50 protein-coding genes and 1 riboswitch are annotated in these 57,671 nt (G+C 73.0%); of the genes, 37 read left to right on the top strand and 13 right to left on the bottom strand.

Translation table 11 applies throughout. The annotated features are described in order from the left end of the window. Positions 1-176: 176 nt before the first annotated feature. The 15 genes from ACZ58X_RS36900 to ACZ58X_RS36830 all read left to right on the top strand — a co-directional run bounded on the left by ACZ58X_RS36900 (position 177) and on the right by ACZ58X_RS36830 (position 17,849). Positions 177-932: a phosphocholine cytidylyltransferase family protein gene (locus ACZ58X_RS36900; RefSeq protein ID WP_470337941.1), complete on the top strand. Its 756-nt coding sequence runs from the start codon at positions 177-179 to the stop codon at positions 930-932. Continuing rightward, positions 920-1,981, top strand: a complete 1,062-nt coding sequence (locus ACZ58X_RS36895; protein WP_375885238.1) for an iron-containing alcohol dehydrogenase family protein — start codon at positions 920-922, stop codon at positions 1,979-1,981. The genes ACZ58X_RS36900 and ACZ58X_RS36895 overlap by 13 nt, the downstream gene beginning before the upstream one ends. Before the next feature lie 91 nt (positions 1,982-2,072). Further along, positions 2,073-2,810: a CDP-alcohol phosphatidyltransferase family protein gene (locus ACZ58X_RS36890; protein ID WP_470337949.1), complete on the top strand. Its 738-nt coding sequence runs from the start codon at positions 2,073-2,075 to the stop codon at positions 2,808-2,810. After that, complete coding sequence (locus ACZ58X_RS36885) at positions 2,807-3,709, top strand: glycosyltransferase family 2 protein (RefSeq protein ID WP_470337940.1); 903 nt, start codon at positions 2,807-2,809, stop codon at positions 3,707-3,709. Before ACZ58X_RS36890 ends, ACZ58X_RS36885 begins: the two co-directional genes overlap by 4 nt. 140 nt (positions 3,710-3,849) lie before the next feature. Next, positions 3,850-4,791: an ABC transporter permease gene (locus ACZ58X_RS36880; RefSeq protein WP_470337939.1), complete on the top strand. Its 942-nt coding sequence runs from the start codon at positions 3,850-3,852 to the stop codon at positions 4,789-4,791. After that, positions 4,784-5,593: an ABC transporter ATP-binding protein gene (locus ACZ58X_RS36875; RefSeq protein ID WP_470337938.1), complete on the top strand. Its 810-nt coding sequence runs from the start codon at positions 4,784-4,786 to the stop codon at positions 5,591-5,593. Before ACZ58X_RS36880 ends, ACZ58X_RS36875 begins: the two co-directional genes overlap by 8 nt. Before the next feature lie 292 nt (positions 5,594-5,885). After that, on the top strand, positions 5,886-6,833 hold the full coding sequence (gene hpnC, locus ACZ58X_RS36870) for a squalene synthase HpnC (protein WP_470337937.1): 948 nt from the start codon (positions 5,886-5,888) through the stop codon (positions 6,831-6,833). Positions 6,834-6,874: 41 nt separating this feature from the next. Next, complete coding sequence (hpnD, locus tag ACZ58X_RS36865; protein WP_360238874.1) at positions 6,875-7,732, top strand: presqualene diphosphate synthase HpnD; 858 nt, start codon at positions 6,875-6,877, stop codon at positions 7,730-7,732. A gap of 154 nt (positions 7,733-7,886) precedes the next feature. Continuing rightward, positions 7,887-9,329, top strand: a complete 1,443-nt coding sequence (gene hpnE / locus ACZ58X_RS36860; RefSeq protein WP_470337936.1) for a hydroxysqualene dehydroxylase HpnE — start codon at positions 7,887-7,889, stop codon at positions 9,327-9,329. A 197-nt stretch (positions 9,330-9,526) separates the two neighbouring features. Then, a complete protein-coding gene (locus ACZ58X_RS36855; RefSeq protein ID WP_470337935.1) occupies positions 9,527-10,615 on the top strand; it encodes a polyprenyl synthetase family protein in 1,089 nt (362 codons plus the stop codon). Between the two features lie 7 nt (positions 10,616-10,622). Further along, positions 10,623-12,704 carry a squalene--hopene cyclase gene (shc, locus tag ACZ58X_RS36850; protein ID WP_470337934.1) on the top strand — a complete coding sequence of 694 codons (2,082 nt, stop codon included), beginning with the start codon at positions 10,623-10,625 and terminating at the stop codon, positions 12,702-12,704. Further along, positions 12,701-13,381, top strand: a complete 681-nt coding sequence (locus ACZ58X_RS36845) for a 5'-methylthioadenosine/S-adenosylhomocysteine nucleosidase family protein (protein ID WP_470337933.1) — start codon at positions 12,701-12,703, stop codon at positions 13,379-13,381. The genes shc and ACZ58X_RS36845 overlap by 4 nt, the downstream gene beginning before the upstream one ends. A gap of 2 nt (positions 13,382-13,383) precedes the next feature. Next, positions 13,384-14,412, top strand: coding sequence for an adenosyl-hopene transferase HpnH (hpnH, locus tag ACZ58X_RS36840; RefSeq protein WP_470337932.1), 1,029 nt, complete (start codon positions 13,384-13,386; stop codon positions 14,410-14,412). 136 nt (positions 14,413-14,548) lie between these two features. Then, positions 14,549-16,459 (top strand): 1-deoxy-D-xylulose-5-phosphate synthase, encoded by a 1,911-nt coding sequence (dxs, locus tag ACZ58X_RS36835; RefSeq protein WP_470337931.1) that lies wholly within the window; start codon positions 14,549-14,551, stop codon positions 16,457-16,459. Next, a complete protein-coding gene (locus ACZ58X_RS36830) occupies positions 16,449-17,849 on the top strand; it encodes an aspartate aminotransferase family protein (RefSeq protein WP_470337930.1) in 1,401 nt (466 codons plus the stop codon). The genes dxs and ACZ58X_RS36830 overlap by 11 nt, the downstream gene beginning before the upstream one ends. Before the next feature lie 66 nt (positions 17,850-17,915). Here ACZ58X_RS36830 and ACZ58X_RS36825 read toward each other — a convergent pair whose 3' ends face one another. Next, the gene (locus tag ACZ58X_RS36825; RefSeq protein ID WP_470337929.1) at positions 17,916-18,188 is read right to left on the bottom strand and encodes a DUF6343 family protein; all 273 of its coding nucleotides are present in this window, start codon (positions 18,186-18,188) and stop codon (positions 17,916-17,918) included. A 77-nt stretch (positions 18,189-18,265) separates the two neighbouring features. Between ACZ58X_RS36825 and ACZ58X_RS36820 the strand changes: the two genes are divergently transcribed. Next, positions 18,266-18,484: an I78 family peptidase inhibitor gene (locus tag ACZ58X_RS36820; RefSeq protein ID WP_470337928.1), complete on the top strand. Its 219-nt coding sequence runs from the start codon at positions 18,266-18,268 to the stop codon at positions 18,482-18,484. A gap of 69 nt (positions 18,485-18,553) precedes the next feature. On the opposite strand, the gene ACZ58X_RS36815 is transcribed toward ACZ58X_RS36820, so the two are convergent. Both ACZ58X_RS36815 and fabG read right to left on the bottom strand, forming a co-directional pair. After that, a complete protein-coding gene (locus tag ACZ58X_RS36815) occupies positions 18,554-19,324 on the bottom strand; it encodes a phosphatase PAP2 family protein (protein WP_470337927.1) in 771 nt (256 codons plus the stop codon). 231 nt (positions 19,325-19,555) lie between these two features. Next, positions 19,556-20,323 carry a 3-oxoacyl-ACP reductase FabG gene (gene fabG, locus ACZ58X_RS36810; RefSeq protein WP_470337926.1) on the bottom strand — a complete coding sequence of 256 codons (768 nt, stop codon included), beginning with the start codon at positions 20,321-20,323 and terminating at the stop codon, positions 19,556-19,558. Positions 20,324-20,725: 402 nt separating this feature from the next. Between fabG and ACZ58X_RS36805 the strand changes: the two genes are divergently transcribed. Beyond that, the gene (locus tag ACZ58X_RS36805; protein WP_470337925.1) at positions 20,726-21,592 is read left to right on the top strand and encodes a MarR family winged helix-turn-helix transcriptional regulator; all 867 of its coding nucleotides are present in this window, start codon (positions 20,726-20,728) and stop codon (positions 21,590-21,592) included. A 220-nt stretch (positions 21,593-21,812) separates the two neighbouring features. On the opposite strand, the gene ACZ58X_RS36800 is transcribed toward ACZ58X_RS36805, so the two are convergent. Further along, positions 21,813-22,676: an aldo/keto reductase gene (locus tag ACZ58X_RS36800; RefSeq protein ID WP_470337924.1), complete on the bottom strand. Its 864-nt coding sequence runs from the start codon at positions 22,674-22,676 to the stop codon at positions 21,813-21,815. Between the two features lie 452 nt (positions 22,677-23,128). Here ACZ58X_RS36800 and ACZ58X_RS36795 point away from each other — a divergent pair, with 452 nt between their 5' ends. The 12 genes from ACZ58X_RS36795 to ACZ58X_RS36740 all read left to right on the top strand — a co-directional run bounded on the left by ACZ58X_RS36795 (position 23,129) and on the right by ACZ58X_RS36740 (position 35,251). After that, the gene (locus tag ACZ58X_RS36795; protein WP_470337923.1) at positions 23,129-24,889 is read left to right on the top strand and encodes an ABC transporter transmembrane domain-containing protein; all 1,761 of its coding nucleotides are present in this window, start codon (positions 23,129-23,131) and stop codon (positions 24,887-24,889) included. Positions 24,890-24,992: 103 nt separating this feature from the next. Beyond that, the gene (locus tag ACZ58X_RS36790) at positions 24,993-26,771 is read left to right on the top strand and encodes an ABC transporter ATP-binding protein (RefSeq protein ID WP_470337922.1); all 1,779 of its coding nucleotides are present in this window, start codon (positions 24,993-24,995) and stop codon (positions 26,769-26,771) included. A gap of 128 nt (positions 26,772-26,899) precedes the next feature. Next, positions 26,900-27,145: a LapA family protein gene (locus tag ACZ58X_RS36785; protein WP_375885285.1), complete on the top strand. Its 246-nt coding sequence runs from the start codon at positions 26,900-26,902 to the stop codon at positions 27,143-27,145. A gap of 47 nt (positions 27,146-27,192) precedes the next feature. Then, positions 27,193-27,921: an amino acid ABC transporter ATP-binding protein gene (locus ACZ58X_RS36780; RefSeq protein ID WP_470337948.1), complete on the top strand. Its 729-nt coding sequence runs from the start codon at positions 27,193-27,195 to the stop codon at positions 27,919-27,921. 10 nt (positions 27,922-27,931) lie between these two features. Beyond that, on the top strand, positions 27,932-28,855 hold the full coding sequence (locus ACZ58X_RS36775; RefSeq protein ID WP_470337921.1) for a glutamate ABC transporter substrate-binding protein: 924 nt from the start codon (positions 27,932-27,934) through the stop codon (positions 28,853-28,855). A 12-nt stretch (positions 28,856-28,867) separates the two neighbouring features. Next, complete coding sequence (locus ACZ58X_RS36770; protein WP_470337920.1) at positions 28,868-29,512, top strand: amino acid ABC transporter permease; 645 nt, start codon at positions 28,868-28,870, stop codon at positions 29,510-29,512. Then, entirely contained in the window at positions 29,509-30,375 is an 867-nt protein-coding gene (locus ACZ58X_RS36765; RefSeq protein ID WP_470337919.1) for an amino acid ABC transporter permease, read from the top strand. Before ACZ58X_RS36770 ends, ACZ58X_RS36765 begins: the two co-directional genes overlap by 4 nt. A 142-nt stretch (positions 30,376-30,517) precedes the next feature. Next, a complete protein-coding gene (locus ACZ58X_RS36760; RefSeq protein WP_360238866.1) occupies positions 30,518-31,423 on the top strand; it encodes a LysR family transcriptional regulator in 906 nt (301 codons plus the stop codon). Between the two features lie 112 nt (positions 31,424-31,535). Further along, a complete protein-coding gene (locus ACZ58X_RS36755; RefSeq protein ID WP_470337918.1) occupies positions 31,536-32,117 on the top strand; it encodes a cysteine dioxygenase family protein in 582 nt (193 codons plus the stop codon). A gap of 8 nt (positions 32,118-32,125) precedes the next feature. Continuing rightward, complete coding sequence (locus ACZ58X_RS36750; RefSeq protein WP_470337917.1) at positions 32,126-33,199, top strand: YeiH family protein; 1,074 nt, start codon at positions 32,126-32,128, stop codon at positions 33,197-33,199. A gap of 183 nt (positions 33,200-33,382) precedes the next feature. Then, on the top strand, positions 33,383-34,093 hold the full coding sequence (locus ACZ58X_RS36745) for a spermidine synthase family protein (RefSeq protein ID WP_470337916.1): 711 nt from the start codon (positions 33,383-33,385) through the stop codon (positions 34,091-34,093). 111 nt (positions 34,094-34,204) lie between these two features. After that, on the top strand, positions 34,205-35,251 hold the full coding sequence (locus tag ACZ58X_RS36740; protein ID WP_470337947.1) for a TetR/AcrR family transcriptional regulator C-terminal domain-containing protein: 1,047 nt from the start codon (positions 34,205-34,207) through the stop codon (positions 35,249-35,251). A 42-nt stretch (positions 35,252-35,293) separates the two neighbouring features. On the opposite strand, the gene ACZ58X_RS36735 is transcribed toward ACZ58X_RS36740, so the two are convergent. The 3 genes from ACZ58X_RS36735 to ACZ58X_RS36725 form a co-directional block, all read right to left on the bottom strand. Further along, positions 35,294-37,138: a hypothetical protein gene (locus ACZ58X_RS36735; RefSeq protein ID WP_470337915.1), complete on the bottom strand. Its 1,845-nt coding sequence runs from the start codon at positions 37,136-37,138 to the stop codon at positions 35,294-35,296. 139 nt (positions 37,139-37,277) lie between these two features. Beyond that, complete coding sequence (locus ACZ58X_RS36730) at positions 37,278-38,174, bottom strand: TetR/AcrR family transcriptional regulator (RefSeq protein ID WP_470337914.1); 897 nt, start codon at positions 38,172-38,174, stop codon at positions 37,278-37,280. Positions 38,175-38,226: 52 nt separating this feature from the next. Beyond that, positions 38,227-38,775 carry an NUDIX hydrolase gene (locus ACZ58X_RS36725; protein WP_470337913.1) on the bottom strand — a complete coding sequence of 183 codons (549 nt, stop codon included), beginning with the start codon at positions 38,773-38,775 and terminating at the stop codon, positions 38,227-38,229. A gap of 86 nt (positions 38,776-38,861) precedes the next feature. Here ACZ58X_RS36725 and ACZ58X_RS36720 point away from each other — a divergent pair, with 86 nt between their 5' ends. Then, a complete protein-coding gene (locus ACZ58X_RS36720) occupies positions 38,862-40,082 on the top strand; it encodes a serine hydrolase (RefSeq protein WP_470337912.1) in 1,221 nt (406 codons plus the stop codon). 16 nt (positions 40,083-40,098) lie between these two features. Here ACZ58X_RS36720 and ACZ58X_RS36715 read toward each other — a convergent pair whose 3' ends face one another. The 3 genes from ACZ58X_RS36715 to ACZ58X_RS36705 form a co-directional block, all read right to left on the bottom strand. Then, on the bottom strand, positions 40,099-40,422 hold the full coding sequence (locus tag ACZ58X_RS36715) for a nuclear transport factor 2-like protein (RefSeq protein ID WP_470337911.1): 324 nt from the start codon (positions 40,420-40,422) through the stop codon (positions 40,099-40,101). Positions 40,423-40,700: 278 nt separating this feature from the next. Next, entirely contained in the window at positions 40,701-42,224 is a 1,524-nt protein-coding gene (gene exaC, locus ACZ58X_RS36710; RefSeq protein WP_470337910.1) for an acetaldehyde dehydrogenase ExaC, read from the bottom strand. 317 nt (positions 42,225-42,541) lie between these two features. Next, a complete protein-coding gene (locus tag ACZ58X_RS36705; protein WP_470337909.1) occupies positions 42,542-43,489 on the bottom strand; it encodes a terpene synthase family protein in 948 nt (315 codons plus the stop codon). Positions 43,490-43,826: 337 nt separating this feature from the next. Here ACZ58X_RS36705 and ACZ58X_RS36700 point away from each other — a divergent pair, with 337 nt between their 5' ends. Beyond that, entirely contained in the window at positions 43,827-46,826 is a 3,000-nt protein-coding gene (locus ACZ58X_RS36700) for an ATP-binding protein (protein WP_470337908.1), read from the top strand. A gap of 183 nt (positions 46,827-47,009) precedes the next feature. Further along, positions 47,010-48,086 carry an aldose epimerase family protein gene (locus ACZ58X_RS36695; RefSeq protein WP_470337907.1) on the top strand — a complete coding sequence of 359 codons (1,077 nt, stop codon included), beginning with the start codon at positions 47,010-47,012 and terminating at the stop codon, positions 48,084-48,086. Here ACZ58X_RS36695 and ACZ58X_RS36690 read toward each other — a convergent pair. Next, the gene (locus ACZ58X_RS36690; protein ID WP_470337906.1) at positions 48,083-48,622 is read right to left on the bottom strand and encodes a GNAT family N-acetyltransferase; all 540 of its coding nucleotides are present in this window, start codon (positions 48,620-48,622) and stop codon (positions 48,083-48,085) included. The two genes, ACZ58X_RS36695 and ACZ58X_RS36690, sit on opposite strands and share 4 nt — an antisense overlap. Before the next feature lie 309 nt (positions 48,623-48,931). Between ACZ58X_RS36690 and ACZ58X_RS36685 the strand changes: the two genes are divergently transcribed. From ACZ58X_RS36685 to ACZ58X_RS36665, 5 genes are all read left to right on the top strand, one after another. Beyond that, positions 48,932-50,212, top strand: coding sequence for an extracellular solute-binding protein (locus ACZ58X_RS36685; protein ID WP_470337905.1), 1,281 nt, complete (start codon positions 48,932-48,934; stop codon positions 50,210-50,212). 110 nt (positions 50,213-50,322) lie between these two features. Further along, complete coding sequence (locus ACZ58X_RS36680; protein ID WP_470337904.1) at positions 50,323-51,324, top strand: carbohydrate ABC transporter permease; 1,002 nt, start codon at positions 50,323-50,325, stop codon at positions 51,322-51,324. A gap of 54 nt (positions 51,325-51,378) precedes the next feature. Further along, on the top strand, positions 51,379-52,284 hold the full coding sequence (locus tag ACZ58X_RS36675; protein ID WP_470337903.1) for a sugar ABC transporter permease: 906 nt from the start codon (positions 51,379-51,381) through the stop codon (positions 52,282-52,284). A gap of 55 nt (positions 52,285-52,339) precedes the next feature. Further along, on the top strand, positions 52,340-54,055 hold the full coding sequence (locus ACZ58X_RS36670) for a glycoside hydrolase family 13 protein (RefSeq protein WP_470337902.1): 1,716 nt from the start codon (positions 52,340-52,342) through the stop codon (positions 54,053-54,055). A 25-nt stretch (positions 54,056-54,080) separates the two neighbouring features. Further along, the gene (locus ACZ58X_RS36665) at positions 54,081-55,100 is read left to right on the top strand and encodes a LacI family DNA-binding transcriptional regulator (RefSeq protein ID WP_470337901.1); all 1,020 of its coding nucleotides are present in this window, start codon (positions 54,081-54,083) and stop codon (positions 55,098-55,100) included. 178 nt (positions 55,101-55,278) lie between these two features. Here ACZ58X_RS36665 and ACZ58X_RS36660 read toward each other — a convergent pair whose 3' ends face one another. Further along, positions 55,279-55,479, bottom strand: coding sequence for a hypothetical protein (locus ACZ58X_RS36660; protein ID WP_470337900.1), 201 nt, complete (start codon positions 55,477-55,479; stop codon positions 55,279-55,281). Between the two features lie 150 nt (positions 55,480-55,629). Then, positions 55,630-56,922: a transglycosylase family protein gene (locus ACZ58X_RS36655; RefSeq protein ID WP_470337899.1), complete on the bottom strand. Its 1,293-nt coding sequence runs from the start codon at positions 56,920-56,922 to the stop codon at positions 55,630-55,632. Between the two features lie 7 nt (positions 56,923-56,929). Continuing rightward, positions 56,930-57,092: riboswitch (cyclic di-AMP (ydaO/yuaA leader) on the bottom strand. Between the last annotated feature and the right edge of the window lie 579 nt (positions 57,093-57,671).

Here is a 57,671-nt window from a genome sequence, read left to right as displayed (position 1 = left end):
GGCGCGTCGCCCGGGTCGCCTACCATCGCTTACGACACGCTGCCCGGATCTGTGCCGGTCCGGCGCGCCGCCGCCGGGCCCGGCCGTACGCCGGCCCGACCGGCAACAGCGCCGCCGGGCCCGTCGGCACATCCCCGCGCGGACCGCACGACGCACCACGGATCAGGAGACCCCGCATGATCGGCCTCGTTCTGGCAGCCGGCGCCGGCCGCCGGCTGCGCCCGTACACCGACACCCTGCCCAAGGCGCTGGTGCCGGTCGACGGGGAGCGGACCGTCCTGGACCTCACCCTGGGCAACTTCGCCGAGGTCGGACTGCGCGAGGCGGCGATCGTCGTCGGCTACCGCAAGGAGGCGGTGTACGACCGCAAGGACGCCCTGGAGAGCAAGTACGGGGTGAAGCTCCACCTGGTCGAGAACGACAAGGCCGAGGAGTGGAACAACGCCTACTCGCTCTGGTGCGCCCGCGAGCTGTTCGCCGAGGGCCTGCTGCTGGCCAACGGCGACACCGTCCACCCGGCCTCCGTCCAGCGCACCATGCTGGAGGGCAACCAGCGCCTCGTCGAGGACGGCCGGGCCCCCGGCATCCTGCTCGCCCTCGACACGGTGAAGAAGCTCGCCGACGAGGAGATGAAGGTCGTCGTCGACCCGGCCGCCGGCATGCGCCGCATCACCAAGCTGATGGACCCGACCGAGGCGACCGGCGAGTACATCGGCGTCACGGTGATCAACCCGGCCGCGGCCGCGGACCTGACCGACGCGCTGCGCGCCACCTACGAGCGCGACCCGCAGCTGTACTACGAGGACGGCTACCAGGAGATGGTCGACCGGGGCCTGCGGATCGACGTGCAGCCGATCGGCGAGGTGTCCTGGGTCGAGGTCGACAACCACGACGACCTGGCGAAGGCCCGGGAGATCGCGTGCCAGTACTGACCCGACTGGTCCCGTCGCCGCTGTTCGCGGAGATCCGCCCGGGCGCGCTGGACGCGCTCGGCGGCATCCTCGCGGACCAGAGGCTGTCGGCCTCGGGCCGGATCGCGGTGGCGATCAGCAACGGCTCCGGCGCCGCGATGCGCGCGCGCCTGGAGCCGGCCCTGCCCGGCGCCGACTGGTACAACGTGGACGACGGCAGCCTCGACAGCGCGGTGCGCTTCGCCGAGGAGATGCGCGGCAAGCACTACGACGCGGTCGTCGGCCTCGGCGGCGGCAAGATCATCGACGCCGCCAAGTACGCCGCCGCCCGGGTCGGCCTGCCGGTGGTCGCGGTGGCCACCAACCTCGCGCACGACGGCATCTGCTCCCCGGTCTCCACCCTCGACAACGACGCCGGCCGGGGCTCCTACGGGGTGCCCGGCCCGATCGGCATCATCGTCGACCTGGACGTGATCCGGCAGGCCCCGCAGCGCTTCGTGGCGGCCGGCATCGGGGACGTCGTCTCCAACATCTCGGCCTGCGCGGACTGGGAGTTGTCGCACACCGTCACCGGCGAGCCGGTGGACGGACTGGCCGTCGCGATGGCCCGCTCGGCGGGCGAGAACCTGCTGCGGCATCCAGGAAACATTCAGGACCAGGACCTCCTGACGGCCCTCGCGGAAGCCCTGGTACTGTCCGGCATCGCGATGAACATCGCGGGCAGCACCCGACCGTCGTCGGGCGCCTGCCACGAGATCTCGCATGCCCTGGACGTGCTGTACCCCAAGCGTTCCGCCCAGCACGGCGAACAGGTCGGCCTCGGTGCGGCGTTCGCCAGCTTCCTGCGGGGCGAGCGCGAGCTGACCGGTCTGATCGTGGAGCGCCTGGCGAGCCACGGGCTGCCGGTGACCGCAGCTCAGATGGGTTTCACCGAAGCGGAGTTCACCGAGGCGGTGCACTACGCTCCGAACACCCGCCCGGGCCGCTACACCATCCTGGAACACCTCGACCTCTCCCCTTCCGCAATCAGGGACGCGTACGCCGACTATGTCCAAGCCGTCAACAGCTGACCCCTCCACCGCGGGCGCCGAGCGGCCCCCGGTGGACCTGACCCGCCGACCCTCGATCGAGGAGCTGCGGGCGGTGATCCACCCGGAGGGCATGCTCCAGCGCCGCAGCGCCGAGCACTGGGCCGGGCGCCTCTACATGCGGAAGATCTCCTTGCGGATCACCCGCGTGCTGTCCACCATGACGGCGATCACGCCCAACGGCCTGACCTACCTGATGATGTTCACCGGCATCCTGGCCGGTGCCGCCCTGATCGTGCCGGGCATCACCGGCGCCGTCCTGGGCGCGCTGCTGATCCAGGTCTACCTGCTGCTGGACTGCGTGGACGGCGAGGTGGCCCGCTGGCGCCGGCAGACCTCGGTCACCGGCGTCTACCTGGACCGGGTCGGGCACTACATGTCCGAGGCGGCCCTGCTGACCGGCCTGGGCCTGCGCGCCACCGACCTGCTGCACCGCGAGGGCGGCGGCTCGCACTGGGAGTGGGCGTTCCTGGGCACGCTGGCCGCGCTCGGCGCGATCCTGATCAAGTCCGAGACGGACCTGGTGGACGTGGCCCGGGCCCGCAGCGGCCTGACGGCAGTCGAGGACAGCGCCTCGGTGCCGCGGTCCGCCTCGGTGGCCAAGGCCCGCCGGGCCGCCTCGCTGCTCAAGTTCCACCGCCTGGTCGGCGCGGTCGAGGCCTCGCTGTTCATCCTGGCGGCCGGGATCGCCGACGCGGTGCACGGCGGACTGTTCTTCACCCGGATCGCGGTCGTGGTGCTGGCGGCGATCGCCATGCTGCAGACCGTGCTGCACCTGCTGAGCATCGTCCTTTCGAGCAGGCTCCGATGACCACTTCCACCACCACCGCGGAGAGCTTCCGCCTCGGCGTCGTGATCATCACCATGGGCAACCGGCCCGCCGAGCTCAACGCCCTGATCGAGTCCGTCCGCGCCCAGGAGGGCCCGGAGGTCGAGTTCGCCGTGGTCGGCCAGGGCGCGAAGCTGCCCCCGCTGCCGGCCGGCGTGCGCAGCGTCGAGCTGCCGGAGAACCTGGGCATCCCGGGCGGCCGCAACGTCGGCATCGAGCTGTTCGGGCCGGACGGCCGGGAGGTGGACGCCGTCCTCTTCCTGGACGACGACGGCCTGCTGCCGCGCACCGACTCCGCCCGCCTGCTGCGCGAGGCCTTCACCGCCGACCCGGAGCTGGGCATCGTGTCCTTCCGGATCGAGGACCCGGACACCGGCGTCACCCAGCGCCGGCACGTCCCCCGGCTGCGCGCCAGCGACCCGATGCGCTCCTCCCGGGTGACCACCTTCCTGGGCGGCGCGAGCGCCGTGCGCTGCAAGGTGTTCGAGCAGGCCGGGCAGCTGCCGGCCGAGTTCTTCTACGCCCACGAGGAGACCGACCTCGCGTGGCGCGCCCTGGACGCCGGCTGGGCCATCGACTACCGGGCGGACGTGGTGCTGCACCACCCCGCCACCTCGCCGGCCCGGCACGCCGCCTACTTCCACAACGTGGCCCGTAACAGGGTCTGGCTCGCGAGGCGGAACCTTCCGGCCCCGTTGGTGCCTCTCTATCTGGGAACCTGGTTTCTGCTGACCCTGGCCCGACGTCCCTCCGCGGAGGGTTTGAAGGCCTGGCTGAGCGGATTCCGGGCGGGTTTCCGCGAACCCTGCGGTGCGCGGAAGCCCATGCGATGGCGTACCGTCTGGCGACTGACCAGGATGGGACGTCCTCCGATCATCTGATTGGATCAGACGATCGATCGCCGTGGCCGGTGACCACACACCGGCCGGAACCCCCCCGTGATCCCAGGATCCCCATCGGCGCAAGGCCGGCGGACCCCCGCCGACCGGCCGCCCCGACCGATCCCGCGCGAAGGACGAATGTGTCGACAGTGAGTGAACCCGTCAGCCTCTCAGCCCCGAGGGGGGCGGATGCGGGCCTGACCCCCAAGCAGCTTGCGGACAAGTACGGCCTGTCGGTGAGCGGTGCCCGCCCCGGTCTGTTCGCGTACACCAAGCAGCTCTGGAACCGGCGCCACTTCATCTGGGCCTTCGCCACCGCCCGCCTGGTGGCCCAGTACACCGACGCCAAGCTGGGCCAGCTGTGGCAGGTCGTCACCCCGCTGCTCAACTGCGGGGTGTTCTACCTGGTCTTCGGCGTGATCCTGGCGAGCAAGCAGGGCTTCCCCGGGCACACCTACATCGCCTGGCTGTGCATCGGCGTCTTCGTCTTCCAGTTCACCCAGAACGCGGTGCAGTCCGGCACCCGGGCGATCTCCGACAACCTCGGCCTGATCCGCGCGCTGCACTTCCCGCGCGCCAGCCTGCCGATCGCCTTCACCGTGATCCAGCTCCAGCAGCTGCTGATCTCGATGGTGGTGCTGGTCGTCACCGTGCTGGCCGGCGGCATCAAGCCGGGCAAGACCTGGCTGCTGGTCATCCCGGCCCTGCTGCTGCAGACGCTGTTCAACACCGGCATCTCGCTGATCTTCGCCCGGATCGGGTCCAAGACCAGTGACATCTCCCAGCTGATCCCGTTCGTGATGCGGGCCTGGATGTTCCTGTCCGGCGTGATGTTCAGCATCCAGGACAAGATCCAGACCTGGCCGCACTACATTCAGACGATCATGGCCGTCAACCCGGCCTCCGTCTACATGGACCTGCTGCGCCACGCATTCGCGCCGATCATCTACAACAAGCACCAGGCCGTCCACCAGACCCTTCCGCCGCACCAGTGGACCTACGGCATCGCCTGGGCGGTCGGCATGTTCGTCATCGGATACGTCTTCTTCTGGAAGGCCGAGGAGGAGTACGGCCGTGGCTGACACCGACCTGAGCAAGCGCGATGCCGTCCCGGCCACGAGCGTGGCCCGCGAGCCCACCGTCGTCGTCGACGACGTCCACATCGTCTACCGGGTGCACGGCGCCGGTTCCGGCAAGGGCAGTGCCACCTCGGCGATGAGCCGCATCCTCAGCCGCAAGCGCGGTTCCGGCGTGCGCGAGGTGCACGCGGTCAAGGGCATCAGCTTCACCGCGTACAAGGGCGAGGCGGTCGGTCTGATCGGCTCCAACGGCTCCGGCAAGTCGACCATGCTGGCCGCCATCGCGGGCCTGCTGCCGACCGAGAAGGGCGGCATCTACACCAACGGCCAGCCCTCGCTGCTGGGCGTCAACGCGGCCCTGATGAACGAGCTCACCGGTGAGCGCAACGTCATCCTGGGCTGCCTGGCGATGGGCATGAGCCCGGCCCAGGTGAAGGCGCGCTACCAGGAGATCGTCGACTTCTCCGGGATCAACGACAAGGGGGACTTCATCTCCCTGCCGATGCGCACCTACTCCTCCGGCATGGGCGCCCGGCTGCGCTTCTCCATCGCCGCCGCCAAGACCCACGACGTGCTGCTGATCGACGAGGCCCTGGCCACCGGCGACCAGGCCTTCCAGCAGCGCAGCAAGAAGCGGATCGAGGAGCTGCGCGGCTCCGCCGGTACCGTCTTCCTGGTCAGCCACGACAACAACTCGATCCGCGAGGTCTGCGAGCGGACCATCTGGATCGAGGCCGGCGAGCTGATCATGGACGGCCCGACCGAGGAGGTCGTCGGCCGTTACGAGCGCGGCGAGCGCCCGTAGCGCCGCAGCGCCCCGGCACTCGAGGGCCGGCCCCGGAACGCTCCGGGGCCGGCCCTTCGGCGTGCTCCGCTACCCCGGGTGGCCCGCCGCCGCGGGGGTGAGCGCCACCGTGCGCCGGGCGGGGCGCTCTTCTCGGGCGCGGCGCGTGGTGTCAGGCTGGGGGCGCGGGGGCGGTGTGCCGTACGTGACGCCCGCGCTCGGACGCGTGTCCGAGTCGGACCGGTGGTACCGAGCGGTGTAGAACGGGGGAGTGACTGCAGTGTCGGCTTCGGCCCAGCCCAGAGATACGCCGGTGAACCCTTCCGCGGGACAGACCCTGGAGAAGGCGGGTGCGGAGAACTTCCCGGTCGCCCCCTTCTTCCTGCCCGCGGCCTGGCGCGACGACCTGATGGCGGTCTACGGCTTCGCCCGGCTGGTCGACGACGCCGGCGACGGCGACCTGGCCGATCCGGCCGCCACCGCGGCCCTGCTCGGGATCGCGCAGCGGCCCCCCGCCACTCCTTCGGCCCAGTCCGGCCCGCCGAGCCCGGCGGAGGTCTCCTTCCGGCTCGCCCTGCTCGACGGACTGGAGCGCGACCTCGACCGGGTGTTCGAGACCGCGCTGCGCGCCGCGGGCGCCGAGGCGCCCCGGCACCCGCTGCTGGGCGCCCTCGTCCCGCTGGTCGACCGGCACGGCCTGACGCCCGAGCCGTTCCGCCGTCTGATCGAGGCCAACCGGGTGGACCAGACCACCACCCGCTACGCCGGCTACGACGACCTGGTCGGCTACTGCACGCTCTCCGCCGACCCGGTCGGCCGCCTGGTGCTGTCCATCGCCGGCGTCTCCACCCCCGAGCGGATCGCCCTCTCGGACGCCATCTGCACCGCCCTCCAACTGGTCGAACACCTCCAGGACGTGGCCGAGGACCTCTCCCGCGGCCGGATCTACCTCCCCGCCGAGGACCTGGAACGCTTCGGCGTCACCGAGGAGGAGCTCGCCGAGCCCACCGCGACCGGTGCGGTCCGGGAGCTGATCGCGTTCGAGGCCGAACGGGCCCGCACCCTGCTCGACCGCGGCGCACCATTGGTAGGTACGGTTCGGGGGAGGCTTCGACTGCTCCTGGCGGGATTCACCGCAGGCGGCTACGCGGCCCTGGCGGCCGTCGAGGACGCCGGGTACGACGTGCTCGCCCGGCAGGCGAAGCCGGACAAGCGCCGCCTCGCAGCGAAGGCGGCGGCCATCTTCGCGAAGGGAAGGTGAACGCCCGAGTGGCGGCATCACCACTGGCGTCGGCCCCGGTCATGGCGGCGTACCGGTACTGCGAGGCAGTCACCGGACTGCAGGCACGCAACTTCAGCTACGGCATCCGCCTGCTGCCCGAGCCCAAGCGACTGGCCATGTCGGCCCTGTACGCGCTGGCCCGCCGGGTGGACGACATCGGCGACGGCGACCTCCCGGCCGACCGCAAGGCCGAGGCCCTGGTGCGCACCCGGGAGCTGGTGGACGAGGTCCGCTCCGGGGCGGTCGCCGAGGACGACACCGACCCGATCAAGGTCGCCCTGGCCGACGCGGCCCGGCGCTTCCCGATCCCGCTCGGCGGCTTCGACGAGCTGATCGACGGCGTGGAGATGGACCTCAAGGGCGCCGAGTACCAGACCTACGAGGAGCTCAAGGTCTACTGCCGCTGCGTGGCCGGCGCCATCGGCCGGCTCTCGCTGGGCGTCTACGGCTGCGAGGACCCGGAGCGCGGGGCGCAGTACGCGGACACCCTGGGCCTGGCCCTGCAGCTCACCAACATCCTGCGCGACCTGCGCGAGGACGCCCTGACCGGCCGCACCTACCTGCCCACCGAGGACCTGGTCCGGTTCGGCTGCGAGCAGGGCTTCGCGCTGCCCAGGCCGCCGGTCGGCGCCGACTTCACCGGGCTGGTGGCCTTCGAGGCCGCCCGTGCCCAGGCCGCCTTCGAGGAGGGCCTGCGGCTGCTGCCGCTGCTCGACCGCCGCAGCCGCGCCTGCACCGCCGCGATGGCCGGGATCTACCACCGGCTGCTCGGCCGGATCGCCGCCGATCCGGAGTCGGTGCTGCGCGGCCGGGTGTCGCTTCCGGGCTGGGAGAAGGCGTACGTGGCGCTTTCCGGGCTCGCCGGGGGGCGTTCTTGATTCTCGCCACGGTTCTGTCACGCTGTGTCAGCGGGGAATCACATCAGGGCGGCGCCGTGTTGACCACGGTGCCGTCCACGACGGTGCCGGCCGCGAGCGCGCCGGCGACAGCGACCGTCGCCGGGCGGTCCGGCGACTGCGAGGGGGAGGGCCGATGACCGGGCGAGCCGATGCCGCGCGCCCGGCCGCCGTCGTGGTCGGCGGCGGCCTGGCCGGGATCACCGCCGCCCTGCGGCTGGCCGAGGCCGGCCACCGGGTCACCCTCGCCGAGGGGCGCCCCCGGCTCGGCGGCCTGGCCTTCTCCTTCCAGCGCGGCGACCTGACCGTCGACAACGGCCAGCACGTCTTCCTGCGCTGCTGCACCGCCTACCGCGGGCTGCTGGAGCGCCTGGGCGCCACCCGGATGACCCACCTCCAGGACCGGCTGGACGTCCCGGTGCTCTCCGTCACTGGCCCCGCCGGGGCCCCGGCGCGCACCCTCGGCCGACTGCGGCGGGCCGGCCTGCCCGTCCCGCTGCACCTGGCCGGCAGCCTCGCCCGCTACCCGCACCTGTCCCCGGCCGACCGCGCCCGGGTGGTCCGCGGCGCGCTCGCCCTCAAGGGCCTGGACCTCGCCGACCCGGCGCTGGACGGGCTCTCCTTCGGCGCGTGGCTGCGCCGCAACGGGCAGAACGCCGCCACCACGGCCGCGCTCTGGGACCTGGTCGGCGTCGCCACCCTGAACGCCCGGGCCGACCAGGTGTCCCTGGCGCTCGCCGCGATGGTCTTCAAGACCGGGCTGCTCTCCGACCCGGGGGCCTCCGACATCGGCATCGCTGCCGTCCCGCTCGGCGTGATCCACCACGACCGGGCGCTCGCCGAGCTGGAACGCGCCGGCGTGCGGGTGCTGCTGCGCGCCCGGGTCGCGGAGCTCAAGCCGGCCGCGCCCCAGCACGCCGTCCGGCTGGAGGGCGGCCGACCAGGGGACGGCGAGTTGCTCACCGCCGACACCGTGGTGCTGGCCGGCGCCCAGGACACCGCGGCCGCCCTGCTGCCGCCGGGCGCCGTCCCCCACCGGTTGGAGGACCTCGGCACCACGCCGATCCTCAACGTGCACGTGGTCTACGACCGCAAGGTGCTGCGCCGGCCGTTCTTCGCCGCGCTCGGCAGCCCGGTCCAGTGGGTCTTCGACCGCACCACCCACTCCGGGCTGGCCGGTACCCCGATCGGCCGTGCCCACCCCGGCGCCCAGTACCTGGCGCTGTCCCAGTCGGCCGTCCAGGACGAGATCGACCTGCCGGTCGCCGACCTGCGCGACCGCTACCTGCCCGAGCTGGCCCGGCTGCTGCCCGCCGCCGCCGGCGCCGAGGTGCTGGACTTCTTCGTCACCCGGGAGCGCACCGCGACCTTCGACGGGGCGCCCGGCAGCGCCGCGCTGCGGCCCGGGGCCACGACCGGCGTTCCCGGCCTGCTGCTGGCCGGTGCGTGGACCGCCACCGGGTGGCCCGCGACCATGGAGGGCGCGGTGCGCAGCGGCCACGCCGCCGCCGACGCGGCGCTCGCCGCGGCCGGTGCCAGGGTCCCGGTGGAGCGGGGCGACGGGCGGTGGCCCAGGTGACGGCGGGGCCCGCCGCCGGAGAGCCCGCCAGAGCCGACGGGCGTACCGTCGGCCCCATCGGCCGTACCGACACCGATCGCCTCGGCACCACCCGCTTCGACACCAGCCGCCTCGGCACCACCCGCTTCGACACCAGCCGCACCGACAGTACCCGGCCGCCCCGTGCGGTCCGGCACCACGAGGGAGAGGGAACGCACGTGGAGTCACGCACCGGCATCGCCGTCGGAGGCACGGCGCACGCCGAACCGGTCTCGGTGCCGGAGCTGCTGGCCCGCAGCCGGACGCTCTGCGCCCCGCCGCTACGGGCCACCGTCGCCCGTCTGGCCGCACCGATGGACACCGTCGCGGCCTACCACTTCGGCTGGATCGACCGGGACGGCACCCCGGTGGAGGGCGACGGCGGCAAGGCCGTGCGCCCCGCGCTGGCCCTGCTGTCGGCCCGGGCGGCCGGTGCGGCGCCCGAGGTCGGGGTGCCCGGCGGGGTGGCCGTTGAACTGGTGCACAACTTCTCCCTGCTCCATGATGATCTGATGGACGGTGACGAGACCCGACGGCACCGGGCCACCGCCTGGACGGTCTTCGGCCCGGCCCAGGCGATCCTGGTCGGCGACGCCCTGGCGACGCTCGGCACGGAGGTGCTGCTCGACGCCGGGGTGACCGGCGGCGCGAGCCCCGCCGACGCCGCGCGCGCCGTCCGGCTGCTCACCACCGCGACCCGCAGACTGATCGACGGCCAGGCCATGGACGTCGCCTTCGAACAGCGCGACAGCGTCACCGTCGCCGAGTGCATGGAGATGGAGGGCGGCAAGACGGCGGCCCTGCTGGCCGCCGCCTCGGCGATCGGCGCCGTCCTGGCCGGGGCCGATGACAAGGTCTCCGACGCCCTCCAGCGCTACGGCCACCACCTGGGCCTGGCCTTCCAGGCGGTGGACGACCTGCTCGGCATCTGGGGCGCGACCGAGGTCACCGGCAAGCCGCACTGGGGCGACCTGCGCCAGCGCAAGAAGTCCCTGCCGGTCGCCGCCGCGCTCGCCGAGGGCGGCGCCGCCTCGCGCCGGCTGGCCGAGCAGCTCGCGGACCCGAAGGGCCGGGGCGAGGAGGGCGAGCCCGAGCTCGCCGCCCGGGCCGCGCTGATCGAGCAGGCCGGCGGCCGGGCCTGGACCCAGGAGGAGGCCCGCCGCCAGCACACGACTGCCCTCGCCGCCCTGGACGAGGTGCCCATGTCCGACGAGGTGCGCGAGCACTTCGTCGCACTCGCCGAATTCGTGGTGGTACGAGAGAGGTGACGTTACGTTGACAGCAACCGCGGACGGCCGGCTCGACCCTGAGTACGATTCCGAGCCGGTCGCGGTGGGCGACCGCCCCCCGACCCTGCTGGGTGCGGGGCGGTGGCAGCCCGAGGACACCGACCGGCCCCGGCCGGCCGGTGAGGCGGACCAGCAGCCCGGCGACGCGCGCGAGGCCCTCGCGCGCGCCACCACCCACCTGCTCTCGCTGCAGTCCTCCGAGGGCTGGTGGAAGGGCGACCTGGAGACCAACGTCACCATGGACGCCGAGGACTTACTGCTCCGCCAGTTCCTGGGCATCAGGACGGAGGAGCAGACCCGGGCCACCGCCGAGTGGATCCGCTCCCAGCAGCGGGAGGACGGCACCTGGGCCACCTTCCACGGCGGACCGCCCGAACTCTCCACCACCGTCGAGGCCTACGTCGCGCTCAAGCTCGCCGGCGACGACCCGGACGCCCCGCACATGCTGGCCGCGGCGCGTTACGTCCGCTCCGCCGGGGGCATCGCGGCCGCCCGGGTGTTCACCCGGATCTGGCTCGCGCTCTTCGGCTGGTGGCCCTGGGACCGGCTGCCCGAGATGCCTCCCGAGATCATCTTCCTGCCCAAGTGGCTGCCGCTGAACATCTACGCCTTCGGCTGCTGGGCCCGGCAGACCATCGTCCCGCTGACCGTGGTCTCCTCGCACCGCCCGGTCCGTCCGGCCCCCTTCGCGATCACCGAGCTGCACACCGACCCGGACCACCCGTACCCCGACCGGTCGCTCGCCCCCGCCACCAGCTGGGACGGCCTGTTCGAGCGCCTCGACAAGCTGCTGCACGCCTACCACCGCCGGGCCTTCCGGCCGCTGCGCCGGCTCGCCGTCGCCCAGGCCTGCCGCTGGATCGTCGAACGGCAGGAGGCCGACGGCTGCTGGGGCGGCATCCAGCCGCCCGCCGTCTACTCGCTGATCGCCCTGCACCTGGAGGGCTACGAGCTGGAGCACCCGGTGATGAAGGCCGGGCTCTCCTCCTTCGACCGCTTCACCGTGCACACCGAGGACGGCATGCGCTGGATGGAGGCCTGCCAGTCCCCGGTCTGGGACACCTGCCTGGCCACCATCGCGCTGGTCGACGCCGGGGTCCCGGCCGACCACCCGGCACTGGTCTCCGCCGTCGACTGGATGCTCGGCGAGGAGATCCGCAAGCGCGGCGACTGGTCCGTCCAGCGGCCCGCCCTGCCGGCCGGCGGCTGGGCCTTCGAGTTCGAGAACGACACCTACCCCGACATCGACGACACCGCCGAGGTGGTGCTGGCGCTGCGCCGGGTCGCCCACCCGGACCAGGCCAAGGTCGACGCGGCGGTGGACCGGGGCGTGCTGTGGAACCTCGGCATGCAGTCCAAGAACGGCGCCTGGGGCGCCTTCGACGTCGACAACACCAGCCTGCTGCCGAACAAGCTGCCGTTCTGCGACTTCGGCGAGGTGGTCGACCCGCCGTCCGCGGACGTCACCGCCCACGTGGTGGAGATGCTCGCCGAGACCGGCCGGGCCCGGGACCCGCGCACCCGCCGCGGCATCGAGTGGCTGCTGCGCGACCAGGAGGCGGACGGCTCCTGGTTCGGCCGCTGGGGCACCAACTACATCTACGGCACCGGCTCGGTGCTGCCCGCCCTGGCGGCGGCCGGCGTCCCGGACGAGCACCCGGCGATCCGCCGGGCGGTGCGCTGGCTGGAGGACCGGCAGAACGCCGACGGCGGCTGGGGCGAGGACATGCGCTCCTACGACGACCCGGCGCGCTGGGCCGGGCGCGGCGACTCCACCGCCTCGCAGACCGCGTGGGCGCTGATGGCGCTGCTCGCGGCCGGCGAGGGTCCGGAGGGCCGGGCCAACCCGGCGGTGGAGCGTGGGGTCGAGTGGCTGGTGCGCACCCAGCTGCCCGAGGGCACCTGGGACGAGCCGCAGTTCACCGGCACTGGCTTCCCGTGGGACTTCTCCATCAACTACCACCTGTACCGGCTGGTCTTCCCGGTCACCGCGCTCGGCCGCTACCTCAACGGCAGCCCCGGGATGGTGCGGCCGGGCGGTCCGCCGTCGATCGGAGCGAACCGGTGACCACCGCCCCGCTGCTGGTGCTCTGCGCGCTGGGCCCCGAGGTGTGGGCCCTGCGCGGCGGCGACTGGCGCGGCTCGGCCGGCGGGCCCCCGGTGCTGGTGCGCACCGGGGTCGGTCGCCGGCGCGCCGGGACGGCCGTGCGGCGACTGCTCGGATCCGCCCCGGGCGGCTACGGCGCGGTCGTGGTGGCCGGCTTCGGCGCCGCGGTCGGGCCGGGCGTGGCGCCGGGCGAGGTGGTGGCCGCGGACGGTGTGCGCGACGCCGAGGGCCACCTCTACCCGGTCGACTCCGGGCCGGAGCTGGCCAGGGCGCTCAAGGAACAGGGCCTGGCCGCGCACACCGGGGTGCACCACACCGCCGACCACGTGGTGCGCGGCATCGAACGGCGCGCCCTGCACCTCCAGGGGGCGCTCGCCGTCGACATGGAGGCCGCCGCCGTGCTGGCCGCACTGCGGGAGGTGCGCCCGGCGCTGCCGGTGGCCGTGCTGCGGGTGGTGGTGGACACCCCCGAGCACGAGCTGCTGCGGCCGGGCACGCTCCCGGCCGGGGTGCGCGCCTGGCGGACCCTGCGGGCGACGGTACCCGCCCTGGTCGACTGGTACCGGCAGGAGCTCGACACCCGCTCCGCAGTCCTGAACCACCCCACATCCTCGACGCTCCCCCAGGAGGCGAGCTAGCCATGGCCATGCCGTTGCGCCAGACCGTGCGGGTCGGCACCTACCTGATGCAGCAGAAGCTGCTCAAGCGAAAGGACAAGTTCCCGCTGATCGTCGAGCTCGAACCGCTGTTCGCCTGCAACCTCGCCTGCGAGGGCTGCGGCAAGATCCAGCACCCGGCGGGCGTGCTCAAGCAGCGGATGCCGGTCGCCCAGGCGGTCGGCGCGGTCCTGGAGTCGGGTGCCCCGATGGTCTCGATCGCCGGCGGTGAGCCGCTGATGCACCCGCAGATCGACGAGATCGTCCGACAGCTGGTGGAGCGCCGCAAGTACGTCTTCCTCTGCACCAACGCGCTGCTGATGCGCAAGAAGATGGACAAGTTCAAGCCCTCGCCGTACTTCACCTTCGCCGTCCACATCGACGGCCTGCGCGAGCGGCACGACGAGTCGGTGGCGAAGGAGGGCACCTTCGACGAGGCGGTGGCGGCGATCAAGGAGGCCAAGCGGCGCGGCTTCCGGGTCACCACCAACAGCACCTTCTTCAACACCGACACCCCGCAGACCGTCATCGACGTCCTGGACTTCCTGAACGACGAGCTCAAGGTCGACGAGATGATGATCTCCCCGGCCTACGCCTACGAGAAGGCCCCCGACCAGGAGCACTTCCTCGGCGTCGAGCAGACCAGGGAGCTCTTCCGCAAAGCCTTCGCCGGCGGCAACCGCAAGCGGTGGCGCCTCAACCACAGCCCGCTCTTCCTGGACTTCCTGGAGGGCAAGGCCGACTTCGAGTGCACCCCCTGGGGCATCCCCAACTACTCGCTGTTCGGCTGGCAGCGGCCCTGCTACCTGATGGCCGACGGCTACGTGCCCACCTACCGCGAGCTGGTCGAGAAGACCGACTGGAGCAAGTACGGGCGCGGCAAGGACCCGCGCTGCGAGAACTGCATGGCCCACTGCGGCTACGAGCCGACCGCCGTCCTGGCCACCATGGGCTCGCTCCAGCAGTCGCTGCGCGCCATCACCGAGACCGTCAGCTCCAACCGGGGGCGCTGAACCCGGGCCGGGCCGCCCGGCACCGCAGCCGTCCGCGTCCTGAGCTCCCGTCCGGCCCGGGCCCTCGTGCCCGGGCCGGCCCCGCCCCCGCTGGGCGGAGGCACCACCGCACCGCTCCGAGTCGTGAGGTGTACCCATGTCACTGCTCTCCCGCGTCACCTCCCCGGCCGAGCTGCGCAAGCTCCCGGCCGCCGAACTGCCGCTGCTCGCCGACGAGATCCGCGACTTCCTGATCGACGCCGTCACCCGCACCGGCGGCCACCTCGGACCCAACCTCGGCGTGGTGGAGCTGACCATCGCGCTGCACCGGGTCTTCGACTCGCCGTACGACCGGATCGTCTTCGACACCGGCCACCAGAGCTACGTCCACAAGCTGCTCACCGGCCGGCAGGACTTCTCCAGGCTGCGGATGAAGGGCGGCCTGTCCGGCTACCCCTCCCGGACCGAGTCCGAGCACGACCTGGTGGAGAACTCGCACGCCTCCACCGCGCTCTCCTACGCCGACGGCCTCGCCAAGGCCGCCCAGCTGCTCGGCCAGCACGACCGGCACACCGTCGCGGTGATCGGCGACGGCGCGCTCACCGGCGGGCTCGCCTGGGAGGCGCTGAACAACATCGCCGAGGCCCGCGACCGGCCGCTGGTCATCGTCGTCAACGACAACGAGCGCTCCTACGCCAGGACCGTCGGCGGACTGGCCAACCACCTGGCCACCCTGCGCACCACCCAGGGCTACGAGCGGTTCCTCGCGCTCGGCAAGGAGGCCCTGCAGCGCACCCCGCTGGTCGGCCAGCCGATCTTCGACGCGCTGCACGGCGCCAAGAAGGGCTTCAAGGACGCCTTCGCCCCGCAGGGCATGTTCGAGGACCTCGGGCTCAAGTACCTCGGTCCCATCGACGGCCACGACCTGGGCGCGGTCGAGCAGGCGCTGCGGCAGGCCCGGAACTTCGGCGGCCCGGTGATCGTGCACTGCCTGACCGTCAAGGGGCGCGGCTACCGGCCCGCCGAACAGGACGAGGCGGACCGCTTCCACGCCGTCAACCCGATCGACCCGTACACCTGCCTGCCGATCTCGCCCAGCGCCGGGATCTCCTGGACCTCGGTGTTCGGCGAGGAACTGCTCGCGCTCGGCGCCGAGCGGCCCGACCTGGTGGCGATCACCGCGGCGATGCTCCAGCCGGTCGGGCTGGCGCCGTTCGCCAAGGCGTACCCGGACCGGACCTTCGACGTCGGGATCGCCGAGCAGCACGCCGTCACCAGCGCGGCGGGACTGGCCACCGGCGGGCTGCACCCGGTGGTGGCGGTCTACGCGACCTTCCTGAACCGGGCCTTCGACCAGGTCCTGATGGACGTCGCGCTGCACCGGCTGGGCGTCACCTTCGTCCTCGACCGCTCCGGGGTCACCGGTTCGGACGGCGCCTCGCACAACGGCATGTGGGACCTCTCGGTGCTCCAGGTCGTCCCCGGGCTGCGGCTGGCCGCGCCGCGCGACGCCGAGCAGTTGCGGGCCCAGCTGCGGGAGGCCGTCGAGGTCGAGGACGCGCCGACCGTGGTCCGCTTCCCCAAGGGCAACGTCGGGCCGGTCGTCGAGGCGGTCGAACGGATCGGCGGGACGGACGTGCTGCTGCGCACCGGACCGGCACCGGAGATCCTGCTGGTGGCCGTCGGCGTCACCGCCTCCGCCTGCCTGGACGCCGCCCGGCTGCTGCTCGCCGAGGGCTTCACCGCGACGGTGGTCGACCCGCGCTGGGTCAAGCCGGTCGACCCGGCCCTGGCCCGCCTCGCCGCCGCCCACCGGCTGGTGGTCACCGTCGAGGACGGCGGCCGCACCGGCGGTGTCGGCTCGGCCGTCGCCCAGGCGCTGCGCGACGCCGAGGTGGACGTCCCGGTGCGGGTGCTCGGCCTGCCGCAGGAGTTCCTCGGCCACGCCGCCCGCGGCGAGATCCTGGAGGAGACCGGCCTGACCGGCACCGGGGTCGCGGCCCAGACCGCCGTCTTCGCCAAGAACCTGCTACCGACCCGAGGAGCGAACCCGCGCCATGCCGGCTGACCCCGACCGCCCCGCCTTCGACCTCGCCGCCCTCCTCGCCGAACGCGGCAGCGAGCGTTACGAGTTGCACAGCCGCCACCTCAACCCGCAGTTGCCGCGGATGCTCCGCACGATCGGCTTCGACAAGTACTACGAGCGCGCGCAGGGCCAGTACTTCTACGACGCCGAGGGCAACGAGTACCTCGACATGCTGGCCGGCTTCGGCATCTTCGCGCTCGGTCGGCACCACCCGACGGTGCGCTCGGCGGTCCAGCAGGTGATGGACCTGGACCTGCCGGACCTGGTCCGCTTCGACTGCTCGCCGCTGCCCGGGCTGCTGGCCGAGCGGCTGCTCTCGTACGCGCCCGGACTGGACCGGGTGTTCTTCGGCAACAGCGGCACCGAGGCGGTGGAGACCGCGTTGAAGTTCGCTCGCTACGCCACCGGCCGCCGGCGCGTCCTCTACGCCGACCACGCCTTCCACGGGCTGACCACCGGCTCGCTGTCCGTCAACGGGGAGAGCGGCTTCCGCAAGGGCTTCGACCCGCTGCTGCCGGACACCGCCGTCCCGCTCGGCGACATCGGGGCCCTCGCCAAGGAGTTGAAGCGCGGGGACGTCGCGGCGCTGATCGTCGAGCCGATCCAGGGCAAGGGCGTGCAGACGCCGCCGCCGGGCTGGCTGCGGGCGGCCCAGGCGCTGCTGCACGAGCACAAGGCGCTGCTGATCTGCGACGAGGTGCAGACCGGGATCGGACGCACCGGTGAGTTCTTCGCCTACCAGCACGAGGAGGGCGTGCTGCCGGACCTGGTGTGCGCGGCCAAGGCGCTCTCCGGCGGGTACGTGCCGATCGGGGCCACGCTCGGCAAGAGCTGGATCTTCGAGAAGGTGTACTCCTCGATGGACCGGGTGCTGGTGCACTCGGCCAGCTTCGGGTCCAACGCCCAGGCGATGGCGGCCGGGCTGGCGACCCTGGAGGTGATGCGCGAGGAGAAGGTGGTGGAGAACGCCCGGCAGGTCGGCGACCGGTTCCGCGAGCGGCTGACGGCCCTGATCGACCGGTACGAGCTGCTCGCCGAGGTGCGCGGTCGCGGACTGATGATCGGCATCGAGTTCGGCCGGCCCAAGTCGTTGAAGCTGCGCACCGGTTGGACGGCCCTCCAGGCGGCGCGCAAGGGGCTGTTCGCGCAGATGGTGGTCGTCCCGCTGCTGCAGCGGCACCGGATCCTGACCCAGGTGTCCGGGGACCACCTGGAAGTGATCAAGCTGATCCCGCCGCTGATCATCACCGACCGGGACGTGGACCGGTTCGTCGACGCGTTCACAGAGATCATGGACGAGGCCCACCGGGGGAACGGCCTGATGTGGGACTTCGGCCGGACGCTGGTGAAGCAGGCGGTCGGCAACCGGTAGCGGAAGTCGGTGGCCCCGAGCGGGAAGTCGGCCCGGCCGGCTTCCCACTCCGTGGGAGACACCGCGTCACAGCTCGGTCCGGCGGCGCCGGACGACCACCACGAGATCGACGACGGCGAACAGGGTGAGCAGCCCGAGGGCGATCGCGAAGCCGGTCAGGGTGCCCCGGCTGGGGGCGCCGTCCACCGGGGAGGAGGCCGCCCAGAACGCGAAGCCGGCCGTCCCCAGGGCGAACAGCGGGGTGAAGGTCAGCGACAGCAGGTAGCGGAGCTTGAGGTCGCTGCGGGCGGTGGCCGGCTCGGTGCCGCTGCGCCACCGCCGCGGCGTGGTGGCACGCATGCGCGTTCACCTCCGGGCCGCGCTGGTGGGGGCTACGATTCCAGCCTACGTCCGAGGGGGAGAGCCGGGGAGGCGCTGTGACGGGTTCGGACACCGCGGGGGCGGGCACGACGGGGGAGGACGCCGAGGGCTACGCGGGGCTGCGGATCGAGCGGGCCCGGGAGCTGGCCCGGCGGCACGGCTGGGCCTCGGTCCGGGTACTGGAACCGGGGCAGCTGATGACCATGGAGTACCGGGAGGGGCGGCTGAACCTCGCGGTGCGGGACGGTGTGGTCGAGCGCAGCTGGGAGGGGTAGCGCCCGCTCGCGGAGCCGACGGGGACGGCGGGGAGGACGGGGCGGCGGGGGCGGCGGGCGGCGCGGGGCTCAGCGTGCGAACCGGCGGTGCAGCCGTTGTTCGGCGACCGCGAGCAGCGGCTCCAGCAGGGGCAGGGAGAGCAGCACCAGCAGCCCGGCGGCCCAGCCGGCCAGCACGTCGGAGACCCAGTGGGTGCCCAGGTAGACCGTGGTGAGGCCGATCGAGCAGGCGGTGGCGGCGGCGATCACCGCGCCGGTGCGCTGCCAGCGGACCGCGAGGTAGGCGAGCACGCCCCAGGTCACCACGGCGTTGGCGGTGTGGCCGGAGGGGAAGATGGTGCCGCCGGAGAACAGCTCGGGGGAGCCGACGTACTGGGCGTAGTGCGGGCCGAGCCGGCCGGTGATGATCTTGACGGCGCCGACCGTGATGTTGAGGAGCAGCAGGGCGACGCCCATCACCAGCAGCGGGCGCAGCCGTCCGAGGCGGTGGGCGCGCCAGAGGAGCCAGGCGAACGCGGCGACGGCGCTGGGTCCGCGCTGCCCGGCGATCACCCAGGTGTCGAGCAGCGGCTCCAGGCTGGGCCACCGCTCGTACGGGCGGAGCAGGCGGACCGACCAGTCGAGGTCGACCAGGTCGGTGTTGAGCAGGACGCCGGCCAGGACCAGCAGGTAGGCGGCCAGGGTGGCGGCGAACAGGGCGGCCCGGCGGCGGCTCATCGGCGGCCAGCCGGGCTCGCCGCGGTCGGGGCCGGGGCCGGGGCCGGGGAGCTCCCGGCGGTCGGCGGTGCGGCGATCCGGCCCCTGCCGCGGAATGCGAGCGGCCGTACTTCTGGATTGCACGGGGTGACCATACCCATCTGGGCGAGGCCATTCCGGAGGGAATTGTCATTTTCCCGGGAAATCGACAATTGGGTCTGCCCCGGGTGGCCCGGGGAGTGATTTCCAGTATTCCAGGATCGAATGCCCGTGTGGTCTTCGAATGATTCTGCAAAAGACCCGGTAAAGAAAACGGAGTGGGTGGCCGGTTCGACCGGCTTCCCACTCCGTGGTAACCCTGTGTAGGTTCAGTGCTCAGTCGAGGGGGCCGCCCGCGACGTAGATCACCTGGCCGGAGACGAACCCGGCGCCCTCGCCGGCGAGGAAGGAGATGGTGTTGGCGACGTCCTCGGGCTCACCGACGCGCTGGACCGGGATCTGGGAGGCCGCGGCCCGCTTGAAGTCCTCGAAGTCCATGCCGACCCGGGCGGCGGTGGCCGCCGTCATGTCCGTGGCGATGAAGCCGGGGGCCACCGCGTTGGCCGTGATGCCGAACTTGCCCAGCTCGATGGCCAAAGTCTTGGTGAAGCCCTGGAGGCCGGCCTTGGCGGTCGAGTAGTTGGCCTGGCCGCGGTTGCCCTGGGCGGAGGAGGAGGACAGGTTGACGATGCGGCCGAAGCCGGCGTCCACCATGTGCTTCTGCACCGCGCGGGTCATCAGGAAGGCGCCGCGGAGGTGGACGTTCATGACCGTGTCCCAGTCGGACTCGGACATCTTGAAGAGCAGGTTGTCGCGGAGCACCCCCGCGTTGTTGACCAGCACGACGGGGGCGCCGAGTTCGGCGGCCACGCGGTCGACGGCGGCCTGGACCTGCTCGGCGTCCGCGACGTCGGCGCCGACGGCCAGCGCGCGCCCGCCGGCGGCGGTGATCCGGTCGACGGTGTCCTTGCCGGCGGCCTCGTCCAGGTCCAGGACGGCCACCGCGTAGCCGTCGGCGGCCAGGCGGACGGCCGTGGCGGCGCCGAGGCCGCGGGCGGCGCCGGTGACGACCGCCACCCGGGTGGCGGTGCTCTGCTCGGTCATGCTCGCTCTCGTCTCTCTCGGGGTGCCTCCGGGGGAGTGGCCCCGGGGAGGGTGCCCATACCCTACCGGCGGGTAGGGGAGGCGGCCAGGGTGGAGAGGCGCAGATGACGGTCGGTAAGGACCGACCGGTCGGCTTTCTGCTGAGAACGGGTTACTGCAAGGGTGTGGCAGCGCGTAAATATGCCAATGTTGCCGAACCTGCGTCTACTATCCGCCCCTGCCTGCCAGCAAGGGCCTGCCGTTTGTATAGTGTCCGCCAGCAGCCACCGGCTGCACGGCTGGAGCGCCCTCCCTCATAGCTGGACGCCCACTCGCCGTTACTGCCCCACCCGGGTGTCCCACACACACCGGGTGTGACATCGGGACGGATACATGGTGCTGGGGGAGATCCCGACAACCCGCGTGTCCGCGCGACTGCAGCAGTCGCCCGGACACCTCATTCGCGTTGCACAGCAGGTTCACACCCGTCTGTGGTCCGAGCACGTCGGAGCCGATCTCACGGCTCCGCAGTTCGCGGTCCTGCTGGTGCTCGCCCTCGAACCGGGCGCGGACCAGCGAACCGTCGGCGAGCGAGCCTCGCTGGACAAGGCCACGATGGCGGAGATGGTCGCGCGGCTGGTCCGCCGCGGCCTCGTGCTGCGACGGCGCGACCCGGCCGACGGCCGGCGCAAACTGCTCGCCCTCTCGCAGAGCGGCGCCCAGGCGGTGCGCGAGGCCACCGGTGGTGTGGTCCGCGTCCAGCGGGTGCTGTTCGAGCCGCTCACGCCGGACGAGCAGGTCGAAATCGTCCGGGTGATGGCCAAGATAGCCAGGCTGGAACCCGCGGCCGTGGCCGTCTTCACCGACGCGCGGCCGATACTGGACGCCCAGCGGGCGATCGGCTACCTGATCAGGGTCGGCCAGCAGGTGCACACCAAGCTCTGGTCGGAGCACGTCGGCGCGGAGCTGACGGCCCCGCAGTACGCCGTGCTGGACGCGCTGGAGCTGGAACCGGGCGCGGACCAGCGCACGGTCGGCGAGCTGGCCTCGCTGGACAAGGCCACGATGGCCGAGATGGTCAGCCGGCTGGTGCGCCGCGGTCTGGTGCAGCGCCGGCGCGACCCCTCGGACGGGCGGCGCAACCTGCTCTCGCTGTCACCGGCGGGCCAGGACCTGCTGCACCGCTCGGCCGCCGGAGTGGCCGAAGTCCAGCGCTTGCTGCTCGCTCCGCTCGCGGAGGAGGAGCACGAGGTGGCGCTCGCGCTCATCGCCAAGGCGGGCAGGCTCTAGCCCAAGCTTTGGTAACAACAGCCAAAACGATTCACCAAGTCTCATGAGGCCCACGGCCGTCGGCAGCGACCGATGGTCGGGGTCGGTGAATCCGGGTACGCCGAAGTGCCGCTCGTCCCTGCCTGGAATGAGCGGTACTTCGATATGACCGACGGTCAGGATTTCTGTCGTCGTTGTCGGGGGCGCCGGGCCTGGTCGGCCGGCGCCCCCGCGGCGCCCGTCAGTTCCAGTCGAACCCCTGCGGGTCCGGGCCGATCCGCTTGCCGGTGGCCACGCCCGCGATCGCCGCGATGTCCTCGGCGTCCAGCGTGAAGCCGGCGACGTCCAGGTTCTCCCGGATGCGGGACGGGGTGACCGACTTCGGGATGGCGATCACGCCGCTCTGCAGGTGCCAGCGGAGCACCACCTGGGCGACCGTGCGGCCGTGCTTCTCGGCGATCTTCGCCAGCGCCGGCTCGGCCAGCAGCTCCCCGCCCTGGCCCAGCGGGCTCCACGCCTCGGTGGCGATGCCGTGCTCGGCGTGGAAGGCGCGCAGCTCCTCCTGCGGGAAGTACGGGTGCAGCTCGACCTGGTTCAGCACCGGGACGACCGAGGCCTCGTCCAGCAGGCGGGTCAGCTGCTCCTGGCCGAAGTTGGAGACGCCGATCGACTTGACCCGGCCGCCCTCCTTCAACTGCTCCAGGGCCTTCCAGACGTTCAGGAAGGTGCCGTGCATCGGGCGCGGCCAGTGGATCAGGTACAGGTCGAGGTAGTCGAGCCCGAGCTTGTCCAGCGAGGCGTCGAACTCGCGCAGCACCGCGTCGCGGCCCTGCTCGCCCGACCAGTCGCGGGTGCCCGAGTTCCACAGCTTGGTGGTGACGTAGAGGTCCTCGCGGGCCAGGCCGCCCGCCAGTGCCTCGGTGATGGCCGCGCCGGTGCCGGCCTCGTTCTCGTAGATCGCCGCCGTGTCGATCGAGCGGTAGCCCGCCGCGATCGCCTCGCGCACGGCGGGGGTGGCCTTGGCGTCCTCGACCTGCCACACGCCGAAGCCGAGCTGGGGGATCTGGGCGCCGTCGTTCAGGGTGACGCTGGGGATGTTGCTCACGGGAAGGGGTGCCTTCCTGGTTGTCCGTTGGTTCCAGAGGGGGCAACTGGTGCCCCGGCACGATTGTTCCCGCCGTTCGGGCGAATCTTTGGGGAAGCTTTACGACGGCGTGGCGCGCACCGGGGCGGTGCCACGGGGGTGCGCGCCGGGGCGTGCGGAGGGCGTGCGGCGAGGGCGGCGGAAAACCTGTTGCGTGGATCACAGTGGGCTTGGCAGGCTCGCTGACATGACCTCCTGAGATCCGGGTCCTTCGTACCCATGCGCTGCCCGTCCGGCCGACCGTCGCCGGACGCGTCGATGTCGCCGCGCCGCTGCGCCGCGCCTCCGGGTGTCCGTTCCCGTGCGACCGCGGGCCGCCCGTGCCTCCCGTACTCCCGCGCCCCACGCACGCCTTGCACACCTCGCACCATCCGCACCCCTCGCACCCCTCGCACCCCTCGCATCGGAGTGTCATGCCGCTCACCCCACTGCCGCTGGCCGACCCCGGCAGTCCCGACCTCTCCTCACCGCTGGCCTTCCTGCGCTGGCTGCAGCGCGCCCAGCGGCGCGGGCAGGTCCGCGCCACCTGCTGGGCGCTGATCGAGATGGGCGCCCAGGCCGCCCTGCCGGTGCCGCTCGGGCGCGGCGTCCAGGCCGCCGTCGACGGTGACGCCGGCGGAATCTGGCGGGCCGGCGCGCTGGCCCTGCTGCTGGCCGCCACCGCCTCGCTCGGCACCGTGCTGCTGCACCGGCAGGCGGTCTGGAACTGGATCCACGCCGCCTGTCACGTACGGCAGTTGGTGGCCGGGCAGGCCTCGCACCTGGGCGCCGGGCTGTCCCGGCGGATCGCCACCGGTGAGGTGGTCGCGGTCGGCAGCGGGGACGTCGAGCGGATCGGCTGGTACGTCGAACTGGTCGCCCGGGTCCGGGCCGCGGTGATCGTCTGGCTGGCCGTCAGCGCGGTGGTGCTGGTGGTCGAGCCGGTGCTCGGGATCGGGGTGCTGCTCGGTGTCCCGGTACTGGCCGCCTCGGTGTGGCCGTTGATCGGGCCGTTCGAGCGGCGCTACGCCAAGCAGCGCGAGCTCGGCGGCAAGGCGACCGAGCTGGCCGCCGACACGGTGGCCGGGCTGCGGGTGCTGCGCGGCATCGGCGGCGAGGACCTCTTCCTGGAGCGGTACCGGGAGGCCTCCCAGAAGGTCCGGGCGGCGGCCGTCCGCTCGGCCCGGCTGTGGTCGCTGATGCAGGCCCAACAGGTGCTGCTGCCGGGGCTGTTCGTGGTCGGGGTGACGTGGTACGGCGCCCGGCTGGCGGCCTCCGGCGAGCTCGGCGTGGGCACCCTGATCGCGGTGTACGGCGCGACCGCCTTCCTGGCCGCACCGCTGCGGATCCTGGGCGAGGCGGCGCACGCCTGGAGCGTCGCCCGGGTCTCCGCCGGGCGGGCCGTGCGGGTGCTCTCGCTCAGTCGGACCAGCGGCGAGGCCGACGGCGTGCTGACCCGGCCGGGCCGGTCCGACCTGCACGACCCGACCACCGGGCTGACCGTCCGGGCCGGCGAGCTGACCGCGGTGGTCTGCGGGGACCCGGACTTCGCCGGGGCGCTCGCCGAGCGGCTCGGCGGCCACGTCCCGCTCGCCGAGGGCGAGCAGGCCCTGCCCTCGGTGCGGCTCGGCGGCACCGAGCTGGACACCGTGCCGCTGGCCGAGGCCAGGGCGGCGGTGCTGGTCCACGACAAGGAGCCGGTGCTGCTCTCCGGCACGCTGGCCGAACTGCTGGACGTGCCGTCCTCCGGCCGGGTCCCGGCCGAGGAGGCGCTCGCCGCGGCCCGCTCCGAGGACGTGCTGGAGGCGCTGGTGGACGGCTCGCCCGACTGCGCGGGCGACCCGATGCGGGCCCGGATCACCGAACGCGGACGCTCGCTCTCCGGCGGGCAGCGCCAGCGGCTCGCCCTGGCCCGCGCGCTGCTGGCCGACCCGCCCGTCCTGGTGCTGGACGAGCCCACCAGCGCGGTGGACGCCCACACCGAGTCCCGGATCGCCGCCGGCCTGCGGGACACCCGGGCCGGGCGCACCACCGTGGTGTTCGCCACCAGCCCGCTGCTGCTCGACCGGGCCGACCGGGTGGTGCTGCTGCGGGAGGGGCGGGTGGTGGCGGCCGGGCGGCACCACGAGCTGATGCGCACCGAGCCGGCCTACCGGGCCGTGGTCACCCGGGACGAGGAGGCGGCGCCGGTATGAGCGGCACCGTGCCGAACAGTGCCCCGGGGAGCAGCGCCGCCGGGGGCGACCCCGGCGGGAGCGCCACCGTCAACCGTCCGGACCCGTACGTGAGGAGTACGTCATGAAGCCCCCCGTCCACCAGGAGCAGGGGCCGGCCACCACCCTGCCGGTCGGCTCCCCGGCCGCCGTGCGCGGCTACCTGGGGGTGCTGGCCCGGCGGCACCGGGGCGGGTTCGCCACGGTGGTGTCGCTGCACTCGGTGGCCACCCTGGCCGGGCTGGTCGGGCCCTGGGTGCTCGGCAGCCTGGTCGAGTCGCTGGCCACCGGCACCGCCGGGGCCACCATCGTGGTGGCGGTCGGCTGGTACCTGCTGGCGCTGGCCGTGCAGTCGGCGTTCACCGGCTGGTCGCGGCTGCGCGGGGCGGTGCTCGGCGAGCGGGTGCTGGCCGACCTGCGCGAGGACTTCCTGGTCCGCTCGGTCGCGCTGCCGACCGGCGTGCTGGAACGCGCCGGCACCGGGGATCTGGTCTCCCGCGGCACCACCGACATCGACCGGCTGGACAAGTCGGTGCGCGAGGCGGTGCCCGAACTCGCCGTCGCGGTGGTGTCCCTGCTGCTGGTGCTCGGCGCCCTGCTGGTCACCTCGCCGCTGCTCGCGCTGACCTCGCTGGTCGGCCTGCCGCTGCTGCTGGCCAGCTCCCGTTGGTACTTTCGGCGCGCCCCGCAGTCCTACCGCAACGAGGCGGCCGGGTACGCGGCGGTCAGCAACGTGCTGGCCGAGACGGTGGACGCCGGGCGGACGGTCGAGACGCTGCGCCTGGGCGAGCAGCGGGTCCGGCTGACGGACCGCAAGCTGCGTGAGTGGCTGGCCTGGGAGCGCTACACCCTGTGGCTGCGCTCGGTCTGGTTCCCGACCATCGACGCCGTCTACACCTCGGCGGTGCTGGCCACCCTGGTGGTCGGCGGGCTGTTCACCCTCCAGGGTTGGCTCACCGTCGGGCAGTTGACCACCGGCGTGCTGTACGCGCAGATGCTCACCGGCCCGGTCGACCTGATCCTGCGCTGGTACGACGAACTGCAGATCGGGCAGGCCTCGCTGGCCCGGCTGGTCGGCGTGCACGAGGTGCCGGAGCACGAGGGCGACGAGTCGGCCCGCCCGGACGGCCGCCGGGTCGAGGCCCGGGACGTCCGCTTCGGCTACCGCGAGGGCGCGGACGTGCTGCACGGGATCAGCCTGGACGTCGCCCCGGGTAGCCGGGTCGCGCTGGTCGGCCCGTCCGGGGCGGGCAAGTCCACCCTCGGGCGGCTGCTGGCCGGGATCTACGCGCCCGGCCGCGGCAGCGTCACCCTCGGCGGGGCGGCGCTGTCCCGGATGCCCGCGGAGCGGGTGCGGGCGGAGGTCGCCCTGGTCAACCAGGAGCACCACGTGTTCGTCGGCACCCTGCGGGACAACCTGCGGCTCGCCGCGCCCGAGGCGGACGACACCGAACTGCGGGCCGCGCTGGACGCGGTGGACGCCGGGGCCTGGGTGGACGCCCTCCCGGACGGACTGGACACCGAGGTCGGCTCCGGCGGTACCGCGCTGACCGCGCCCCAGGCACAGCAACTCGCCCTGGCCCGGCTGGTGCTGGCCGATCCGCACACCCTGGTCCTGGACGAGGCCACCTCGCTGCTGGACCCGCGGGCCGCCCGGCACCTGGAGCGGTCGCTGTCCCGGGTGCTGGAGGGCCGTACGGTCATCGCGATCGCCCACCGGCTGCACACCGCGCACGACGCGGACGTGATCGCGGTGGTCGAGGGCGGGCGGATCAGCGAGTACGGCAGCCACCCGGAGCTGGTCGCGGCCGGCGGCCCGTACGCGGCGCTCTGGCGCTCCTGGCGGGACGAGCGCCAGCGGTAGGTGCCGGGCGGGGGAGGGTAGCGCGGGTTCAAACCCGTACGGGGCCGGATTGCCCCGTGCGGGTTACTCCCTCGCCGGTAAGGGCGCGTAACCGGGCAAATCGTCGGCCCGGACAGCAGACTGCTCCGGTGACCAAGACTTCAGACGGCTCGTCCCGGCCTCAGCGCAGCGAGATCGGCGGGATCCCCACGCGGTACATCGGGATCGGCGTCATCGTGATCCTCGCGGTGTGGTTCCTGTTCGCCAACCTCGACAAGGTCAAGATCCAGTTCTGGGTGTTCACCGTGACCGCGCCGCTCTGGATCGCGCTACTGGCGACGCTGCTCGCCGGCGGGGTGCTGGGCTGGCTGTTGAAGGGACGGCGCGGCCGGTGAGCACCGCCCCCGAACCGGCCCCGTCCGGTTCCCCGGCCTTCGCCCCGCTGATCGAGCTGCGCGGGGTCAACAAGCACTTCGGCGAGCTGCACGTGCTGCAGGACATCGAGCTGACGGTCGGTCGCGGCGAGGTCGTCGTGGTGATCGGACCGTCCGGCTCCGGGAAGTCCACGCTCTGCCGGGCGATCAACCGGCTGGAGCCGATCGAGCGCGGCACCATCCTGATCGACGGGCAGCCCCTGCCCGAGGAGGGCAAGGGGCTGGCCCGGCTGCGCGCCGAGGTCGGCATGGTGTTCCAGTCCTTCAACCTGTTCGCCCACAAGACCGTGCTGCAGAACGTCTCGCTCGCCCAGATCAAGGTGCGCGGCCGGGCCAAGGCCGAAGCGGAGACCAAGTCCCGGGCGCTGCTGGAGCGGGTCGGCCTGGCGTCGCAGGCCGACAAGTACCCGGCCCAGCTCTCCGGCGGCCAGCAGCAGCGGGTGGCGATCGCCCGGGCGCTGGCGATGGACCCCAAGGCGCTGCTGTTCGACGAGCCGACCTCGGCCCTCGACCCCGAGATGATCAACGAGGTGCTGGACGTGATGCGCCAGCTCGCCAGCGAGGGCATGACGATGGTCGTGGTCACCCACGAGATGGGCTTCGCCCGGGCCTCGGCGAACCGGGTGGTGTTCATGGCGGACGGCCGGATCGTCGAGGACCGCGCCCCGGAGGCCTTCTTCAACGCCCCCGAGAGCGAGCGCGCCCGGGACTTCCTGTCCAAGATCCTTAAGCACTGAGGGCGGCGCCGTGAACCGAAGGACGACGCCCGCCGCGCGGGTGCGCGCACGCCTGACCGCCGCGGCCCTGCTGCTCGCCGTGCTGGCGACCGGCTGCGGCAAGGCCGGCACCCCGCCCCCCAAGGGCCCCCAGCCCAGCGCGCTGCCCAGCTACCAGGTGCAGGACGCCGCCTCGATCACCGGCTCGTCGACCCTGGACGCGGCCCGCGGCCGGGGCCACCTGGTGGTCGGCGCCAAGGAGGACCAGCCGTACCTGGGCCAGAAGAACCCGGCCACCGGCGTGTACTCCGGCTTCGACATCGAGATCGCCAAGATGGTCGGCGCCTCGCTCGGCTTCCCGCCGGAGCGGATCCAGTTCAAGACCATCGCCTCGGCCAACCGCGAGACCGCGCTGCAGAACGGCCAGGTGGACTACTACGTCGGCACGTACACCATCAACGACAACCGGAAGAAGCTGGTCGGCTTCGCCGGACCGTACTTCGTCGCGGGGCAGTCGCTGCTGGTGCGCAAGAACGACAGCAGCATCCACGGTCCGCAGGACCTGAACGGCAAGAAGGTCTGCTCGGCGGCCGGTTCGACGCCGTATCAGCGCATCCAGTCGCAGTACCCCAAGGCGCACCTGATCGGCTACGACACCTACTCGGCCTGCGTGGACAACCTGATCACCGGCCAGGTCGACGCCGTCACCACGGACAACGCGATCCTGCTGGGCTACGCGGCCAAGGTCCCGGACGAGCTCAAGGTGGTGGGCCCGCTGTTCTCCACCGAGCCGTACGGGATCGGCACGCCGAAGAACGACACCGTGCTGCGCGGGGCGCTGGACGACGCGCTGGCGCACCACGAGCAGAACGGCGACTGGAAGAAGGCCTTCGACGCGACCCTCGGCCTGTCCGGGGAACCCGCGCCCACCCCGCCGCCGATCGACCGGTACTGAGAGGGCCGCGCCGTGAAAACCCTGACCGACAACTGGTCGACCTACTGGGACGGCTTCCTCGGCACGCTCTCGCTGTTCGCGGTGAGTGCCGTGCTGTCGCTGCTGCTGGGCGTGCTGATCGCGGGCTTCCGGGTCTCGCCCGTCCGGCCGCTGCGGGTGTTCGGAACGGTGTGGGTGACGCTGCTGCGCAACACACCGCTGACCCTGCTGTTCTTCATCGTGGTGCTGGGCCTGCCCCGGTTCGACATCACGCTGCCCTTCTACACCTTCGCCGTGCTGGCGCTCGGCTGCTACACCTCGGCCTTCGTCTGCGAGGCGATGCGCTCGGGCATCAACACCGTGCCGTCCGGGCAGGGCGAGGCGGCCCGCAGCCTGGGGATGAGCTTCGGGCAGACGATGGGCCTGGTGGTGCTGCCGCAGGCGTACCGCTCGGTGGTGGCGCCGATCGGCAGCGTGATGATCGCGCTGGCGAAGAACACGGCGATCGCCGGTTCGTTCAGCGTCACCGAGCTGCTGGGCACCTACCGGACCATCAACGAGCTGGGCTACAGCATCGTGTGGACCTTCGTCTGGATCGCCGTCGGCTACCTGATCATCACCCTGGCCGTCAGTGCCGTCTTCAACCTGCTGGAACGACGAGTGGCGGTGTCCCGATGACCGTTGGATCCTCGGCGCTGTACGACATCCCCGGCCCGAAGGCGCTGGCCCGGCACCGGCTGTACGGCGGGATCGCGCTGCTGCTGATCGCGGCGCTGATCGGCTGGATCGTCTACATGCTGTTCCACACCCACCAGTTCACCTACGCCAAGTGGGAGCCCTTCGAGTACCGGGGCGTGCAGGACCTGCTGCTGCGCGGGCTGGGCAACACCCTCCAGGCCTTCGGTTGGACGGTGCTGTTCGCGCTGCCCTTCGGCGCGCTGTTCGCGGCCGGGCGGCTGTCCGACCACCGGGTGGTGCGCTGGTTCTCCACGCTGGTGGTGGAGTTCTTCCGGGCCATGCCGCTGCTGGTGATGATCTTCTTCGTGTTCGTCGCCCTCAAGGTGCAGCCGCTGTGGGCGCTGGTGGCCGGGCTGGTGCTCTACAACGGCTCGGTGCTGGCCGAGGTGTTCCGGGCCGGCGTGCTCGCGGTGCCCAAGGGGCAGCGGGAGGCGGCGTACGCGCTGGGCATGCGCAAGACCCAGGTGATGGCGTACGTGCTGGTGCCGCAGGCCAACCGGGCGATGCTGCCGGCCATCATCAGCCAGCTGGTGGTCGCGCTCAAGGACACCTCGCTCGGCTTCCTGATCACCTACGAGGAGTTCCTGCACGCGGGGAAGCTGATCGCCACCAACCTGGACTACGACCTGCCGTTCATCCCGGTGGTGATGGTGATCGCGCCGATCTACATCGGGATGTGTCTGCTGCTGTCCTGGCTCGCCCGCTGGGTCGAGCGGCGCAGCCGGCGCAGTCCGAGCGTGCGGGGCGGGGCGCCGGTGGCCAAGGCGGGGGTGGCGATGGGGCTGCCGCCGTCGGCCCGCTGAGGACCGGGGCGTCCGCCCTGGTGGGAAGGGCGGTTCGGGACTGAACCATAGGTGCCGAAGGGGTCGAGGCCTGGACCTCCAAATTCCTCTTATGATTGCGGAGGCAGGCGGCAGACGACCGGGCGGAGGGGCCATGGAGCCGGTGTTCGACTCGCGGCACATCAGGACGTTCCACGAAGTCGTCCGGGCCGGTTCCTACTCGGCCGCGGCCCGGGAACTCGGCTACACCCAGCCCGCGATCACCCAGCAGATGAAGGCCCTCGAACGCACCGTCGGCGTCCCGCTGTTCACCCGCGCCGGGCGCGGCCTGCGCCTCACCGAGGCCGGAGAGGCGCTCTCCCGGCACGCCGAACTCATCCTCGGCAGCCTCTCCGCGGCCCAGCAGCAGCTCGCCGCACTCGCCCGGCTGCGCGCCGGGCGGGTCCGGGTCTGCGCCTTCCCCAGCGCCAACGCCACCCTGATACCCGAGGCGATGGCCCGGCTGCTCGCCGAGCACCCCGGCGTCCGGGTCGAACTGCTGGAGGCCGAGCCGCCGGACTCCGTCCAGCGGCTGCTGCGCGGGGAGTGCGACATCGCGCTGGCCTTCCGCTACCCGGGCCAGGCCACCGAGCTGCCGGACGGACTGGACGAGATCCCGCTGATGGAGGATCTGCTCACGGTGCTGCTGCCGGTCGGGCACCCGCTCGGCCGCCGGCACGCCGTCCGGCTGGCCGACCTCGACGGCGAGCGCTGGATCGCCGGCTGCCCGCGCTGCCGGGCCAACCTGCTGCACGTCTGCGCGGAGGAGGGCTTCGCGCCCGACATCGTGTTCTCCACCGACGACAACCTGGCGGTGCAGAGCCTGGTCGCCGCCGGGGTGGGGATCGCGCTGATGCCCGCGCTGGTGCTCTCCTTCATGTGCCACCGCAAGGTCACCGGGCGGGCCGTCGAGCCGCACCTGCGGCGGCAGGTGAGCGCGTACGTGCTGCGCGAGCACCGGCGGATCCCGGCCACCGGGCTGGTGCTGGACCACCTGCGGCAGGCGGCGGCGAGCCGGGTCGGCTGCTGACCCCGGTGCTGCGGGCGCCCGGCGGGCCCGGGGCGATCCATAAGTGCGAGTGGGGGTGATGCTTAGAAACCCTCGTTGGACGTGATAGGTCGGCTGGTCCGAACCTGCTGGCATGACACCCCCAGCCACGGTCGGCAGCGACCGGCTCACCGAGCGGATGACCGCACTGGTCAGCGAGATCCGCGCCGTCGTGGACCGCGGACTGCCCCCCGAACTCACCGCGTACCTGGTCGGCGAACGCCTCGCCCCGCACCTGCTCGCCGCCCCCGACGGCCCCGACGCGCTGCTCACCCCCGCCCAGTGCGAGGGCGACCCGCAGCGCTACCGCCAGCACGTCGTGCACGCCGAGGCCGACGGCAGCTTCTCCGTCGTCGCCCTGGTCTGGCTGCCCGGCCAGCAGACCCCGATCCACGACCACGTCTCCTGGTGCGTGGCCGGTGTCCACCGGGGCCAGGAGAGCGAGACCCGCTACCGGCTGACCTCCGACGGGCGCACCTCCCGCCTGGTCGAGACCGAGCACGTGGCCGGCCCGGCCGGGACGGTCGCCGCCTTCGCCCCGCCCGGCGACATCCACCTGGTGCGCAACGCCTGCAGCACCACCGCCATCTCCATCCACGTGTACGGCGCGGACGTCTCCCGGCTCGGCACCAGCATCCGGCGGGTCTACCGGCTCCCCGCCGACCAGGAGCGGTGAGCGGCGGCGTGGCACTCACCCTCCGGGAGCGGGCCGCCCGCACCCGCTCGCTCCCCCCGCTCGGCGGGGACACCCCCGGCCTGCTGCTCGCGGCGGTCGGGGTGGCCACCGCGATCGCCGTCCACGCGGCCGTCCCCGCCGTGCCCAAGCTCACCGCCGCCGTCGTGCTCGGCATGGCGGCGGCCCACCTGCCCGGGCTGCGCCCGGTGGTCCGCGGGGTCGCCCGGTCCGGGCTGTCGACGGCCGGGAAGCGGCTGATGCGGCTCGGGATCGTGCTGCTCGGACTCAAGCTCAGCCTCGACGACGTGCTCGGCCTCGGCTGGGCCACCGTCGCCATGGTGCTCACCGTGGTCGCCGCCACCTTCGCCGGCACGCTCTGGCTGGGCCGGCGGCTCGGGCTGCCCGGCGACCAGCCGCTGCTGGTCGCCACCGGGTACTCGATCTGCGGGGCCTCGGCGATCGGCGCGGTCAGCCAGGCCGCCGGCAGCGAGGAGGAGGACGTCGCCTCCTCGGTCGCGCTGGTCACCCTGTGCGGGACCCTGGCGATCGCCGTACTGCCCTTGCTGCAGCAGCCGTTGGGGCTCGGCGAGATCGAGTTCGGGCGCTGGGTCGGGGCGAGCGTGCACGACGTCGGGCAGGTGGTCGCCACCGCGCAGACCGGTGGCCCCGGCGCGCTGCGTGAGGCCGTACTGGTCAAGCTGATGCGGGTGGTGCTGCTGGCGCCGCTGGTCGCGGGCGTGGCCGTGACGGTGCGGCGCAACGCGCGCACCGCGCGCCGGGCGGGCGCGGACGGTGCGGACGGTACGGCGAAGACCGGCAGCCGGCCGCCGATAGTGCCGCTGTTCGTGGCCGGGTTCCTGGCGATGATCGTGCTGCGGACCACCGGGGTGCTGCCCGAGCGGGCCCTCACCCTGGCCGGGGACGCCCAGGAACTGCTGCTCGCCGCCGCGCTGTTCGGGCTCGGCAGCGCGGTGCACCTGCCGACCATGGCGAAGACCGGCGGGCGGATCGCGCTGCTCGGGCTCGGGTCCTGGGTGGTGGTCGCGGGGGTGTCGTACGCGGGGGTGCTGCTCACGACCTGAGCGTCGTGAGCGACCCGAGCGAGGTGAGCGACGCGAGCGGTGCGGGCGTGAACAGTCGTCGTGTGTCCGGCCGCCCACCGGTCCGGGGTTGATCACCGGCCCGGTGGGCGGGGACTCGTTTATCGTCGGGCAGGGGATCGCCCCGACGGGGCGAAGCACCGCCGAGTCCGCCGAGGAGAAAGCATGACCACCGCACTGCCCGAACGGGACGCCCACGAGGCCGTCGTCACGCTCGACCGGCGGGAGGGCCCGTTCGGCGAGGTGGTGCTGCGGCAGCGCGGCCGGCACTACGAGATCATCGCCAACGGCTGCTTCCTGATGGACACCGCGGACGGTCGCTCCGAGCGGCTGCTGATCCAGGCGGCGCTGGACGAACTGGACCGCACCGGCGCCGGCCCGGCCGCGCCGTCGGTGCTGATCGGCGGCCTCGGGGTCGGCTTCTCGCTCGCCTACGCGGCCGCCGAACCGCGCTGGGGGCGGATCGCCGTCGTCGAGCGAGAGGACGCGATCATCGACTGGCACCGCTCCGGCCCGCTCGGCGCCTTCTCCGACGGCGCGCTGGACGACGCGCGGGTGGCGGTGATCCACACCGACCTGCTGGAGTACCTGGCCGCGGCCGACGGCGAGCGCTACGACGCGCTGTGCCTGGACATCGACAACGGGCCGGACTGGACCGTCACCGACTCCAACACCGGGCTCTACGGGGCGGACGGGCTCGCGGTGCTGTGGCACCGGCTGCGGCCCGGCGGGGTGCTGGCGGTGTGGAGCGCCCAGCCCTCCACGGCCTTCGAGGAGGCGCTGCGGGCCGCCGGTTTCTCGGACGTCGTGACCGAGGAGGTCCCGGTGAGCCGGGGCGTGCCGGACGTGGTGCACCTGGCGCGCCGGGCCGGCTGAACCCGGGCGCTGCGCAGGCCGGTCGGGACCGGGGGCTCCGGTGGCCGGCGCTGCTAGCGTGGGCGACCGCGGTGCACTAGTGCGGTCGAGCGGGCGGGTGGTGGCGTGGTGGTGGAGAGCGGATCGCCTTCGGAGCGGATCACGGCCGAGCTCCGACGTCGGATCGCGGCGGGGGAGTTGGAGCCGGGCGCCCGGGTGCCCTCGACGCGGCGGATCGTGCAGGAGTGGGGCGTGGCGATGGCCACCGCCACCAAGGTGCTGAACCGTCTGCGCGAGGAGGGGTTGGTGCGGGCCGTCCCCGGGGTGGGGACGGTGGTGGCGGCTCGGCCGACGGCTCCGACGGCTGCTCCCGGCGGGCCTTCGGCTCCGGCCGCAGGTTCTGCCGGAGCTCAGGCCGCCGCTCATGCCGTGGCGCCGGCCGCGCCCTCGAGGCCGACCGCCTCCTCGACACCGACCGCCGGGCGGCGGGGGAAGGGCGGCGAGCGGGAGCTCGGCCGGGAGCGGATCGTCGCGGTGGCGGTGCAGGTGGCCGACGCCGAGGGGCTGGCGGCGCTGTCGATGCGTCGGATCGCGACCGAGCTGGGCGTGGCGACCATGTCGCTCTACCGCCATGTGCCCGGTAAGGAGGAGCTGCTGCGGCTGATGCTGGACGAGGCCTTCGGCGAGCAGCCGCTCCCGGGAGCACCGGCGCCGGACTGGCGGACGGGCCTGGACGGGATCGCGCGGTTGCAGTGGCGGATCTACCGACGCCACCCGTGGTTGGCCTCCACCATGTCCTTCACCCGGCCGGTGCTGGCGCCCGACGCGGCGCTGCACACCGAGCGGTCGCTGGCGGCACTGGCGGGGACGGGACTGAGCATGGAGGAGATGGCCCACGCCTCGGTCAGCCTGGCGGCCTTCACCTGCGGGCTGGCGGTCCACTTCGAGCGGGAGGCGCAGGCCGAGCAGGACAGCGGGATGTCCGCGGACGAGTGGATGGACCGGCTGGACGACCGGGACCACGACCGGCTGATGACGGACCCGGAGCGGTTCCCGATGTTCGACGCGCTGAACCGGGGGCCGGAGATCGACATGGGCCTGGACGCGCTGTTCGAGTTCGGGCTGGCGCGGATGCTGGACGGGCTGGCGGCGTTGATCGCGGCGCGGCGTAACGGCTGACGGCGGAACGGCTGACGGCTGACGACCGTCAGCCGTCGTCGGTCAGCCGAACGGCCGGTGCTCCGGCGCGGCGTCGTCCGCGGCTTCGGCCTCCGCCTCCGGTTCGCCCGTGCTGGGGGTGGTGCCCGAGATGCCGAAGGGGTCGAAGTCCGGCGGCGGGATCATCACCGGGGTGCCCTTGCGCGGAGCCGGAGCGGACGCCGGGTCTGCCGCGTCCGTCGCGGTGGCGGCAGGGGCCGCCGTCGGAGCGGGCCGGGCCGGGATCAGCGGCGGGGTCGAGGGCGGCGGCGGGACGGCGGGGCCCTGGGCGGCGACGGTGGTGCCGAACGGGTCGGGCTTCTGCTCGGCGGCGACCGTGGTGCCGAACGGGTCCGGAGCCTGGGCGCCCCCGGCGGGCGGCGCGGTGGCTCCGTCCGTGGTGGGGGTGGTGCCGGAGATGCCGAAGGGGTCGAAGTCCGGCGGCGGGATCATCACCGGGGTGCCCTTGCGCGGGGCCGGAGCGGACGCCGCCTCCGAGGTGGCCGAGGGCTCCTCCGCGACCGGGGCGAAGGGGTTGAAGTCGGCGGGCGGGATGCGCACCGGGGTGCCGCGCAGGTGCACCGGCTTCTCCTCCTGGTCCGCCGCCGCGGGGGCGGTGGCCGGAGGGACGGGCGGCGCGGCGGGCGGGGGCACCGGGACCGGCGGGGCGGCCGCCGGTGCGGGCGCGGCCGACGGCCGGAGCGACTCGCCGTCCCAGCCGAACTGGATGCTCTTCAACAGCTCCGCGAACGCCTCGGTGTACAGCTCCCAGTCCTCCGGCCGGGCGGTGGACAGCTGGGCGCACAGCACCGTCCCGCCGTCCGGCAGCGGTACGAAGGCCTGGACGGCCGAGGTGACCACCCAGCGGCGTTGCCCGTCGGCGGCCAGCGCCCCGGGCACCGGCACGGTCCGGCCCTCGACCAGGACGGCGGCCGGCCCGGCGGGCAGCAGCACCGTCCAGACCTCGGCGTGCCGCCGTACGGTGGCCAGTTCGGTGGCGAGCGCGGTGATCGGCAGCGGGTGCCGGGCGAGCGAGATGACCAGGGTGGCCTCGGAGGCGCGCCCGTCCACCTCCAGCGCGCACACGCCCGCGTAGCGGACGCCCGCGTCCTGGAGCAGGTCGGTCAGGGTCGCGGTGATCACCGCGAAGTCGCGGCGCGGCTCCGGCCCGGTGGCGCTGAACAGTTCCTCGGCGACCTCGGCCAGGTGGCCGGTGAGCTCGGCGGCCGCCGCGAGGGTGGCCCGGTCGGCGTCGGCGTCCCCGGCGGTGTCCGCCGGAGGGGCGGGCACGGTACGGGCGGAGACCCCGGCGGGCCCGCCGGGGGAGGTCAGCGGGTGGAAGCCCGGCGGGACGATCAGCCGGACCTCGGCGCCCGCGCCGGTGGCCAGTTCGACCGGCTGCCGGGTCTGCTGACCGGCCGCCAGCGCGGCCAGGGCCGGGGCGAACGGCGGGCGCAGCTTGGCGTCGGCGAACTCGCCGGTGACCGGCAGCTGGAACAGCGCGGCCGAGGTGGTGCCCCGGTCGGCGATGGCGCCGCGCACCGCGCCGCCCCCGTAGCGGTGGTGCAGCGCGGTCGTCACCCGGTCGGCGACCCGTGCGCCGGTGCCGGGCCGGGCCGTTCCGGCGGTGAGCACCGTGCCGAGTCGGTGGAGGGCCTCGTGCACCGGGCCGTTGGGTGCCAGCGGCAGGCCGAACAGGGCCTCGGCGGCGGGGTGTTCAGCCGGCTTCGGGGTGCTGAGCGCGGCGGCCGGGTGGCGCGAGGTGTGCTCGTCGAAGAGGGCGTCGGTGAGCGTGCCGAGGGTCGCGCAGACCTGCTCGGCTGCCGCGAAGGGGTTGGCCTCCGCACTGAACTGGACGTCCTGGGTCAACTGGTGAGCCCCCCGCTCTGCTCCGTCTGCGGTCGGTGGTTCGAGTGGGACCGGAACCGCCCGGGCGGCGGGTCGTCAGGTCCCCGCCCATTCCTATCAGAGCCCACCGTCGGCACCGAACCGCAGGATCACCCGATGATCACGCCGGGGCGGCGTCGGCGGACCCTTCCGTGGCCTGCGCGGACGGTTCGTCCACGGGTCCCGCGGCCGTCGAACCGGCCGCCGAACCGGCCGTCGGAGCGGCCAGCGCGGTGAGCGCGTCGAGGATGCCGGGGACGGCGAACAGCCCGACCAGGTCCTGGACCAGCCGCCCGGACGGCCCCTCGGGCCGCTCGTCGGCGAAGAAGGAGGCCAGCTCGGCGGCCAGCGCGGGCTCCCGGGCGGCGGTGAGGGTGAGCGAGGCGACGAACTCCTGGACCAGGTGCAGCTGCAGCTCCTCCAGCGGCACGGACCGCTCGGCCAGCCACTCCAGCGAGGTGATCTCGGCGTTGGCGATCCAGGCCCGGACGGTCAGCCGCAGCCCGGGGCTCGGCGCCGGGACGGCCAGGTGGGCGAGGATCTGGTCGTGCGCCGCCCGGCGGACCTCGTCGATCACCGCGGAGGTGCCCGGGCTGGCCGCCACCGAGCCGCCCCGCAGCAGCGCGGCGAAGCCGGGCCCGTGGCTCTGCACGAAGTCCAGGTAGCGGCCCATCACCCGGAACAGCCGCTCCGACAGCGGCCCCTCCATCGGCTCCTCGAAACGCGCCGAGAGCTCCCGCCCGGCGCGCCGCAGCGAGGCCTCGTACAGCGCCTGCTTGCCCGGGAAGTAGTGGTACACCAGCGGCCGGGAGGCGCCCGCGGCGGCGGCGATGTCGTCGATCGACACCTCCTCCGGCGGGCGCCGGCTGAACAGCTCCAGGGCCACGGCGATCAGCTGCTCCCGCCGCTCGTCGACGCTCAGCCGCCGGCGCGGCCGCTCGCCCGCGGCCCCCCGGTCGGGGGCGGCGGCGGTCCGTGCTGCGCGATCGGCCGTCGGCGACGGTGTACGGGAGGCCATGCGCGCAGCCTATCCGGCGGCCGTCCGCGGGCCCATGCGGCCTGTCCCGCGCCTACCGGCCCGACCCGGCCCGGCCGGTGGCCTGTCCGGCCTTGAGCTCCAGGTAGCGGCGGTAGGCCTCCAGGCCGTCGACGACGAAGGTGTCGCGGGCGAGGCGTTCGGCGAGCTCGGCCGGGGTGAGCCAGGCGTGCCAGGCGACCTCGGACTCCTGCGGGGAGACCGGGCCGTCCCACTCCGCCTCGTACATGTCGCACCACCAGGAGAGCTTGCCGCCGTCGGGCTCCCGGAACAGGAACTTGAAGATCGGGCGCGGGGCGATGCCCTGCACGCCGAGCTCCTCCTCGGCCTCGCGGACGGCCGCGTCGGCGTAGCTCTCGCCGGAGCCGACCACGCCGCCGACCCACATGTCGTACGCGCCGGGGGAGAACAGCTTGGTGTCGGTGCGGCGGTGGACGAAGATCCGCCCGGCCGGGTCGCGGACCATGATGAAGACGCAGCGGTGGGTCAGCCCCTGGCGGTACACCTCCCCCCGCAGCGCCGTCCCGATCACCCGGTCGTTCTCGTCGACGATGTCCAGCAGCTCTTCGGCAGGGTTGGTCATGAACCACAGGTTAGGGTTTCCGGGCCCGCTTCGAACGCGGGATCGAGCAATTCTGACGTCGACGAACGAGCTGAGGACGGCGCGCGATGGTGGAGATCTGGGGCGAGACGGCCGAGGGGTTCGAGCCCGTACGGGAGGCCTTCGCGCGGAACTTCGCCGAGTACGGCGAGTTGGGCGCGGCCTTCGCGCTGTACCTGCGCGGCCGCAAGGTGGTCGACCTGTGGGGCGGCGACGCCCGGCCCGAGGTCGGCGGCCGGCCCGCGCCCGCGGTGCCGTGGACGGCGGACACCGCCCAGGTGCTGCGCTCGGTCACCAAGGGGCTGAGCGCGGCCACCGCGCTGCTGCTGGTCGAGCGCGGCCTGCTCGACCTGGACGCGCCGGTGTCCTCGTACTGGCCGGAGTTCAAGGCGGCCGGCAAGGGCGCGGTGCCGGTGCGCTGGCTGCTGTCGCACCAGGCCGGGGTGCCGGCGCTGGACGCGCCGCTGCGCCTGGAGGACGTGCTGACCTGGGAGCGGGCCGTCGCCGCGGTGGCCGCGCAGGAGCCCGCCTGGGAGCCCGGGACGGCGCACGGCTACCACCCGTACACCTTCGGCTGGCTGGTCGGCGAGGTGGTGCGGCGGGCCAGCGGCCGGAGCATCGGCCGGTACTTCGCCGAGGAGATCGCCAGGCCGTTCGGGCTGGACCTGTGGATCGGACTGCCGGCCGCTGCCGCGCCCCGGGTCGGCAAGCTGGTCGACCTGCCCGCCCCGGAGGCGGCCCGGACCGGTCCGAGCGGGCTGCGGCTGCGGCCCAAGCAGTCCGTCCAGGACGCCTACCAGGACCCGGCCTCGCTGACCGCCCGCGCCTTCGCCTCGGTGCTGCCCGGGGTGAACATGAACGACCCAGCGGTGCAGGCCGCCGAGATCCCCGGTGCCAACGGCATCGGTACGGCCCGCTCGGTGGCCCGGTTCTACGCGGCGCTGATCGGCGCGGCCGACCGCCCGGACGGCTCCGGCGCGCTGCTGCCGCCACTGTTCGGCCCGGAGGTGCTGGCCCGTGCGGTCGGGCCGGTGGTGAACGGCCCGGACCGGGTGCTGATCGTCAACTCGACCTTCGGCCTGGGCTTCTGGCGGCACGGCCCGACCGCGCCGATGGCCTCCCCGGCGAGCTTCGGCCACCCGGGCCGGGGCGGCTCGCTGGGCTTCGCCGACCCGGAGCTCGGGCTCGGCTTCGGGTACGTCACCAACGGGATGCAGCCGGGCGTCACCGGGGACGTGCGCTCGCGCAACCTGATCCGCGCGGTGCGCGGGTGCCTGGGGCTGTCCTGAGCCGGCCTGCCGGGGGCTACGCCTGGCCGGTCTCGAAGCGGCTGATCTTCCCGCCGTCGACGGTGAAGCGCCAGGCGGTGCGCATCTCGCCCCAGGTGTCGTTGGTGAAGTTGGCGACCAGGCCGCGGCCGCCGTTGGCCTCGGTCTGGACGTCCATCCGGCCGTGCGGGCCGAAGATCTCCCGGTCGATCCACTGCGTCAGGTCGCGGTCGGAGCCGTCGTCGGACATGGTCGCGTCGGGGGTGAGCGCGGCCAGGAAGGCATTGCGGTCGCCGGCGTTGACCGCGGTCACGAAGGCGCGGACGGCGGGGTCGGAGAGCTTGCTGGGGGCGATCGTCATCGAGGACTCCCGAGGGAAAAGGGACGGGAGTCCTTGTTTAGGGCGTTCGCGCGGGCCGTTCGGGCATGTCGGCGGCGCGTCGGCAAAATCACCGGATTCATGTGCTTAGATCCCGAAACAGGCGATTTGCCCGGTGAGCCCGCCGCGGGGAGTGGCGGTGGGGGGGGGGGGGGGGGGGGGGGGGGGGGGGGGTGGGGGGGGGGGGGGGGGGGGGTGTGGGGGGGGGGGGGGGGGGGGGGGGGGGGTTTTTCCCCCCCCCCCCCCCCCTCCACTCTCGACTAGAAGAAGCCGACCGCGTCGGGGGAGTAGCTGACCAGCAGGTTCTTGGTCTGCTGGTAGTGCTCCAGCAGCGCCTTGTGGGTCTCCCGCCCGATGCCGGAGTTCTTGTAGCCGCCGAAGGCCGCGTGGGCCGGGTAGGCGTGGTAGCAGTTCGTCCAGACCCGGCCCGCCTGGATGGCGCGCCCGGCCCGGTGGGCGGTGTTGATGTTGCGGGTCCACACGCCCGCGCCCAGCCCGTACTGGGTGTCGTTGGCGAGCGTGACCGCCTGGTCGAAGCCGTCGAAGCGGGTGACCGAGACCACCGGGCCGAAGATCTCCTCCTGGAAGACCCGCATGCTGTTGACGCCCTCGAAGACCGTCGGCGTCACGTAGTACCCGCCGGCCAGCGAGCCGCCGAGCTCGGCGCGCTCGCCGCCGACCAGGACCTTGGCGCCCTCCGCCTGGCCGATCTCGAAGTACGAGAGGATCTTCTTCACCTGCTCGGCACTGGCCTGCGCGCCGACCTGGGTCTCGGTGTCCAGCGGGTTGCCCTGGCGCATGGCGCGCACCCGGGCCAGGCCGTCGTCGAGCAGCCGTTCGTAGACCGGGGTCTCGATCAGCGCGCGGCTGGGGCAGGTGCAGACCTCGCCCTGGTTGAGGGCGAACATCGCGAAGCCCTCGACGGCCTTGTCGTAGAACGCGTCGTCGTCGGCGGCGACGTCCGCGAAGAACAGGTTGGGGCTCTTGCCGCCGAGCTCCAGGGTCGCCGGGATCAGGTTGTCCGCGGCGGCGCGGGCGATCAGCCGGCCGGTGCTGGTCTCGCCGGTGAAGGCGAGCTTGCGGACCCGGGGGCTGGCGGCCAGCGGGGCGCCGGCCTCCTCGCCGAAGCCGGTGACGATGTTGAGCACGCCCGGCGGCACCAGGTCGGCGGTCAGCTCGGCGAGCAGCAGCACCGAGGCCGGGGTCTGCTCGGCCGGCTTGAGTACCACGGCGTTGCCGGCCGCGAGCGCCGGGGCGAGCTTCCAGACCGCCATCAGGATCGGGAAGTTCCACGGGATGATCTGGCCGACCACGCCGAGCGGCTCGTGGAAGTGGTACGCCACGGTGTCCTCGTCCAGCTGGGAGAGGCTGCCCTCCTGGGCCCGCAGCGCGCCGGCGAAGTAGCGCAGGTGGTCGACGGCGAGCGGGAGGTCGGCGGCCAGCGTCTCGCGCACCGGCTTGCCGTTCTCCCAGGCCTCCGCGACCGCCAGCTGCTCCAGGTTGGCCTCCATCCGGTCGGCCATCCGCAGCAGCACCTGGGCGCGCTCGGCGGGGGAGGTGCGGCCCCAGGCCGGGGCGGCGGCGTGGGCCGCGTCCAGCGCGGCCTCGATGTCCGCCGCGGTGCCGCGGGCGACCTCGGTGAAGACCTCGCCGGTGACCGGGGTCGGGTTGCCGAAGTACTCGCCGCGCGCCGGGGGCGTCCAACCGCCGCCGATCCAGTGGTCGTACCGGGAGCGGTAGGCGACGATGCTGCCGGGCGCGCCGGGGGGCTGGTAGACCGTCATGCTCTGTGTCTCCTCGCGACGTCGGGCGCCCCGGCGCCGAGCGGGCCGGGGGCGGCACGCCGGACCGCCGCCCGGTCGGGGGCGGCCCGGCGGAGGTGCGGACACGCAGTCGGGCCGGCGCCCCGCCGGGGCGCCCGCCGACGAGCACGATAGCCGCCGGGCGCGCGGCGCGGCTACGGTCCGTACGACCGGCTCGTACGGAGGGTGGGGGTTCCGGACGTTCCGGACCGGGCGCGCGGGGCGCGTCCGACGGCGCGCGGTCCCGGGCGCGCCTCGGACGGGCCCGGCGGAGCCGGACGGCGTCGGGCCGGGGTGGGTCAGACCGCGTGGTACCGGCCGGTGCGGGCCTCCCAGCTGAGGTAGCCGGCCAGCCAGGTGATCAGCCCGTCGGCGTACCGCTGGGCGATCGCGCTCTCGATCCGGGACAGGCCCAACTCCCGGTACACGTCCGGCAGTCGACCGTGCAGCTCGGCGCAGCGCTCGACCATCAGCTGGGCCTCCGCCATCACCGCGGCGCAGGCCTCCTCGGCGGAGCAGTGGCGCTCGCGCTGGACGATCATGACCAGGTTGTTCACGTCGCCGCGCGGGGCCTCCAGCGGGAACGAGCGCACGTCGTTGCTGAGCGACGGTATGTCGGCCGCCAGCTGGCGGAGTTGGCGCAGAACCGGGTGGTGCAGCACGGAGGCGGGGACCTCGAACTGACCGAGTCGTTCGACCATGTCGAAGATGGTCTCCATCGCCGCGGTGCCCCGTCTGAGTTCGAGGTAGCCGTCCCGGTCCGGCGGGCGGGCGGAGATCCGGCCGGCCGCCTCGGCCGGGTGACTGGCGAAGTAGTACTCCCAGTTGTAGGCGGCGCGGGCCTGCCAGCGGGCGGGCATGCCGCGCACGCTGCGGCTCCACAGGTCGGCGAAGGCGGTCTCGACCGGGGAGCGCTGGTCGGGGCGGGCGCCGTGCAGGACGGCGATCAGCCGCTCGCAGATCGGGGCGACCTCGGCCGGCCGGCGGCCGAGCGGGCCGTCGAACTGGTCGTCGAAGAGGAAGTAGAACCCCATCAGGTCGGCCGCCAGGGCGAGTTCCTCCGGTCCGGCGTCCGGGTAGCCGAGCGCGGCGAGGTCGACCACCTCCCAGTGGGCGTAGCCCGGGTGGTCGGCGTCGGGGAGCAGCGGGTGGCGGACCAGCCAGTCGCGGTGCACCACGGTGGCGTACGGGCCGTGCGGACTGCGGCGGTGCGGGAACGGGATCTGAAGTGAGGTGTCGTCAGACATCGGACTCCCGGTGCAGCGGTGGGTGGGGGCGCTTGTGGTTCGAGCACTGAGTGTGGGGGGAGTTGACGCGGCGGGGCGCGGCGGGTGAGGGTGGTTTCGCAAGATCATCCGCGCCTCGCGGGCCGTAGGGTATCTGATGTAATGATCGGACGTTAGGGATATAGGGCAATTGCCCTTGGCAAGCCGTCCGAACCCTCGCTGTCCGCCCCAGCCTGCGCGAATGCCGCACAGCGAGCCGTACACGGCGCTAACCTCGGCTCCACGAACAGTAGTGATGGACCGGCTCCCCGCGCGGTGGCGGGGCGGAGCCGCGAGCGGGTGAGGCGGAGGCGCGGCGGTGACCGATCAGGGCAACGAACTTCGGACGGGAACCGGTTCCGAACGGGACGAGGACGGCCCCGCCCCCCGGGTCAGGCTGCGCGACCGCGACACCGAACTGCGCTCCGTGGAAGCGGCCGTCGACCGGCTCTGCCGCGAGTTCGCCGCCGGCGGCACCGAGATCGGCGAACTCCTCGCCTTCTCCGGACGCCCCGGCATCGGCAAGACCAGCCTGCTGCACGAGGTCCGACGGATCGCCAGCCTGCGCGAGGGCGCCACCGTGCTCTTCGCCCGCGGCGGCGAACGGCAGTTCAAGGAGCCCTACCACGTGCTCCGCCAGCTCCTCCAGCCCGTCCTGACCCGGCTGGAGGCCGACGAGTTCAGCCAGGTCATGGGCACCTGGGAGGAGGTCGTCGGACCGGCCATGGGCCTCAAGCAGCCCAAGGCCGGCGCCCGCCGCCTCGACCCCCAGGGCGTCCGCGACGGCCTCGACTACGTCCTCACCCAGCTCGCACCGCGCCGCGCGCCGATGGTGATGATCGTCGACGACCTGCACTGGGCGGACGCCGAATCCCTCTCCTGGCTCGCCAAGTTCGCCGTCCGCTCCGGCGAACTGCCCGTCCTGCTGGTGTTCGCCTTCCGCGAGGACGAGAACGACTGGTTCGGCGAGACCCAGGAACTGCGCCGCGGCGTCCTGGGCCTCGCCAGCCGCAAGCACGAACTCAGCCGGCTCACCCTGAACTCCGTCTCCGACATGATCCGCGCCGAACTCGGCGACCGGGCCGAGGACGCCTTCTGCTACGAGTTCTGGAACGTCGTCAACGGCAACCCCTTCGAGGCCGTCGCCCTGCTCGACCAGGTCCGCGACCAGGAGCTCGAACCCGTCGAGGAGAACTCCCGGCAACTGCGCGAACTCGCCGTCGACGCCACCGGGATGACCCTCAAGAGCTGGCTGGACCGGCTCGGCCCCGCCACCCTGCGCTTCGCCTGGGCCTGCGCCATGCTCGGCACCGACATCCGGATCGACCTGGTCACCCGGATCTCCACCCAGAGCAGCGAGGGCGCCCGCGAGTCCATCAAGCAGCTGCGCAAGCAGCGCGTGCTCACCCAGGCCCCCAACGGCAACCTCGAGTTCGTCCACCCGCTGATCGCCAGCTCCATCTACAACACCATGCCGGAGGCCACCCGCCTCGGCATGCACGGCATCGCCGCCGTCGAGATCGAGAACGCCGGACTCGGCCTGCTCGCCGCCTCCCGCCACCTCGTCGAGACCCACTCCGGCGAGGGCGACGACCGGATCGTCAAGAAGCTGCGCCGCGCCGCCGTCGAACACCAGCTGATCGGCGCCCCCGAAGCCGCCCAGCGCTGCCTGCACCGGGCGCTCAACGAGCCGCCCGCCGACGACATCAAGGCCGAGGTGCTGTACGAGCTCGGCTGCTCCGCGCTGCTCACCGACCCCGGCGCCACCGTCAACCAGCTCAGGCTCGCCCTCGACCCCGACGAGGGGCCGCTGCGCCCCGAACTGCGGGTGGACGCCACCTTCCGGCTCTCCGAGGTGCTCGCCCACAGCGGCGAGCTGGGCCAGGCCGCGCTGGTCTGCCAGGAGGAGGCGGAGCAGACCCTCGACCCGGTCCGGCGCCAGCGGCTCCAGGCGGCCTCGTTCATGTGGCACGCCTTCCGCAAGTCCGAGGAGAACGGGCCCGACCGCTCCCGTCGGCTGGAGCAGCTCTACCTCAACCTGGCCGGCCGGGATGCCGCCGACCGGGCCGTGCTGGTGATGCGGGCCTGGGACCTCACCCTGCGCGGCGAACCCTCCGCCGACGCGCTCGCGCTCGCCGACGAGGTCCTGGACGGCGGTCGGCTGCCCAAGGGCCTCGGCTGGACGGACACCACCTGGGGCTTCGAACTGCCCTCGATGCTCTGCCTCACGTACATCTACAACGACCGCATCGCCCAGGCCGAGCGGCTGGCCGCGGACGCCATCATCCAGTTCGAGCTGGCCGGTTGGAGCGGTGCCCACCGGGGCTTCGCGTACTTCCTGATGGGGCTGGCCCGGTTCCGCCGCGGACTGCTCGCCGAGGCCGAGGACTTCCTGCGCCGGGCCTACCGGATCTCCGAGCGGATCGGCGCCAAGCTGCCGCTGGCCTGGGACGCCGTCGGCGTGCTGGTGGACACCCTGATCGCCCGCGGCCGGGTCGAGGAGGCCTGGGAGCTGGCCAACGAGTTCGGCTTCCACCCGCCGTACCACGCCACGGCCATGGTGCTGCCGGACGCGGCCTCGCTGTACGGCAAGCTGCTGGTCGCCAAGAAGCGGCACGCCGGGGCGGCCGCAGCGCTCACCGAGGCCGGGGCCCAGCTGGAGATCCGCGGCTGGCACAACACCGTCTGGGCGCCCTGGGCCGGGCACCTGGCCATCGCGATCTCGGCCGACGAGCCGGAGCGCGCCCGCTACTACGCCCAGAAGGCCGTCGACGACGCCCGCAGGTTCGGCACCGCCTCGGCGGTCGGCAGCGCGCTGCGCCTGCAGGCCCGGATCACGGACGGCCAGCAGGCGGTGGAGCTGCTGGAGCAGGCCGTGGAGCACCTCGGGCAGTCCCCGGCCGGGTACGAGCACGCCGTCGCGCTGGTCGAGCTCGGCGCCGCGCAGCGCCGGGTCGGCCGGCTGGAGGACGCCCAGGAGTACCTGTACCAGGGCATCGAACTGGCCCAGCACTGCTCGGCGGAGCGACTGGTCGACCGGGCCCGGCGGGAGCTGGCCAACTACGGCCTGCGGCCCAACCGGCTGGGGGTGCACGACTTCCGGGAGACGCTGGAGGCGCTCAGCGGTCCGGAGCGGGACGTCGCCGACCTGGCGGTCCAGGGCGTGCCGCCGCAGCGGATCGCGGAGCGGCTGGGGGTGCACCTGAGCCTGGTCAACCGGCGGCTGGCGGCGGTCTACCGCAAGGCGGGCACCGGACCGGACGGACTGGCCTCGGCGCTCGGGCTGCGGGCGGAGTCCGGCGAGGAGCCGGGGGAGTAGCGGGCGGGGAGTAGTGGGCGGGGGAGCAGTAGGCGTCCGGGCGGCGCGCGGTGGCGTGGGAGCGCCCCCGCCGGTGCGGCCCTCGCTAGGCTGACGGGCACCACGGGGGGCCGCTGCGACACCCCCGGACGGATCGGGACACCGGGCGGAGGCGGCAGCGCCGCCGCCAGTGAGGAGCAGGCCATGGCGAGCGAGGCCACCAGTGCGCGCCGCGAACCCCTCGACCGCTCGGGCGCGGGCGCGGCGATCCAGCGCTGGACGCTGACCTCCGGCCCGTACGAGGCCAGCGTGCTCAACCTCGGTGCCACCCTGCACACCCTCACCGCCCCGGACCGGGCTGGCCGCCCGGCCCAACTGCTGCTCTCCACCGACGAGCTGGCGCAGATCCTCGGCCCGGCCCGGCACTACGGCACGGTGGTGGGCCGGTACGCCAACCGGATCGACGGCTCCGCGGTGACCATCGACGGCGAGGACCACCCGCTGGCCCCGACCGGCGGCGGGGTCACCATCCACGGCGGGCCGGACGGCTTCGCCCAGCGGATGTGGGCGGCCGAGCCGGTCGACGGCGGGGTGCGGCTGCGGCTGCACAGCCCGGACGGCGACCAGGGCTTCCCGGGCGCGCTGGACGTCACCGTCACGTATACCCTGGCGCACACCCCGGGCGAGGGCGGCGAGCTGGTGATCGACTACCGTGCCGTCACCACCAGGCCGACGGTCGTCAACCTGACCAACCACGCGTACTTCAACCTCGCGGGTGAGGGCGCCGGCGACGTCCTGGGCCACCTGCTCACCCTGGACGCCGACGAGTACACCCCGGCCGACGAGCGGCAGATCCCGTACGGGCGGACCGAGCCGGTGGCCGGGACGCCCTTCGACTTCACCGTGGCCACCCCGATCGGCAAGTCGGTGCACGACGAGCACCCGCAGCTGGCCGGTCCCGGCGGCTACGACCACAACTGGGTGCTGCGCGCCCGACCGGCGGACGGCAGCCCGGCGCGGGCGGCGCTGCTGGAGGACCCGGTCAGCGGCCGCACCCTGGAGGTGCTCACCACCGAGCCGGGCGTCCAGGTCTACACCGCGAACAAGTTCCAGGGCGCCGTCACCGGCGCGCGCGGGGTGCCGTACGGGCCGTTCGCCGGGATCGCGCTGGAGACCCAGCACTTCCCGGACTCCCCGCACCACCCGGCGTTCCCGAGCACCGTGCTGCGACCGGGCGAGGAGTTCCGCTCGACCACCGTGCTGCGGCTCGGGGTCAACTAGGGCCTGTCCTGCGGCCTGTCCTGCCCTGCTGAGGCCCGGTCCAGGTCCCGGCGCATGCAGAGCCGGGGCCAGCGGTCGAGGCCGTGCTCGGCCTCCAGCCGGCGGATCCGGCGCAGGCCCGGGGTGAGTTCGGCCTCGCCGAGCGGGCGGAAGCCGCAGCGGGCGTAGTACGGGGCGTTCCAGGGGACGTCCGCGAAGGTGGTCAGGGTGAGCGCGGGGGCGTCGGTGCCCTCGGCGAGGTGCTCGATCAGGGCCCGGCCGATGCCCCGGCGGGCGTGGTCGGGGTGGACCGAGACCTGTTCGACGTGCAGCGCGCCGTCCACCGGTTCGGCCAGCAGGTAGCCGGCGATCGTCCCGTCGGGGGCCTCGGCGACCAGGGCGGTGCCGTGTTCCAGGTAGCGGGCCAGCTCCTCCGGGGCCGGGGGCTCGTCCGCGGCGATCTCCGGCATCCCGATCTCCGCGAACGGGGCTCCGGCGGCCCGCTCCAGCTCGGTCAGCAGGGGCAGTTCGTCCTTCACGACGGCTCTGATGCGCATGCGTCCAGTCTGCTGCACGCGGTTTCCGGCCACGGAGGGTGGCTGCTCCGGCCACCCCGGGGTGGGGCGAAGCGGACGAAGACGGACATCGCGCCGCGCCGTCCACTACCGTGCGGCCACGTCCAGGACACGCGGATGTAACGATCGCGGCTTCTTGCAGAAACTTGCTGCAAGACCTTTCCGTCGATCTTGCACCGCTGTTAACTTCCTTCCCGAGCCCGACGGCAGCAACGGTGCGGTCGGCACGAGGCAGCCATTATGCGCCTGTCTCCGAACATCTCGGGCACCCCCACCCTCCTAGGAGTTCTCATGCGGCGTGGCATCGCGGCCTCTGCCCTCGTTGTGGCCCTCGCGGTCTCGATGGCTGCCTGTGGCAGCAGTGGCGGCTCCGGCTCCGACGGCAAGGCCGACGGCCCGGTCACCCTCACGTACTGGGACACGTCGAACGCCACCAACGAGGCTCCGAACTACGAGGAACTGGCCAAGAAGTTCACCGCGGCCAACCCGAACATCAAGGTCAACTTCGTCAACGTGCCGTTCGACCAGGCGCAGAACAAGCTGCAGACCGCCATGGGGGCCAAGGGCGCGCCCGACGTGTTCCGCTCCGAGGTCGGCTGGACCGCCGCCTTCGCCAAGGCCGGCTTCCTGGAGCCGCTGGACGGCACCCCCGCCGCCGCCGACACCTCCGCCTTCCAGCCCAGCCTGATCCAGCAGGCCAGCTACGGCGGCAAGCTGTACGGCGTCCCGCTGGTCACCGACACCCTCGGCCTGCTGTACAACAAGGACCTCTTCGCCAAGGCCGGCATCACCGACGCCCCCAAGACCTGGGACGAGTTGAAGACCGACGCCGCCGCCGTCAAGGACAAGGCGGGCGTCGACGGCTTCTGGATGAAGGCCGCGGACGGCTACTACGCGATGCCGTTCCTGTTCGGCGAGGGCACCGACGCCGTCGACGCCGCCGCCAAGAAGATCACCATCACCTCGCCCGAGGCCGTCAAGGGCATCGAGACCTACAAGTCGATGTTCACCTCGCCCGGCACCGCCAAGGCCGACGTCACCACCGACGCCTACGCCCACATGATGGACGCCTTCAACAGCGGCAAGGTCGCGGCGATCATCCAGGGCCCCTGGGAGATCACCAACATCTACAAGGGCTCCGCGTTCGCCGACAAGAAGAACCTCGGCATCGCCCCCGTCCCGGCCGGCTCCAGCGGCAAGGCCGGCGCCCCCACCGGCGGCCACAACATCGCCGTCTACGCCGGTGCCGACAAGGCCCACAAGGCCGCCGCCGAGAAGTTCGCCGCCTTCATGACCTCGGCCGAGAGCCAGGCCTTCATCGCGCAGAAGAACTCCACCCTGCCGACCCGCGCCGACGCCTACACCGCCGACGTCAAGGCCGACCCGGGCATCGCCGGCTTCCAGGCCATCCTCGGCAGCGCCAAGCCGCGCCCCGAACTGCCCGAGTACAGCTCGCTGTTCGACTCGCTCGGCACCAACCTCGGCAAGGCCGTCCAGGGCACCGGTACCCAGGACGCGCTGAACACCGTCGCCACGGACTACGCCAAGCTCCTGCCGGGCTTCGCCAAGTAGTCCCCGCCGCCCGGCCCGCCGACCCCGGCGGGCCGGGCCGTCGGCTCCCCGGGGCCGTCGGTTCCCGCGAGCCGTCGGCCTCCCCGAGAACCCCCGAGAAGGTGCAAACGATGTCAGTCGCCGTGCAGGGCGCCACCGGCAAGGGCAGCCGGGAGCGCGATCAGCGTCCGGGTCCGCTGGAGCGCCTCAAGCGCTCCTACGCCAAGCACTGGTACGCCTACGCGATGGTCGCCCCGGTGGTCGTGGTGCTCGGCGCGCTGGTGTTCTACCCGCTCGTCGAAGGCGTCTGGCTCACCCTCACGGACGCCAACAGCCTCAACGTCGCCCGCAAGATCGGCGTCAACGAGATCCCGGCCAGCTACCAGTACATCGGCTTCCACAACTACGCCGACATCCTCTGGGGCCCAGGCTCGTACGACCGCTTCTGGTCCCACTTCGTGTGGACCATCGCCTGGACGGCCATCTGCGTCAGCCTGCACTACACCCTCGGCCTCGGGCTGGCCGTGCTGCTCAACAAGAAGCTGCGCGGACGCGTCGCCTACCGGATGCTGCTGATCCTCCCGTGGGCCGTGCCGACCTTCGTCACCGTCTTCTCCTGGCGGCTGATGCTCTCCGACGGCGGCGTCGTCAACACCGTGCTCTCCGCGCTGCACCTGCCCGAGCCCGGCTGGCTCACCGACCCGTGGGCGCAGAAGTCGGCCGCGATCCTGGTCAACACCTGGGCCGGCGTGCCGTTCATGATGATCTCGCTGCTCGGCGGCCTCCAGTCGATCCCGGCCGAGCTGTACGAGGCCGCCGAGATGGACGGCGCCACCCGCTGGCAGCAGTTCCGGCACATCACCCTGCCGGGGCTGCGCTCCGTCTCCTCGACCGTCGTGCTGCTCGGCGTGATCTGGACGTTCAACCAGTTCAACGTCATCTTCCTGCTGTTCGGCAAGGGAGCCCCGGACGCCCAGCTGCTGGTCACCTGGGCCTACCGCCTGGGCTTCGGCCAGATCCCCCGGGACTACGCCGGCTCCGCCGCGTACGGCGTGATCCTGCTGTCCATCCTGATCGTCTTCACCGCCTTCTACCGGCGCTGGCTCGCCCGCAACGAGCAGGCCAACGGCTAGGGGCCCGCCCCCCCAGGCCCCGGACCCAGTTGACCCACGAAGGCAGGTAACCCGATGAGCACCACCACCGAACGCCCCGCCCCCGCGGCGGCCCCGGCCCCGGCCGCCCGGCCGGCGAAGTTCCGGCCGCGCGGCGAGAGCAGCCCGCTGTCCAAGGCGCTGTCCCACGGCGTCCTGATCCTCGCCAGCCTGATCGCGCTGTTCCCGATCGGGTGGATCCTGTTCGTCTCGCTCGGGCCGGACAAGAACGACTACCTCCACCCCGCCGACATCTTCGGCAAGATCACGCTGTCGAACTACCAGCAGGTGCTGGGCGACACCGACTTCTTCACCTGGTTCGGCAACTCCCTGCTGGTCGCCGGCGTGACCACCGTGTTCGGCGTGCTGCTCGCCGCCACCGCCGGGTACGCCGTGTCCCGGATGAGGTTCCCCGGGCACAAGCCGCTGATGTGGTCGCTGCTGGTCACCCAGATGTTCCCGATCGCGGTGCTGATCGTGCCGATGTACACCATGCTCTCCGCGCTCGACCTGCTGGACAGCTACGCCGGGCTGATCCTGGTCTACTCCACCACCACCGTGCCGTACTGCGCCTGGCTGATGAAGGGCTACTTCGACACCATCCCGGTGGAGATCGACGAGGCCGGCCGGGTCGACGGGCTCAGCCCGTTCGGCACCTTCTGGCGGCTGGTGCTGCCGCTCGCCCGTCCGGGCCTGGCGGTGGCCGCGTTCTACTCCTTCCTCACCTACTGGGCCGAGGTGCCGTTCGCCTCCACCTTCATGCTCAGCTCGGACAAGTACACGCTGGCCGTCGGCCTGCAGAGCTTCGTCAGCGAGCACGACGCCCAGTGGAACCTGATGGCCGCCACCGCCGTGCTGATCGCGATCCCCTCCGCGGCCTTCTTCTACCTGGTGCAGCGCCACCTGGTCACCGGCCTGACCGCCGGTGCGTCCAAGTCGTAACGCTCCCAGGCCCCTTGCTTCCCAGCGCTCCTCCGATCCCCAAGGGACACCGTCCATGACCCAGAACCTGGCCGACACCTCCCGGCCCGCCGCCGACACCGCTCACGAGGCGGCGACCCCGGCTCCCGTGACCGGCGGCGCGTCCAGAGACTGGTGGCGGGACGCGGTCATCTACCAGGTGTACCCGCGCAGCTTCGCCGACTCCAACGGGGACGGCATGGGCGACCTGCCCGGCATCCGCAGCCGGCTGCCGTACCTGCGGGACCTCGGGGTGGACGCCGTCTGGCTCTCCCCCTTCTACGCCTCGCCGCAGGCCGACGCCGGCTACGACGTCGCCGACTACCGCGCCGTGGACCCGATGTTCGGCACCTTGCTGGACGCCGACGCGCTGATCCGGGACGCCCACCGGCTCGGCCTGCGGATCATCGTGGACCTCGTCCCCAACCACTCCTCGGACCAGCACGAGTGGTTCCAGCGCGCCCTGCGCGAGGGCCCCGGCTCCCCGCTGCGCGACCGCTACCACTTCCGCCCCGGCAAGGGCGAGAACGGCGAAATCCCGCCCAACGACTGGGAGTCCATCTTCGGCGGCCCGGCCTGGACCCGCACCGAGGACCCGGACGGCACCCCCGGCGACTGGTACCTGCACCTGTTCGCCCCGGAGCAGCCCGACTTCAACTGGGAGAACCCGGCCGTCGCCGACGAGTTCCGCTCGATCCTGCGGTTCTGGCTGGACATGGGCGTGGACGGCTTCCGGATCGACGTCGCCCACGGCCTGGTCAAAGCCCCCGGACTGCCCGACCTCGGCGGCTCCGACCAGCTCAAGCTGCTCGGCAACGACGTCATGCCGTTCTTCGACCAGGACGGCGTGCACGAGATCTACCGCAGCTGGCGCCGGATCCTCGACGAGTACCCGGGGCAGCGGATCGGCGTCGCCGAGGCCTGGACCCCGACCGTCCAGCGCACCGCCAACTACGTCCGCCCCGACGAGCTGCACCAGGCCTTCAACTTCCAGTACCTGGGCACCGACTGGGACGCCGCCGCGCTGCGCGAGGTGATCGACCTCTCGCTCGACTCGATGCGCCCGGTCGACGCCCCCACCACCTGGGTGCTGTCCAACCACGACGTCACCCGGCACGCCACCCGGTTCGCCAACGAGCCCGGCCTCGGCACCCAGATCCGCACCCCCGGCGACCGCGCGCTCGGCCTGCGTCGGGCCCGCGCCGCCACCCTGCTGATGCTCGCGCTGCCCGGCTCCGCGTACGTCTACCAGGGCGAGGAGCTCGGCCTGCCGGACGTCACCGACCTGCCCGACGAGGTCCGCCAGGACCCGTCCTTCTTCCGCCAGGCCGGCCAGGACGGCTACCGCGACGGCTGCCGGGTGCCGATCCCGTGGTCCGGCACCGAGGCCCCGTACGGCTTCGGACCGGTCGCGGGCGGGCCGTCCTGGCTGCCGCAGCCCGCCGAGTGGGCCGGGCTGAGCGTCGAGGCGCAGACCGGCGACCCGTCCTCCACCCTGGAGCTCTACCGCAGCGCGCTGGCCGTCCGCCGGGCGCGGCCCGACCTCGGCGCCGGCACCGGGGTCGAGTGGCTGGACGCCCCCGAGGGCACCCTCGCCTTCCGGCGCGGCTCCTTCGTCTGCACGGTGAACACCACCGGTGAGCCGGTGCGGATACCCGCCCCCGGCCGGCTGCTGCTCTCCTCGACCGAACTCGGGGCGGACGGCGGCGAGACCGTGCTCGCACCGGACAGCACCGGCTGGTGGGCGGTCTGACGTGGGTGCAATAGGCTCTGGGCCCGTGACTACGGCGCGACTCTCAGACATCGCGGCGCAGGCGGGGGTCAGCGAGGCCACCGTCTCCCGCGTGCTCAACGGCAAGGCGAACGTCTCCGCGGCCACCAGGCAGACCGTCCTGGCGGCGCTCGACGTGCTCGGCTACGAGCGGCCGACCCGGCTGCGCCAGCGCAGTGCCGGCCTGATCGGGCTGATCACACCGGAGTTGAGCAACCCGATCTTCCCCGCGCTGGCCCAGGTGATCGAGCAGGTGCTGAGCCGGCACGGGTTCACCCCGGTGCTGTGCACCCAGACGCCCGGCGGGTCCACCGAGGACGAACTGGTCGAGATGCTGGTCGACCGGGGCGTGGCGGGCATCGTCTTCGTCTCCGGGCTGCACGCCGACTCCACGGCCGACCACGACCGCTACGCCCGGCTGGCCGGGCGCGGGGTGCCGTTCGTGCTGATCAACGGCTACAGCGAGAAGATCGACGCGCCGTTCATCTCGCCGGACGACCGCTCCGCGATGTGGATGGCCGTCCAGCACCTGGCCGAGCTCGGGCACGAGCGGATCGGCCTGGCGGTCGGGCAGCGGCGGTACGTGCCGGTGCTGCGCAAGATCGAGGGCTTCACGGCGGCGATGCGCGAGGTGCTCGGGCACAGCCGGGAGGAGGCCGAGGACCTGGTCCACCACACGCTGTTCAGCGTGGAGGGCGGGCACGCGGCGGCCGGCGCGCTGCTCGACAAGGGCTGCACGGCGATCGTCTGCGGCAGCGACATGATGGCGCTCGGCGCGATCCGGGCGGTACGCCAGCGCGGGCTGTCGGTGCCGCAGGACGTCTCGGTGGTCGGCTTCGACGACTCGCCGCTGATCGCCTTCACCGAGCCGCCGTTGACCACCATCCGCCAGCCGGTCGAGGCGATGGCGACGGCGGCGGTGGACGCGCTGCTGGAGGAGGTCGGCGGGAACTCCGCCCAGCGCGGGGAGTTCATGTTCCAGCCGGAGCTGGTGATGCGGGGGTCCACCGGGGCCTGCGCGCGCTGAGAACCGGCGGCGGACCGGGTGGACCCGGCGGACCGGGTAGAGCGGGCGGACCGGGTGGACCGGTAGAGCGGGCCAACTGACGGGCCCCGGAGGGCGGTTGCTCTCCGGGGCCCGTCGGCGTGCGGTGCTCGGGGCCGGCCCGGCCCGGGTTGCTCGGCCCGCCCGGGCCGGCTGTCGGTCAGCCTTCCTGGGCGGCCGGGCGGTCGGTGGAGACCCGGTGGCCGTCGACCGCGTCGCCGGTCCTGGTCTCGGTGCGGCGGCCGCGGGTCAGGTAGTCGCGCACGACCAGTTCGACGGCGTCCTGCGGGTTCTTGGTGCCGGAGAGCAGCATCGCGTCGATCGCGAGGTTCGCGTCGAGGGTGATGGTGACCTGGGCCATGTGACTCCTCCTCGGGTGCAGAACAGCAGCATGCCCCGTGGGCCGGGGTTCGACCATGCGGAATCCGGGCGTGCGGGCACGCCGGAGCCCCGGGAGGAGCGCACTCGCTCCTCCCGGGGCCCGGGGCCTGTCTCGTGGGTCCGTGGTCGCTCAGACCCGGCCGGCGAAGTCCGGGGCCCAGTTGGCGACGGTCTGCAGGCGGACGCCCGAGCTCGGGTTGGCGGCCTCGACGTACTGGCCGTTGCCGATGTAGATGGCGACGTGGTAGACGCCGGAGTCCTGGCCGTTGTTGGACCAGAACAGCAGGTCGCCCGGCTGCAGGCTGTCCAGCGAGACGTGGGTGCTGGCGGCGGCCTGGTCGGCGGCGACGCGCGGGATGTTGATGCCCGCGGCGCGCAGCGCGGCCTGGGTCAGGCCGGAGCAGTCCCAGCCGCCGTTGCCGGTGCCGCCGTAGACGTACGCCTGGCCGATCTTCGACTGGGCGAAGGAGACCGCGGCGGCCATGCTGCCGGTGGCGGCCGGGGCCGGGGCCGGGGTCTGCGCCTGGGCGGCGGGCTTCGACGCCGGCTTGGTGGCGGACGGCTTGCTCTGGGCGGTCGGCTTGGCGTTCACGGCACCGCCGTTCGAGGCCTGGCCGGCCTTCTGCGAGCGGTCGAACCAGGTGAAGTCCGAGCCGGACTTGGTGGCGGACTGGTCGGCCTGGGCCGAGGTGCCGTCACCGAAGGTCAGCTGCTGGCCCGGGTAGATGGTGTCCGGGCCCTCGGTCAGGGTGCTGCGGTTGAGGTCGTACAGCCGCTGCCAGCCGCCCTGGACGTTGTGCTTGTCGGCGATCGAGGACAGCCAGTCGCCGTCGACGACGGTGTAGCCGCCGGCCTGCGCCGGGCGCTTCTGCGACCAGGTGCTGTTGGCGGACTGAGCGGAGGCGGTCGCGGAGTCGGAGCCCTGGGCCTGGTCCTGCGCGGGGGCGGCGGGCTTGGCGGGCTTCGCGGCCGGCTTGCTCGGGGTGGTCGGCTTGGCGGCGGGCTTGGCCGCGGTGGAGCCGGCCGAGGTGTCGACGGCGGCCGCGGCGCCGCCCTTGGTCAGACCGGCCTGGACGGAGCAGACCGGCCAGGCGCCGGGGCCCTGCGAGGCGAGGACCTTCTCGGCGACGGCGATCTGCTGGTCCTTGGTGGCCTGGTCGGCCTGCGGGGCGTAGGCGGTGCCGCCGAAGGCGGCCCAGGTGCTGGAGGTGAACTGGAGGCCGCCGTAGAAGCCGTTGCCGGTGTTGATGCTCCAGTTGCCGCTGCTCTCGCACTGGGCGACCTTGTCCCAGGTGGCGACGGAGGCGGCGTTCGCGGTGCCGGTGGTGAGGCAGGGGACGGTGAGGCCGACGCCGGCGACGCCGAGGGCGGCGATCACGCGACGGGTGCGGCTGGACAGGCGGTTGCCGTTGGAAGGCAGCATGAAGACGCGGTCCTCTCCCACGCCTGCGAGGTGAGCTGTCGGATTCGGGCTGGAGTTGCCCGGCCGCGCTGTGGGCGCGGCTTCACCCCTAGCCCTGGACCGTTCCGGAAAACGGTCCGGGGCGACTTACCTGTGGTTCCCCCGCTCCTGCCGTGATGCGTTTTCGCGCTGCCAGGACATCCGACGGCAGGACTCGGCGTCGCGGATGAACTGGGTCCGTGTGGTCACGAACGGGGAGCACGTTAAGCAGACTTAAGTGAGAACTGCAAATACCTGTGATGCGCATCACGGTTTAGCGGGAAACGCCGAATGGCCCGTAATTCATGATCGTAAATGATCGTTTCCGGCAATATCGCAGCGGATTCTCATAACTGGCTCCGCCTCAGGAAAGAGGTGACGGAGCGTTGGAGCGCAAAGGGCGCGCGCCCGTGGTGCGAGGGCCCGGCCGTGAATCACGAGCCGGGGAACGCGCCCGCCACCCGTCGGATATTCATCGACAAATGAACTGGAAACGGACATTGCGTCGCATTGTCCGCCCAACTCACCATCGGGGTGAATCGGAACACGGCGAAAGGGCCCGGAACGAGGTCGTTCCGGGCCCTTTCGGCGGTGCGGGTCCGCCGGCGGTGGCCGACGGGCGTTCAGCGGGTCGTGCTAGTGTCCTGAGTCAGGAATTCGCTTCAGATATCCGGCTAGGCGGTCGAGGATCTCGTCGGCTGTCTTGGTCCAGACGTAGGGCTTCGGGTTGG

It is taken from the genome of Kitasatospora sp. NPDC040550 (genome assembly GCF_055594965.1).
This window is presented reverse-complemented; position numbering and strand designations above follow the sequence as displayed.

Coding starts and splice junctions, on each gene's coding strand:
- ACZ58X_RS36900 (WP_470337941.1), top strand. CDS start 177: ATGATCGGCCTCGTTCTGGCAGCCGGCGCCGGCCGCCGGCTGCGCCCG.
- ACZ58X_RS36890 (WP_470337949.1), top strand. CDS start 2,073: ATGCTCCAGCGCCGCAGCGCCGAGCACTGGGCCGGGCGCCTCTACATG.
- ACZ58X_RS36885 (WP_470337940.1), top strand. CDS start 2,807: ATGACCACTTCCACCACCACCGCGGAGAGCTTCCGCCTCGGCGTCGTG.
- hpnD (WP_360238874.1), top strand. CDS start 6,875: ATGGCGGCGTACCGGTACTGCGAGGCAGTCACCGGACTGCAGGCACGC.
- hpnE (WP_470337936.1), top strand. CDS start 7,887: ATGACCGGGCGAGCCGATGCCGCGCGCCCGGCCGCCGTCGTGGTCGGC.
- hpnH (WP_470337932.1), top strand. CDS start 13,384: ATGGCCATGCCGTTGCGCCAGACCGTGCGGGTCGGCACCTACCTGATG.
- dxs (WP_470337931.1), top strand. CDS start 14,549: ATGTCACTGCTCTCCCGCGTCACCTCCCCGGCCGAGCTGCGCAAGCTC.
- ACZ58X_RS36830 (WP_470337930.1), top strand. CDS start 16,449: ATGCCGGCTGACCCCGACCGCCCCGCCTTCGACCTCGCCGCCCTCCTC.
- ACZ58X_RS36825 (WP_470337929.1), bottom strand. CDS start 18,188: ATGCGTGCCACCACGCCGCGGCGGTGGCGCAGCGGCACCGAGCCGGCC.
- fabG (WP_470337926.1), bottom strand. CDS start 20,323: ATGACCGAGCAGAGCACCGCCACCCGGGTGGCGGTCGTCACCGGCGCC.
- ACZ58X_RS36795 (WP_470337923.1), top strand. CDS start 23,129: ATGCCGCTCACCCCACTGCCGCTGGCCGACCCCGGCAGTCCCGACCTC.
- ACZ58X_RS36790 (WP_470337922.1), top strand. CDS start 24,993: ATGAAGCCCCCCGTCCACCAGGAGCAGGGGCCGGCCACCACCCTGCCG.
- ACZ58X_RS36765 (WP_470337919.1), top strand. CDS start 29,509: ATGACCGTTGGATCCTCGGCGCTGTACGACATCCCCGGCCCGAAGGCG.
- ACZ58X_RS36755 (WP_470337918.1), top strand. CDS start 31,536: ATGACACCCCCAGCCACGGTCGGCAGCGACCGGCTCACCGAGCGGATG.
- ACZ58X_RS36745 (WP_470337916.1), top strand. CDS start 33,383: ATGACCACCGCACTGCCCGAACGGGACGCCCACGAGGCCGTCGTCACG.
- ACZ58X_RS36730 (WP_470337914.1), bottom strand. CDS start 38,174: ATGGCCTCCCGTACACCGTCGCCGACGGCCGATCGCGCAGCACGGACC.
- ACZ58X_RS36725 (WP_470337913.1), bottom strand. CDS start 38,775: ATGACCAACCCTGCCGAAGAGCTGCTGGACATCGTCGACGAGAACGAC.
- ACZ58X_RS36720 (WP_470337912.1), top strand. CDS start 38,862: ATGGTGGAGATCTGGGGCGAGACGGCCGAGGGGTTCGAGCCCGTACGG.
- ACZ58X_RS36715 (WP_470337911.1), bottom strand. CDS start 40,422: ATGACGATCGCCCCCAGCAAGCTCTCCGACCCCGCCGTCCGCGCCTTC.
- exaC (WP_470337910.1), bottom strand. CDS start 42,224: ATGACGGTCTACCAGCCCCCCGGCGCGCCCGGCAGCATCGTCGCCTAC.
- ACZ58X_RS36705 (WP_470337909.1), bottom strand. CDS start 43,489: ATGTCTGACGACACCTCACTTCAGATCCCGTTCCCGCACCGCCGCAGT.
- ACZ58X_RS36695 (WP_470337907.1), top strand. CDS start 47,010: ATGGCGAGCGAGGCCACCAGTGCGCGCCGCGAACCCCTCGACCGCTCG.
- ACZ58X_RS36690 (WP_470337906.1), bottom strand. CDS start 48,622: ATGCGCATCAGAGCCGTCGTGAAGGACGAACTGCCCCTGCTGACCGAG.
- ACZ58X_RS36685 (WP_470337905.1), top strand. CDS start 48,932: ATGCGGCGTGGCATCGCGGCCTCTGCCCTCGTTGTGGCCCTCGCGGTC.
- ACZ58X_RS36680 (WP_470337904.1), top strand. CDS start 50,323: ATGTCAGTCGCCGTGCAGGGCGCCACCGGCAAGGGCAGCCGGGAGCGC.
- ACZ58X_RS36675 (WP_470337903.1), top strand. CDS start 51,379: ATGAGCACCACCACCGAACGCCCCGCCCCCGCGGCGGCCCCGGCCCCG.
- ACZ58X_RS36670 (WP_470337902.1), top strand. CDS start 52,340: ATGACCCAGAACCTGGCCGACACCTCCCGGCCCGCCGCCGACACCGCT.
- ACZ58X_RS36660 (WP_470337900.1), bottom strand. CDS start 55,479: ATGGCCCAGGTCACCATCACCCTCGACGCGAACCTCGCGATCGACGCG.
- ACZ58X_RS36655 (WP_470337899.1), bottom strand. CDS start 56,922: ATGCTGCCTTCCAACGGCAACCGCCTGTCCAGCCGCACCCGTCGCGTG.